Origin of the sequence: Sphingomonas panaciterrae (assembly GCF_036890205.1) — a bacterium.
GTDB lineage: Bacteria > Pseudomonadota > Alphaproteobacteria > Sphingomonadales > Sphingomonadaceae > Sphingomonas > Sphingomonas panaciterrae.
On record NZ_JAKNQR010000002.1, the window covers coordinates 391279 to 446864 of the forward strand.

55 protein-coding genes (2 of these 55 only partly in view) are annotated in these 55586 nt (G+C 66.6%); 21 read left to right on the forward strand and 34 right to left on the reverse strand.

Annotated features, from left to right (window positions below; genetic code table 11):
• The 3 genes from L8F96_RS08835 to argS form a co-directional block, all read right to left on the reverse strand.
• On the reverse strand, positions 1 to 231 hold the beginning of the coding sequence (locus L8F96_RS08835; protein ID WP_334655793.1) for a glycoside hydrolase family 3 N-terminal domain-containing protein. 774 nt of this gene lie to the left of the window's left edge; only the first 231 of its 1005 coding nucleotides appear in the window; its start codon is at positions 229 to 231; the stop codon falls past the left edge of the window.
• Between the two features lie 61 nt (positions 232 to 292).
• On the reverse strand, positions 293 to 1015 hold the full coding sequence (locus L8F96_RS08840) for an SPOR domain-containing protein (protein WP_046410971.1): 723 nt from the start codon (positions 1013 to 1015) through the stop codon (positions 293 to 295).
• A gap of 3 nt (positions 1016 to 1018) precedes the next feature.
• A complete protein-coding gene (gene argS, locus L8F96_RS08845; protein WP_334655794.1) occupies positions 1019 to 2743 on the reverse strand; it encodes an arginine--tRNA ligase in 1725 nt (574 codons plus the stop codon).
• 177 nt (positions 2744 to 2920) lie between these two features.
• Here argS and L8F96_RS08850 point away from each other — a divergent pair, with 177 nt between their 5' ends.
• Positions 2921 to 3199 (forward strand): hypothetical protein, encoded by a 279-nt coding sequence (locus tag L8F96_RS08850; protein ID WP_052742609.1) that lies wholly within the window; start codon positions 2921 to 2923, stop codon positions 3197 to 3199.
• 112 nt (positions 3200 to 3311) lie between these two features.
• Here L8F96_RS08850 and L8F96_RS08855 read toward each other — a convergent pair whose 3' ends face one another.
• Genes L8F96_RS08855 through L8F96_RS08875 form a run of 5 tightly spaced genes read right to left on the reverse strand, consistent with a single transcriptional unit; the run spans position 3312 to position 10534 of the window.
• On the reverse strand, positions 3312 to 4091 hold the full coding sequence (locus L8F96_RS08855) for a metallophosphoesterase family protein (protein WP_334655913.1): 780 nt from the start codon (positions 4089 to 4091) through the stop codon (positions 3312 to 3314).
• A 60-nt stretch (positions 4092 to 4151) separates the two neighbouring features.
• Positions 4152 to 4406 carry a hypothetical protein gene (locus L8F96_RS08860; protein WP_046410975.1) on the reverse strand — a complete coding sequence of 85 codons (255 nt, stop codon included), beginning with the start codon at positions 4404 to 4406 and terminating at the stop codon, positions 4152 to 4154.
• Positions 4407 to 4466: 60 nt separating this feature from the next.
• Positions 4467 to 6023 carry an efflux transporter outer membrane subunit gene (locus L8F96_RS08865; protein ID WP_417158954.1) on the reverse strand — a complete coding sequence of 519 codons (1557 nt, stop codon included), beginning with the start codon at positions 6021 to 6023 and terminating at the stop codon, positions 4467 to 4469.
• 5 nt (positions 6024 to 6028) lie between these two features.
• Positions 6029 to 9238, reverse strand: coding sequence for an efflux RND transporter permease subunit (locus tag L8F96_RS08870; protein ID WP_334655795.1), 3210 nt, complete (start codon positions 9236 to 9238; stop codon positions 6029 to 6031).
• A 6-nt stretch (positions 9239 to 9244) separates the two neighbouring features.
• Entirely contained in the window at positions 9245 to 10534 is a 1290-nt protein-coding gene (locus L8F96_RS08875; protein WP_082103131.1) for an efflux RND transporter periplasmic adaptor subunit, read from the reverse strand.
• Between the two features lie 154 nt (positions 10535 to 10688).
• Between L8F96_RS08875 and L8F96_RS08880 the strand changes: the two genes are divergently transcribed.
• On the forward strand, positions 10689 to 11288 hold the full coding sequence (locus tag L8F96_RS08880) for a TetR/AcrR family transcriptional regulator (RefSeq protein WP_046411837.1): 600 nt from the start codon (positions 10689 to 10691) through the stop codon (positions 11286 to 11288).
• A gap of 9 nt (positions 11289 to 11297) precedes the next feature.
• On the opposite strand, the gene L8F96_RS08885 is transcribed toward L8F96_RS08880, so the two are convergent.
• From L8F96_RS08885 to otsB, 4 genes are read right to left on the reverse strand one after another with little or no spacing between them, the layout of a single operon-like run.
• Entirely contained in the window at positions 11298 to 13346 is a 2049-nt protein-coding gene (locus L8F96_RS08885) for a TonB-dependent receptor (RefSeq protein WP_145119379.1), read from the reverse strand.
• Positions 13347 to 13397: 51 nt separating this feature from the next.
• Positions 13398 to 14795 (reverse strand): alpha,alpha-trehalose-phosphate synthase (UDP-forming), encoded by a 1398-nt coding sequence (locus tag L8F96_RS08890; protein WP_046410983.1) that lies wholly within the window; start codon positions 14793 to 14795, stop codon positions 13398 to 13400.
• Positions 14792 to 16588 (reverse strand): glycoside hydrolase family 15 protein, encoded by a 1797-nt coding sequence (locus L8F96_RS08895; RefSeq protein WP_334655796.1) that lies wholly within the window; start codon positions 16586 to 16588, stop codon positions 14792 to 14794. Before L8F96_RS08895 ends, L8F96_RS08890 begins: the two co-directional genes overlap by 4 nt.
• Positions 16585 to 17328, reverse strand: coding sequence for a trehalose-phosphatase (gene otsB / locus L8F96_RS08900; RefSeq protein WP_046410987.1), 744 nt, complete (start codon positions 17326 to 17328; stop codon positions 16585 to 16587). Before otsB ends, L8F96_RS08895 begins: the two co-directional genes overlap by 4 nt.
• A 112-nt stretch (positions 17329 to 17440) precedes the next feature.
• Here otsB and L8F96_RS08905 point away from each other — a divergent pair, with 112 nt between their 5' ends.
• Complete coding sequence (locus L8F96_RS08905) at positions 17441 to 18619, forward strand: vWA domain-containing protein (RefSeq protein ID WP_046410989.1); 1179 nt, start codon at positions 17441 to 17443, stop codon at positions 18617 to 18619.
• A gap of 57 nt (positions 18620 to 18676) precedes the next feature.
• On the opposite strand, the gene L8F96_RS08910 is transcribed toward L8F96_RS08905, so the two are convergent.
• The 4 genes from L8F96_RS08910 to L8F96_RS08925 are packed head-to-tail and all read right to left on the reverse strand — an operon-like array spanning position 18677 to position 21128.
• Positions 18677 to 19387: a ribonuclease T2 family protein gene (locus L8F96_RS08910; RefSeq protein WP_046410991.1), complete on the reverse strand. Its 711-nt coding sequence runs from the start codon at positions 19385 to 19387 to the stop codon at positions 18677 to 18679.
• A complete protein-coding gene (locus L8F96_RS08915) occupies positions 19384 to 19824 on the reverse strand; it encodes a hypothetical protein (RefSeq protein ID WP_125945788.1) in 441 nt (146 codons plus the stop codon). The genes L8F96_RS08910 and L8F96_RS08915 overlap by 4 nt, the downstream gene beginning before the upstream one ends.
• A gap of 12 nt (positions 19825 to 19836) precedes the next feature.
• Positions 19837 to 20655 (reverse strand): carboxylating nicotinate-nucleotide diphosphorylase, encoded by an 819-nt coding sequence (gene nadC, locus L8F96_RS08920; protein WP_334655914.1) that lies wholly within the window; start codon positions 20653 to 20655, stop codon positions 19837 to 19839.
• 14 nt (positions 20656 to 20669) lie between these two features.
• Complete coding sequence (locus L8F96_RS08925) at positions 20670 to 21128, reverse strand: SH3 domain-containing protein (protein WP_245995377.1); 459 nt, start codon at positions 21126 to 21128, stop codon at positions 20670 to 20672.
• 135 nt (positions 21129 to 21263) lie between these two features.
• Between L8F96_RS08925 and L8F96_RS08930 the strand changes: the two genes are divergently transcribed.
• Together L8F96_RS08930 and L8F96_RS08935 are read left to right on the forward strand one after the other, a co-directional pair.
• Complete coding sequence (locus tag L8F96_RS08930) at positions 21264 to 22262, forward strand: 2-hydroxyacid dehydrogenase (RefSeq protein ID WP_046410995.1); 999 nt, start codon at positions 21264 to 21266, stop codon at positions 22260 to 22262.
• 91 nt (positions 22263 to 22353) lie between these two features.
• Positions 22354 to 22545 carry a hypothetical protein gene (locus L8F96_RS08935; RefSeq protein ID WP_046410997.1) on the forward strand — a complete coding sequence of 64 codons (192 nt, stop codon included), beginning with the start codon at positions 22354 to 22356 and terminating at the stop codon, positions 22543 to 22545.
• A gap of 96 nt (positions 22546 to 22641) precedes the next feature.
• Here L8F96_RS08935 and L8F96_RS08940 read toward each other — a convergent pair whose 3' ends face one another.
• Both L8F96_RS08940 and L8F96_RS08945 read right to left on the reverse strand, forming a co-directional pair.
• Complete coding sequence (locus L8F96_RS08940; protein WP_046411841.1) at positions 22642 to 24045, reverse strand: NAD(P)H-dependent flavin oxidoreductase; 1404 nt, start codon at positions 24043 to 24045, stop codon at positions 22642 to 22644.
• Between the two features lie 80 nt (positions 24046 to 24125).
• On the reverse strand, positions 24126 to 25268 hold the full coding sequence (locus L8F96_RS08945; protein ID WP_334655797.1) for a glycosyltransferase: 1143 nt from the start codon (positions 25266 to 25268) through the stop codon (positions 24126 to 24128).
• 121 nt (positions 25269 to 25389) lie between these two features.
• Here L8F96_RS08945 and glsA point away from each other — a divergent pair, with 121 nt between their 5' ends.
• Positions 25390 to 26331: a glutaminase A gene (glsA, locus tag L8F96_RS08950; protein ID WP_334655798.1), complete on the forward strand. Its 942-nt coding sequence runs from the start codon at positions 25390 to 25392 to the stop codon at positions 26329 to 26331.
• Between the two features lie 20 nt (positions 26332 to 26351).
• Here glsA and L8F96_RS08955 read toward each other — a convergent pair whose 3' ends face one another.
• Genes L8F96_RS08955 through L8F96_RS08965 form a run of 3 tightly spaced genes read right to left on the reverse strand, consistent with a single transcriptional unit; the run spans position 26352 to position 29153 of the window.
• Positions 26352 to 27473: a glycoside hydrolase family 130 protein gene (locus L8F96_RS08955; RefSeq protein ID WP_334655799.1), complete on the reverse strand. Its 1122-nt coding sequence runs from the start codon at positions 27471 to 27473 to the stop codon at positions 26352 to 26354.
• Positions 27470 to 28243, reverse strand: a complete 774-nt coding sequence (locus tag L8F96_RS08960) for an SDR family oxidoreductase (RefSeq protein ID WP_046411003.1) — start codon at positions 28241 to 28243, stop codon at positions 27470 to 27472. Before L8F96_RS08960 ends, L8F96_RS08955 begins: the two co-directional genes overlap by 4 nt.
• Positions 28244 to 28277: 34 nt before the next feature.
• Positions 28278 to 29153 carry an alpha/beta fold hydrolase gene (locus tag L8F96_RS08965; RefSeq protein ID WP_334655800.1) on the reverse strand — a complete coding sequence of 292 codons (876 nt, stop codon included), beginning with the start codon at positions 29151 to 29153 and terminating at the stop codon, positions 28278 to 28280.
• A gap of 37 nt (positions 29154 to 29190) precedes the next feature.
• On the opposite strand from L8F96_RS08965, the gene L8F96_RS08970 reads away from it, so the two are divergent.
• The 8 genes from L8F96_RS08970 (at position 29191) to L8F96_RS09005 (ending at position 36739) form a co-directional block, all read left to right on the forward strand.
• Positions 29191 to 30561 carry a protein adenylyltransferase SelO family protein gene (locus L8F96_RS08970; RefSeq protein ID WP_334655801.1) on the forward strand — a complete coding sequence of 457 codons (1371 nt, stop codon included), beginning with the start codon at positions 29191 to 29193 and terminating at the stop codon, positions 30559 to 30561.
• A gap of 59 nt (positions 30562 to 30620) precedes the next feature.
• Positions 30621 to 32030 (forward strand): succinylglutamate-semialdehyde dehydrogenase, encoded by a 1410-nt coding sequence (astD, locus tag L8F96_RS08975; protein WP_334655802.1) that lies wholly within the window; start codon positions 30621 to 30623, stop codon positions 32028 to 32030.
• A gap of 40 nt (positions 32031 to 32070) precedes the next feature.
• Positions 32071 to 32715: a hypothetical protein gene (locus tag L8F96_RS08980; protein ID WP_334655803.1), complete on the forward strand. Its 645-nt coding sequence runs from the start codon at positions 32071 to 32073 to the stop codon at positions 32713 to 32715.
• Between the two features lie 93 nt (positions 32716 to 32808).
• Positions 32809 to 33600, forward strand: a complete 792-nt coding sequence (gene cobA / locus L8F96_RS08985) for a uroporphyrinogen-III C-methyltransferase (RefSeq protein ID WP_046411010.1) — start codon at positions 32809 to 32811, stop codon at positions 33598 to 33600.
• Positions 33597 to 33893, forward strand: coding sequence for a DUF2849 domain-containing protein (locus L8F96_RS08990; RefSeq protein WP_046411012.1), 297 nt, complete (start codon positions 33597 to 33599; stop codon positions 33891 to 33893). The genes cobA and L8F96_RS08990 overlap by 4 nt, the downstream gene beginning before the upstream one ends.
• A gap of 42 nt (positions 33894 to 33935) precedes the next feature.
• A complete protein-coding gene (locus tag L8F96_RS08995; protein WP_334655804.1) occupies positions 33936 to 35567 on the forward strand; it encodes a nitrite/sulfite reductase in 1632 nt (543 codons plus the stop codon).
• A complete protein-coding gene (locus L8F96_RS09000) occupies positions 35560 to 35988 on the forward strand; it encodes a DUF934 domain-containing protein (protein WP_046411016.1) in 429 nt (142 codons plus the stop codon). Before L8F96_RS08995 ends, L8F96_RS09000 begins: the two co-directional genes overlap by 8 nt.
• Positions 35981 to 36739 carry a phosphoadenylyl-sulfate reductase gene (locus L8F96_RS09005; protein WP_334655805.1) on the forward strand — a complete coding sequence of 253 codons (759 nt, stop codon included), beginning with the start codon at positions 35981 to 35983 and terminating at the stop codon, positions 36737 to 36739. The genes L8F96_RS09000 and L8F96_RS09005 overlap by 8 nt, the downstream gene beginning before the upstream one ends.
• Positions 36740 to 36781: 42 nt before the next feature.
• Here the strand turns inward: L8F96_RS09005 and L8F96_RS09010 are convergent, their stop codons facing one another.
• Entirely contained in the window at positions 36782 to 38272 is a 1491-nt protein-coding gene (locus L8F96_RS09010; RefSeq protein ID WP_334655806.1) for a replicative DNA helicase, read from the reverse strand.
• A 119-nt stretch (positions 38273 to 38391) separates the two neighbouring features.
• Here L8F96_RS09010 and L8F96_RS09015 point away from each other — a divergent pair, with 119 nt between their 5' ends.
• The 3 genes from L8F96_RS09015 to L8F96_RS09025 are packed head-to-tail and all read left to right on the forward strand — an operon-like array spanning position 38392 to position 40009.
• A complete protein-coding gene (locus tag L8F96_RS09015; protein WP_334655915.1) occupies positions 38392 to 38874 on the forward strand; it encodes a UPF0262 family protein in 483 nt (160 codons plus the stop codon).
• Positions 38875 to 38879: 5 nt separating this feature from the next.
• Positions 38880 to 39554, forward strand: coding sequence for a GH25 family lysozyme (locus tag L8F96_RS09020; RefSeq protein WP_334655807.1), 675 nt, complete (start codon positions 38880 to 38882; stop codon positions 39552 to 39554).
• Positions 39551 to 40009: a cytidine deaminase gene (locus L8F96_RS09025; protein ID WP_334655808.1), complete on the forward strand. Its 459-nt coding sequence runs from the start codon at positions 39551 to 39553 to the stop codon at positions 40007 to 40009. Before L8F96_RS09020 ends, L8F96_RS09025 begins: the two co-directional genes overlap by 4 nt.
• 43 nt (positions 40010 to 40052) lie before the next feature.
• Here L8F96_RS09025 and L8F96_RS09030 read toward each other — a convergent pair whose 3' ends face one another.
• Entirely contained in the window at positions 40053 to 40832 is a 780-nt protein-coding gene (locus L8F96_RS09030; RefSeq protein ID WP_334655809.1) for an SDR family oxidoreductase, read from the reverse strand.
• Between the two features lie 127 nt (positions 40833 to 40959).
• Between L8F96_RS09030 and L8F96_RS09035 the strand changes: the two genes are divergently transcribed.
• Together L8F96_RS09035 and L8F96_RS09040 are read left to right on the forward strand one after the other, a co-directional pair.
• Positions 40960 to 41706, forward strand: a complete 747-nt coding sequence (locus tag L8F96_RS09035; protein ID WP_334655810.1) for a helix-turn-helix transcriptional regulator — start codon at positions 40960 to 40962, stop codon at positions 41704 to 41706.
• Positions 41707 to 41769: 63 nt separating this feature from the next.
• Positions 41770 to 42918, forward strand: a complete 1149-nt coding sequence (locus tag L8F96_RS09040) for an acyl-CoA dehydrogenase family protein (protein ID WP_334655811.1) — start codon at positions 41770 to 41772, stop codon at positions 42916 to 42918.
• Positions 42919 to 42978: 60 nt separating this feature from the next.
• Here L8F96_RS09040 and L8F96_RS09045 read toward each other — a convergent pair whose 3' ends face one another.
• On the reverse strand, positions 42979 to 43671 hold the full coding sequence (locus tag L8F96_RS09045; protein ID WP_125945802.1) for a class I SAM-dependent methyltransferase: 693 nt from the start codon (positions 43669 to 43671) through the stop codon (positions 42979 to 42981).
• Positions 43668 to 44075, reverse strand: a complete 408-nt coding sequence (locus L8F96_RS09050; protein WP_334655812.1) for a VOC family protein — start codon at positions 44073 to 44075, stop codon at positions 43668 to 43670. The genes L8F96_RS09045 and L8F96_RS09050 overlap by 4 nt, the downstream gene beginning before the upstream one ends.
• 113 nt (positions 44076 to 44188) lie before the next feature.
• On the opposite strand from L8F96_RS09050, the gene L8F96_RS09055 reads away from it, so the two are divergent.
• Positions 44189 to 44602: a hypothetical protein gene (locus tag L8F96_RS09055; RefSeq protein ID WP_334655813.1), complete on the forward strand. Its 414-nt coding sequence runs from the start codon at positions 44189 to 44191 to the stop codon at positions 44600 to 44602.
• A gap of 19 nt (positions 44603 to 44621) precedes the next feature.
• Here the strand turns inward: L8F96_RS09055 and L8F96_RS09060 are convergent, their stop codons facing one another.
• From L8F96_RS09060 to L8F96_RS09075, 4 genes are all read right to left on the reverse strand, one after another.
• Entirely contained in the window at positions 44622 to 45365 is a 744-nt protein-coding gene (locus tag L8F96_RS09060; RefSeq protein WP_334655814.1) for an acyl-CoA dehydrogenase family protein, read from the reverse strand.
• Entirely contained in the window at positions 45362 to 46894 is a 1533-nt protein-coding gene (locus L8F96_RS09065; RefSeq protein ID WP_334655815.1) for a fatty acid--CoA ligase, read from the reverse strand. Before L8F96_RS09065 ends, L8F96_RS09060 begins: the two co-directional genes overlap by 4 nt.
• A gap of 26 nt (positions 46895 to 46920) precedes the next feature.
• On the reverse strand, positions 46921 to 49449 hold the full coding sequence (locus tag L8F96_RS09070; RefSeq protein WP_334655816.1) for a TonB-dependent receptor: 2529 nt from the start codon (positions 49447 to 49449) through the stop codon (positions 46921 to 46923).
• A gap of 95 nt (positions 49450 to 49544) precedes the next feature.
• Complete coding sequence (locus tag L8F96_RS09075; RefSeq protein WP_334655817.1) at positions 49545 to 50459, reverse strand: oxygenase MpaB family protein; 915 nt, start codon at positions 50457 to 50459, stop codon at positions 49545 to 49547.
• An 81-nt stretch (positions 50460 to 50540) separates the two neighbouring features.
• Between L8F96_RS09075 and L8F96_RS09080 the strand changes: the two genes are divergently transcribed.
• Positions 50541 to 51209 (forward strand): CerR family C-terminal domain-containing protein, encoded by a 669-nt coding sequence (locus tag L8F96_RS09080; RefSeq protein WP_334655818.1) that lies wholly within the window; start codon positions 50541 to 50543, stop codon positions 51207 to 51209.
• A 27-nt stretch (positions 51210 to 51236) separates the two neighbouring features.
• On the opposite strand, the gene L8F96_RS09085 is transcribed toward L8F96_RS09080, so the two are convergent.
• The 5 genes from L8F96_RS09085 to L8F96_RS09105 form a co-directional block, all read right to left on the reverse strand.
• Complete coding sequence (locus tag L8F96_RS09085; RefSeq protein ID WP_046411040.1) at positions 51237 to 52022, reverse strand: SDR family NAD(P)-dependent oxidoreductase; 786 nt, start codon at positions 52020 to 52022, stop codon at positions 51237 to 51239.
• Positions 52023 to 52033: 11 nt separating this feature from the next.
• On the reverse strand, positions 52034 to 53230 hold the full coding sequence (locus tag L8F96_RS09090; RefSeq protein ID WP_334655819.1) for a zinc-dependent alcohol dehydrogenase: 1197 nt from the start codon (positions 53228 to 53230) through the stop codon (positions 52034 to 52036).
• A complete protein-coding gene (locus tag L8F96_RS09095; protein WP_296218401.1) occupies positions 53230 to 53838 on the reverse strand; it encodes an SRPBCC family protein in 609 nt (202 codons plus the stop codon). Before L8F96_RS09095 ends, L8F96_RS09090 begins: the two co-directional genes overlap by 1 nt.
• Before the next feature lie 334 nt (positions 53839 to 54172).
• Entirely contained in the window at positions 54173 to 54583 is a 411-nt protein-coding gene (locus tag L8F96_RS09100; protein WP_046411046.1) for a hypothetical protein, read from the reverse strand.
• 282 nt (positions 54584 to 54865) lie between these two features.
• A protein-coding gene (locus L8F96_RS09105; RefSeq protein ID WP_334655820.1) for a glycosyltransferase family 2 protein crosses the window boundary here: on the reverse strand, positions 54866 to 55586 show its 3' portion. Its footprint extends 200 nt past the window's final position; the window shows 721 of its 921 coding nt (coding positions 201–921); its start codon lies off the right edge, out of view; the stop codon is at positions 54866 to 54868.

Genomic DNA, 55586 nt, shown 5'->3' on the forward strand with positions numbered 1-55586 from the left:
CCATTCCGGGGGTCCCAGCCGGGCGACGCGACCGCCTTCCTGATCGACCAGGATCGCGACGTCCGAGCGACCCTCCAGCGTACGCAGCTCGTCGGTCAGCGCGCGAAGCTGCTGACGATCGAGGCAATTGCGCTTGAACAGGATGTACCCCGCCGGACGCGCCTCGGCGAAGAATGCGCGTTCGTCGGAGGTAAGCGTCGGCCCGGACAGGCCAAAGATCACTGGCTTCATGGCCCGGTATTAGCGGGTCCGCCGGGGGTTTCCACCCCGGCGCGCGGGCGTCCCGCCGCGGTCAGCTGGTGACGAAGCACTTCTCGCCGGCGACGGTCAGGCGGCCACACAGATCACTCGCGGCGTCCGCGCTGCCGGCATTCACCTTCAGGCGATAGACCTTGCGGCCGTTGACCTCGGCGGGCTGGACGGTTTTGCCCAGGGTCGCGACATAGGAGAAGCGCTTGGCCACCGCGCTCCACGCGGTGTTCGCCGCCGCCTCGCTCGGGAAGGCGCCGAGCTGGACCAGCGACCCGCCCGAGTTGGCACCCGGGATCTGCTTCTTCGGTGCGGCCATCGGTGCGGCGGCGACCAGCCGTCCGCCCGAGCCGGGAACCTCGGCAACGGTGCGTGCGCTGCCGTCGGTGGCCGGTGCCGGCGCGTCGGCGCGGCGGCCGGCGATCGGCGCCTCTGGCACGGCCTTCAGATCGATCGCGGCGGTGGCGCTTGCCCCCGCGCTGGCGGCGATCGCCGAATCCCCTTCCCCGTCGACCTTCAGCCCGCCGGGATCATCCGGCTTTACCTTATAGTCGCCCGGCTGCGCGGCGATCAGTTCACCCTGGCCGTCCGGCGCGCGGGTCTGGAAGCTGAATACGGCAAAGACGATGGCGGCGAGAAGCACGAGGCCGACGGCGACCAACAGCAGGACGCGCAGCACGCCCGGCCCTTCCGGCTCGTCCGGCTCCACCGTCTCAAGCCACGGAAGCCGGTCTTCATCCCTGAGATCGAATTCCTCGGTCGCCATGAATCACATCTCCGAGACTGCCTCCACGCCCATGATGGAGAGACCGTTGCGGATAATTTGTCCGACGCCTTCCGCCAAGAACAGACGCGCCGCCGTCATCGCCGGGTCGTCGGGCAGCAGGAAGCGGCGGTCGGGCCGATCGTTGCCGACATTCCATAGCGCGTGAAATGCCGCTGCCAAGTCATACAGGTAAAACGCAATTCGATGCGGCTCACGTGCCGCAGCGGCCGTTTCCACCACGCGCGGGAATTGCGCCGCCAGCTGCACCAGCGCCAGCTCCTCCGTATCAAGCCGGGACACGTCGGGATGGGACAGGTCCAGCCCCGCTTCGGTTGCACGACGCCGCAGCGAGGCGACGCGCGCATGGGCGTATTGGACGTAGAAGACGGGATTATCCTTCGACGCCTCCACCACCTTGGCAAAGTCAAAGTCCATCTGCGCGTCGGAGCGGCGAGTCAGCATGGTGAAGCGGACGACGTCCTTGCCGACTTCGCGCACCACGTCCGCCAGCGTGACGAAGTTGCCGGCGCGCTTGGACATCTTCACCGGCTCGCCGCCGCGCAGCAGGCGCACCATCTGCACCAGCTTCACGTCGAAGCGGGTGCGCCCCTCGGTCAGCGCCGCGACCGCTGCCTGGATGCGCTTCACGGTACCGGCGTGGTCCGCGCCCCAGATGTCGATCAGCGCATCCGCCGTCTGCGCCTTTTGGAAGTGATAGGCGAGGTCGGCGCCGAAATAGGTCCACTGGCCGTTCGACTTCTTGATCGGGCGGTCCTGATCGTCGCCGAACAGCGTGGAGCGGAACAGCGGCAGCTCGACCGGCTCCCAATCCTCAGGTGTCTCTCCCTTGGGCGCTTCCAGCGTGCCGTCGTAGACGAGGTCGCGGGCGCGCAGCCACGCCTCGGCCGCCTCGGGCTTGCCCTCGGCCTGAAGCTCCGCCTCCGACGAGAAGACGTCGTGGTGGATGCCGAGCAGCGCCAGATCGGCCTTGATCAGCACCAGCATGGCATCGACCGCGCGCGTGCGGAACAGGGGCAGCCAGTCAGCCTCGGGCGCAGTCGCATAGCGATCACCGAATTCCTGGGCGAGCTGCTGGCCCACCGGGACCAGATAGTCGCCGGGGTAAAGGCCTTCGGGAATCGCGCCAACATCCTCGCCCAGCGCCTCACGGTAACGCAGGTGTGCGGAACGCGCGAGCACGTCGACCTGACCGCCCGCATCGTTGACATAGTATTCGCGGATCACGCGGTTGCCGGCAAACTCCAGCAGCGACGCCAGGGCATCCCCTACCACCGCGCCGCGGCAATGGCCCATGTGCATCGGGCCGGTCGGGTTGGCCGAGACATATTCGATGTTGACGGTGGTACCCTGCCCTACGGTGGAGCGACCATAGTCAGCGCCACGATCATGGATCGCGGCAAGTTCCGCCCGCCAGCTGTCATCGACCAGCCGGAGGTTGATGAAGCCAGGACCGGCGATCTCGACCGCGGCAACCTCATCCAGCTGCTGCAATGCAGCGCCGATCTTCTCGGCCAGCGCGCGCGGGTTCGTCTTTGCAGCCTTGGCCAGCACCATCGCCGCATTGGTGGCGAGATCACCATGGGCGGGGTCACGCGGCGGCTCCACGGTCACGGCGCGGCGCTCGATCCCCGACGGCAGGTCGCCAGCTGCCTCGAGCGCATCGAGGGCAGCGTCAACGTAAGCGGCGAAACGGGAATAGAGCGTCATGGCAACCAATCGTGTTCGTGAAGACGCGCGCGATAGACCAATGCGACGAGCGCGACAAATCCGCTCGCGATTGCGTCCGCTGCAACTGTATTTTCGACTTTTGCGCTTTGGTTGGTGCGGCGCAGCATCTATTGTGCACTTGCGAAAAGATTTGGTTTCAAACCGAGGAATCCTACCATGCGCAAGCTCATCATGACCGCCGCTTTCCTCACTGCAATGGCGCCGTTTGCTGCGCAGGCGCAGGACGAGAAGAGCTTCCAGCACGAAAATCAGACCTACGTCTACAAGACCAGCGAAGGCCGCGAAGGCGCGACCGTGATCACCGGCCGTCGCGTCGGCGGTGACCGTTTCCGCCTGGTCGTCGAGGGCGAGAAGGTCCGTGGCAACGTCGGCGGCACGCCGGTCGCTTTCCGCGCGCCGCAGGGCGGTGCGGTGTCGGTGCTGACCGCGAACTGATCCACTCGGGGGGGGGGGCCAAGCCCCTCCGCAGATGATCAATGGGCCGCTGGCGCTGAGATGGCGCCGGCGGCCTTTTTCATGGCCGCTGCCCGGCGGCGTGGGCTGCCCTCTAGCGCAGGGCGCCACTTTGGGCGGTGACGCTGATCGGATGCTTGGGTTCTGGCGAGAGGGTCCGGGCCAGGGTTTCGAACCGGCCATCGGCGATCCTGATCTCGTTGAACGCCGGCGGTGACGAGCGCAGCCGTTTTGACAATGTTCCCGCGCCGATCATCCGCACCGTCCAGTCGCCAAATGTCACTGGCTTGTCGAAGGGATCATGCACATGGCCCGACAGGACAGCATGGGTGCCGGCCTCCGCCAGCGCCTTCAGTGCCTCGTCACCATTGCGTGTCTTGGCGGTGCCGCGCGTCCCGCCTTCGATCAGCGGATGGTGACCAGCGACGAAGATGAGGTTGCCTCGCGGCGCCGCGGCGATCAGATCCAGCGTATTCTTGAGCGCGTCGCGGCCGACATGCCCCTTTGACCAGTTGAGTCGCAATTGCGCGCGGGCCGTCGTCTTGAGCGGGACGATCGTGATGCCGGGCAGGTCGAGGGTCTTTTCGATCATGCGTTCCGCCGCACCATAGCGCTTGTACGGACTGAACAGCCGGCGCAACGGATCCCAATAATAGGGTAGATCGTGGTTGCCGACCTCGATCGTCACCGGGACGCCGAGCGACATCAGCCACTTTCCACCGGCGTCGAATTCGCGGGTGCGGGCGCGCATGGTCAGGTCGCCCGTCATGATCACCGCATCGGGCGACTCGTCGGCGACGCATTGCGCGAACCAGTCGAGCGCAGCGGGATCCTCAGCACCGAAGTGCACATCGCTTACGTGGAAAAGCTTCATCGACATGCCAACGCGCTGCCCGCGATTCGGTTCGCGGGCAAGCGCCTAGCGTGTCGCAGGTCAGCTGCGTCGGTGCTTCCCGCCGTAATGCGGGCCGATATAGCTGGCGATCTTCGCCATCTCCTGCGCGGCGCTGCGCGCGGCCTCGGCGCAACAGGGGATCGGATCGCGCTCTGCCTGGCTCGCGCGCATCGCCACCCGATCGGTCAGCGTTTCGATATCCGCGCGGGTCAGCACGTTTTTCTCCCGGAGCAAGCAAAGCAGGCTTTGCAGGATCACCAGGGATTCTTCGCCGGCGCGCTCTTGTGGCGTCATTGGCTCTCTCCTCTTCCTAAGTACGGGAGAGTAACAAAAACGTTCCGAGAGGCAAGGCGGTTAGTTTAATCCACCACCCAGCGACCGGTAGAGTTCCACAAGATTGCTTCCACGCGCCAGACGCGTCGTCACCAATTGCTGTTGTGCAGCATAAGCGGTGCGCTGTGCGTCGAGCGCCACGAGGAAGGAATCCACGCCTGCCCGGTAGCGCGCGTCGGACAGGCGGGCCGCCACCGAGGCTGCCTCCGCCCGCGCCGTCTGCGCGGCGACCTGCTCCTCGATCGTGCCGCGCTGCGCGAGCGCATCGGACACTTCGCGGAACGCGGTCTGGATTGCGCGTTCGTAGGTGGCGACCGCCACCTGCTGCGACGCCTTGGCATAGTCGAGATTGGCGGCGTTGCGACCGCCGTCGAACAGCGGCAGTGCGACCGACGGCGCGGCATTGTAGGTGAAGCTGCCGCCGCCGAACAAACCCGACAGCGCGGTAGAGATCGTCCCGATCGTCGCGGTGAGCGAGATACGCGGGAAGAATGCCGCGCGCGCCGCGCCAATGTTGGCGTTCTCGGCAATCAGCTGATGCTCCGCCTGGAGCACGTCAGGACGGCGCAGCAGCACTTCCGAGGACAGATTGCCGGGCAGCGCATCGCGGGTCACCGGTGCGTTGCCGAGTTCGGTCGGCAGCTGGTCCGCGGGCACGGTGGCGCCGACGAGGAGGTTCAGCGCATTCTGATCGCGGGCAACCTGAGTCTGCAGCGCCGCAATGTCATTGCGCGCGGCCTGGTAATTGGTCTCCGCCTGCCGCGCCTCCAGCTCGGACGCGACGCCGATACGGAACTGCGCGCGGGTGAGCTCCAGCGATTGTTCGAACGCCTTCAGCGTCTCGCGGCTGATGCGCAGCTGTTCCTGGTCCGCCGCCATGGTCAGCCAGGCATTGGCGATTTCGGCGATGAGGCTGATCCGCGCGGTGCGCTGCGCCTCTTCGGAAGCGAAATATTGCTCCAGCGCGGCGCGCGAGAGGTTGCGGACGCGACCGAAGAGATCGAGCTCGAACTGCGAGAAGCCGGCGTTGACCGAGTAGAACTCAAGGTTCGACGAGGCCGAGCCGATCCCGCCGCCAACCGCGCCAGCCCCTGCCCCGGCGCCAACACCCGTGCCGCCGCCAACACCGCCCGTGCCGGTGCCAGACCCGGTGCCGGTGCCAGTGCCAGTGCCAGTGCCGCCGCCGGCCATTCCGCCAGCGCCGAGCCCGCCGCCGGCCGCGCCGAAGACGTTGTTGGTGTAGGTGCCCGAACCGGAAATGGTGGTGTTTGGCACCTGGCTGGCGCGCTGGACGCGATATTGTGCCCGCGCCTGCAGCACGTTGCCGGCGGCAATCCGCAGGTCACGATTGTTGGCAAGGCCGGTCTCGATCACTTGCCGAAGGCGGGGATCGAGGAAGAAATCGCGCCAGCCCACCTGGGTGATGTCCGGCGCATCGGTCGCCGCGCGTGGATAGATCCCACCTTGCGGCAGGGTTTCCGGGGCGGCGCCCACCGGGCGGACATATTTGGGCGCGAGGTTGCAGCCCGACAGGGTGGTGGCGACGGCGAGCGCCGCCAGGAGGGAACGGGACTTCATCTGGATCATGCTCCCTGCGGCGTCGGGCCACGATCGCGCCCTGCGTCGCCATCGTCCCCGTCGTCACGCAACGGTTCGTAGTTGTTGACGTTCTGATCCCCCTCATCGTCCTTGCCGTGGCCGAACAGCCGCGAGACGACCACGAAGAAGGTCGGAACCAGGAAGATCGCCAGCACCGTCGCGGAGAACATGCCGCCCACCACCGACCGGCCAATTGCATTCTGACCACCGGCACCTGCGCCGGTCGAGATCGCCAGCGGCAGCACGCCGAAGATGAAGGCAAGGCTGGTCATCAGGATCGGACGCAGGCGTAGTCGCGCAGCCTCCACCGCCGCGTCGAACGGCTTCATCCCTTCCGCGATACGTTCCTCCGCGAACTCCACGATCAGGATCGCGTTTTTCGCCGCCACACCAATCGTGGTGATGAGGCCGACCTGAAGGTAGATGTCGTTGTTCAGCCCGGTCAGCGTCGCCGCCAGGAGCGCACCGATCACGCCCAAGGGGACCACCAGCATCACCGCGATCGGCACCGACCAGCTTTCGTACAATGCCGCGAGGCACAGGAAGACGATCAGCAGCGACAAGGCATAGAGTGCCGGTGCCTGGCCACCAGACAGCCGTTCCTCGAACGACAGCCCGGTCCACTCCAGCGCGGTGCCGGGTGGGAGCTTGGCCTGAATTTCCTCCATTGCCGCCATCGCGGCACCGGTGCTGACGCCCGGCGCCGGTGAACCCTGCAACTGCATCGCGGGCTGGCCATTGTAGCGAGTCAGCGACACCGGCGCGTTGGTCCAGCTCACCGTCGAGAAGGAGGTGAACGGCACCATTTGGCCCTGGTCGTTGCGGACGTAGAAGTCGGCAATATCCTCCGGCCGGACGCGATAGGGCGTGTCCGCCTGGACGTAGACGCGCTTCACGCGGCCGCGGTCGATGAAGTCGTTGACGTAGGAGCCGCCCCACGCCGTCGCCAGCGTCGAATTGACCGTCGCCAGATCGAGCCCCAGCGCGCGCGCCTTGTCCTGATCGATATCGACCTTCAGCTGGGGCGCGTCCTCCAGGCTGAGCGGGCGAACCTGTGCGATCAGCTTGTCCTGCATCGCCATGCCCAGCACCATGTTGCGCAGCTGAGTCAGCTTTTCATGGCCGATCCCACCCGTGTCGACGAGCTGGAGGTCGAAGCCGGTAGCATTGCCCAGCTCCTGCACCGCCGGCGGCACTAGCGCGAAGATCATGCCGTCCTCGTACTTCGAGAATACACCCATGGACTTGGCCGCGATGGTCTGCGCCTTGTTGTCGATCCCCGGCCGCTCATCCCATGGCTTCAGGCTGATGAAGGCGAGGCCCGCATTCTGCCCCTGCCCTGCGAAGCTGAAGCCGTTGATGGTGAAGACGGACTGCACACCCGGCTGCTCGAGGAAATAATTCCGAACGAGGTCGAGACCCTTGTCGGTGCGCGCGGTCGTGGCGCCCGCGGGCCCCTGCACCAGCGCGATGACCGTGCCCTGATCCTCGTCAGGCAAGAAGGCGCTGGGCAGCCGGGCGAACAGCAGCACCATGCCACCGACGATCAGCAGATAGACGAGCATCGACCGCTTCCAGCTGCGCGCGGTCTTCTTCACGCCCCGCTCGTACTTGACCGTCCCCTTCTCGAAGGTGCGGTTGAACCAGCGGAAGAAGCGGGCAAAGATCCCGTTGCCTTCGTGCTTGGTCGGATCGTGCGGCTTCAGGATGGTGGCGCACAGTGCCGGTGTCAGGATCAACGCGACCAGCACCGATAGGATCATCGCCGAGACGATGGTGATCGAGAACTGGCGATAGATGACGCCCGTGGAACCGCCGAAGAACGCCATCGGCAGGAACACCGCCGACAGCACCATGCCGATGCCGATCAGCGCGCCCGAGATTTCGTCCATCGACTTGCGCGCGGCGTCCTTCGGGCTGAGCCCCTCGTCGACGATCAGACGCTCGACGTTCTCGACCACAACGATCGCGTCGTCGACCAATAGGCCGATGGCCAGCACCATGCCGAACAAGGTCAGGGTATTGATGGTGAAGCCCGCCACCTGCATGATCGCGAACGTACCGAGCAGCACGACCGGCACCGCGATCGTCGGGATCAGCGTGGCGCGCCAGTTCTGCAGGAACAGGAACATCACCAGGAAGACGAGGACGACTGCCTCGACCAGCGTGTGGATCACCTGTTCCACCGACAGGCGGACGAACGGCGTGGTATCGAAGGGGTACACGACCTTGACGTCGGCCGGGAAACCCTTGGCGATCGATTCCACTTCGGCCTTCACCGCGTCGACGGTGTCGAGCGCGTTGGCACCCGCGGCAAGACGGACGCCGAAGCCCGAGGCGGGCTTGCCGTTGAACTTGGTATCGAAGCCGTAATTCTCGGCGCCAAGCTCAACCCGAGCCACGTCGGCCAGCCGAACAACCGCGCCATTTTCCGTCGTCTTCAGGCGGATCTGACCGAATTGCTCCGGCGTCTGGAGGCGTGACTGGACCGAGACGGTCGCGTTCAGCATCTGCTCCTTGGGAGCGGGCTGAGCACCGATCTGGCCGGCCGAGACCTGGGCATTCTGCGCCCGCACGGCATTGGTCACATCGGCGATGGTGAGCTGATAGTTGTTCAGCTTCAGCGGATCGATCCAGATGCGCATCGCATATTGCGAGCCGAAGATCTGAAGCTCGCCCACGCCGTTCACGCGGCTGACCGGGTCCTGCAGCCGCGACACGACCATGTCCGACAGGTCAGTGATCGAGTGCGAGCCGTCTTCCGAATACAGGCCGACGATGACGAGGAAGCTGGCGGCGGACTTCTGAACCTGAATGCCCTGTTGCTGCACTTCCTGCGGCAGCAGCGGAGTCGCCGCCTGCAATTTGTTCTGAACCTGCACCTGCGCGATGTCAGGATCGGTGCCCTGTTCGAACGTCAGCGTGATCGTGAGCACGCCCGACGAGGAGGACGAGGACGAAAAATAGCGCAGGTTATCGATGCCGCGCAGCTGCTGCTCGATAATCTGCGTGGTGGTGCGTTCCAGCGTCGTCGCATCCGCGCCCGGATAGGTCGCGGTGATCGACACCGTGGGCGGCGCGATCTCCGGGAACTGCGCGACGGGAAGGCTGCGGATGGCGATGACGCCAGCCAGCATCAGGACGATCGCGATCACCCATGCGAAGATGGGTCGATCGATGAAATAGCGTGCCATGTAGGGTTACTTCGCCTGAGCCTGGCCGTTGGGCTGCGCCTGGGGTTGGCCAGCCTGGGCCGGTTGTCCCTGCCCCTGCCCCTGCGGCTGCCCTTGTGGTTGCCCCTTGCCTTGCGGCTGACCGGGCGCGCCAGGGGCACCCGTGCCAGCGGGCGCCGCATTCGGGTTCCACGGCTTGGGCGAGACGGGCATGCCCGGACGCAGCATGCCGCCGCCACCTTCCACGATGACACGATCCCCAGGCTTCAGCCCGGCGGTTACCAGCCAGTCCTCGCCAATCGTGCGATCGGTGGTGAGGATCCGCGGTTCGACCTTGTTGTCCCGTCCGACCACCATCGCAGTGGCCTGGCCGCTTTCGTTGCGCTGCACGGCGCGCTGCGGCACCAGGATGCCGTTGCGCTCCGTCCCCTCGACCAGTTCGGCGCGGACGTACATGCCCGGCAGCAGCAGGCCGCGCGGGTTCTGGAAGATCGCTCGGATCGTCTGCGTTCCGGTGGTCGGATCGACGGTGACGTCGGTAAACTGCAGCTTGCCCTCGATCGGGTAAAGCGAGCCATCCTCCAGTCGCAGGCGAACGCGCGCGGCGCCGCCGCCGCGGGACAGCTCGCCAGCCGCGATCGACTGACGCAGGCGCAGGAGGTCGGCGCTCGATTGCGGCACATCGACATAGATCGGATCGAGGCGCTGGATGGTGGTCAACGGATTGGTCTGGCCCGAGGTCACCAACGCGCCGGTGGTCGACTGCGCGCGACCGATCCGGCCGGAGATCGGCGCGCGGACCGTGGTGCGCTCAAGATCGATCTGTGCGGAGCGCAAGGCCGCCTGCTGGGCCGCGACGTCGGCCTGCGCCTGCTGTGCAGACGTGATCGCATTGTCATATTCCTGGCGCGAGATCGCGTTGATCTTCACCAGTTCGCCATAGCGACGCTGCAGCGCCGCGCTGGAGGCGATGGCGGCGCGGGCTCGCGCGAGCGACGCCCGCGCACTGGCGACCGCGGCGAGATAGGGCTGCTGATCGATGCGGAAGAGCGGCTGGCCGCGACGAACCGAATCGCCCTCCGTGAACAGGCGCTCAACGATCAGGCCATTAACCTGCGGGCGCACTTCGGAGGTTTCAAACGCGGCCGTGCGGCCCGGCAAGGTCGTTGTCAGCGTCACAGCCTGCGGCTGGACGGTGATGACCGATACCTGAGGGGGTCCCGCCTGCTGTTGCTGCTGACCCTGATCGTTCTGCCCACCACAGGCGGACACCGACGCCAGCAGCAGGGCTGATAGCGCGACCCTCTTGAATGCCATATCGTTCTCTGAAATAAAGTGAGTGATCGTTCACTCACGTTTGCTGCTACTGCGAACTGGAAAACGCGTCAAGTCGAGGAGAGAGGTCATCGAACAATGTGGCGCAGCCCTCCCCGGCTTGCGCATCGGGCGGGCAAACGCACGGCGCGAGAAATTGATCCAGGCGGCACGTGAAGCCTTTGCGGCGACCGGGTTCCACGGCACGGGCATGGCGCAGATCGCGCAGACGTCGGGAATTGCCGTCGGGCAGATCTATCGCGATTTCGCCAACAAGGAAGCGATCGTGGCGGAGATCGTCGCGCGCGATCTGGAAGACTTTCTGTCGGAACGTGGCCTGTGCGCCGCGGGCGCCACGGGTGATCCCGCCGTGGTGCGCGCGTGGATCGGTCAGTTCGTTGCGTGCGAGAACCCCGAGGGGGGACGACTCGTGGCGGAGATCATGGCCGAGGCATCGCGCAACGAGCGGATTGCCGAAATCGTCCGCGCGGTGCGGGAGCGGATGCGCAGCGAGCTGACGTCTGCCTTGTGCCTGCTTGTGCCGGCATCGGTGTCGTCGAGCCGGTTCATCCAGGTGGCGGAAATGATCCAGACGATTGCTGCCGGCGTTTTCCAGCGACGCGTGACCGAGCAGGATCAGCCCAGCCCGGACGTGATCCGCGCGTTGATGACGTGCATCAACGCGGCCATCGACGGACTGCAGCACGACGCGGGCGCCAGCGAAACGGACGCCAGCGCCGAAGCCGCCCTTTCGTGACGGGCGCGCCTAGCCGCTGAAGCGCACGCCGATCCACAAGGTGCGCGGCGTCGCACGTTCAATCACATCGGCGCCGCTGACGCCCGCTTCGACCAGCGCATCGAACAGGTTTTCGCCCCGCGCCTCGATCGCAAGCCCTCGCGTCACCGGCACCGACAGATACGCGTCGAGCGTCGTTGCGGGGGCAAGCACGCGGGCGTTCTGATCGTCCTCGAACTGGCCGGACATGTGGCGCAGCGTCGCCGACGCGGTCCAAGCGCCCTGACGCCAGCCGAGCGTGCCCGACAACTGATCGCGCGGCGTCTGCGCCGGGCGCAGGCCGTCGAGCGGCGCGGCGGCACCTGATGCTTCCACCCGCGGATCGACATGGCTCCACGAGGCGATGGCGAACACCGGCCCCGCCTGCCAGCGCGCGTCCAGCTCAAGCCCCTTGGAGCGGATCGCGTCCAGGTTCTGCCGCACGCGATAGGCGCCGTTGACGAAGCCGACGCCCGGGAAGGTGCCCGGCCCCTGCCCCGCGGTCACATTGGCGATGGCATTGTCCAGCCGGTTCCAGAACACGGTGGCGGACAGCGTCAGATTGGCCAGGGGCGCCAGCGTCACGCCGCCGTCGACGCCGCTCAGCCGCTCGGGCGCGAGATCCGGGTTGGCGGCGGTGGCATCGGCGCCGACCCGGAACGGGCGGTACAATTCGTTGAGCGTCGGCAAGCGCCAGCCGCGATAGCCGCTCACCCGCAAAATGACGGCCTCCACCGGCGCGAAGGCGAGACCGGCGCGACCGGTCCATTCGGTGCCGTCGCGCTCCGGAAAGCGGCTGGCCGTCAAGGGCACGCCGGTTGCCAGCGTATATTCGTCAAGCTGCCCGTCGGCGATGCGCCAGCGATCGACGCGCCCGCCCAGGGTGAGCGTCCAGCGTCCTGCCTCCACGCTGCCGTCGGCGAAGATGCCGGTCGTCCTGCTGCTGCCGCCGGCGATGCGCCGCCGCGTGGGCGCACCGCCGACATAGGTGTAATTTTCCTGGGTGCGCCCGGTCACGTCGCGCACGTCGATGCCCAGGCGCAGGTCGCGGCCCGCACCCACGGGCGGCACGATCTCGAACCGCGCGCCGATACCGGTGGCAGGGGTGTTATACTGGTCGAGCGTCTGGCTGGCGCTGACCCGGCCTGCGGAGACACTGGCGAATTGCGACGCGAAGGAGCGGGTCTGGAGATAGGCCAGCGCCGAATAGCCCCACGCCCCGCGCCCGACGATGCGCAGGCTGGCGTCAGCCCCCTCGCTGCGATTGGCAGTGAAGGCGGTGCCGCGTTCGCGATGATCGGTGAAGCCGCTGACATTGGCCTGAAGCTCGGTATCGGGCGCCACGCGGATGACCCCGCGCAGCGCCGCCGATGCTTGTTCGTAAGGCGCGGGCCGGTCGGCCGGACCGCGATCTGCCGCGACCACCGGAATGAAGCCGTCGCCACGCGCATAGGCCGCCGAGACAGTGGCAAAGCCCGGACCCGACAGAAACGTGCCCGACGCCTGTGCATCGAGCGAAGCGCGACTGCCATAGGCAAGGCTGCCGAGCAGCGTCGGACGATCGCGCGGGTCAGCGCTTTCCAGTTCGACCGTGCCGGCAAGCACGCCGGGGCCGAAATAGCCACTCCCCCCGCCGCGGGTGACACGGATGCGGCCGATCCGATCGGTGGCATAGGCGGGAAATGGCACCCATCCGCCGAACGGATCTGCCTGCGGCACGCCATCGAGCACCAGCAACGCGCGGCTGGACGCGTTGCCGCCGATCCCGCGCAGCGAAATGCCCTGGCTGGTCGGATTGGCCGAGCGCGAGTCCGAGCGGCGAAACTGCTGCAGCCCCGCGACATCAGCGAGAACGCTTTCCAGCCGATCGCTGGCATTGGCGCTGATCCGCTGCGCGTCGATCGTGACTACGTCTGCGGTACGGTCGCCGGGACGGTCGTCGAGCCCGCGGCCAGTGACGACGATGTCGGGACCCGCCTGGGCGTGGGCCGCAGTGGGCAATAGGATCAGGACGAGGGCAGCGCTGGCGCGAGAGGTCATGCGCCGCCTATGGGTTGCCACGCCCCCTTCGTGCAAGCGGCGCAAGCGCGGTCAGACCTCCAGCGCCACCTCTGCCACCCGCTCCGTCGACGCCAGCACCTCGGTGAAGCGCTTGCGCCACCAGATCACGTCCTCGTCGACGACATTGTCGAACATCGGACGCCAGCGCGCGATCCGCTCGTCACGCGGCATGTTCAGCGCATGCTCGATTGCGTCCGCCATCTCGTCGGGGCTGTAGGGGTTGATCAGCAATGCCCCGGTAAGCTGCGCCGCGGCGCCAGCGAAGCGGGACAGGATCAGCACGCCGGGATCCTCGGGATCCTGCGCCGCCACAAACTCCTTCGCGACAAGGTTCATGCCGTCGCGAAGCGGGGTGACCAGCCCGATCTTGGCGGCGCGATAGACACCCGCGAGCACGCCGCGCGGCAGCCCGCGGTTGACGTAGCGCAACGGCACCCAGTCGATTTCCGCATGCGCCCCGTTGATGCGGCCGGACAGCGCGTCGAGTGTTGCGCGAATGTCCTGATAGCTCTGCACGCTGGCACGCGACGGAGGCGCGATCTGGAGCATCGTGACCTGGGCATGGGCGTCGGGGCGGGTATCGAGGAAGCGAAGATAACCGTTGAACCGTTCCTCCAGCCCCTTGGAATAATCCAGCCGGTCGACGCCGACGATCAGGCGACGGCCGCTCAGGCTTTCGACGACGCGGTTCTGGGTCGTCACCGCCTCATTGCTCTGCGCGCTGGCGATGAATTCGCGCGCGTCGATGCCGATCGGACAGGCGATCGCCCGGATCGTGCGGCCGCCGACGGTGACGCGGTCATCATCCTCGATCGTGCCGCCCATCTCCCGGACGACATAATCGTGGAACGTCTCCAGCCATTCGCGCGTGTGGAAGCCGACCAGGTCATAGGCGAACAGCGCCTCCACCAACCGCCGATGCTCGGGCAGGGCATGCAGCAGGTCGGTCGGCGGCCAGGGGATGTGCAGAAAGAAACCTAGGCGATTGGTGATGCCCTGCTGGCGCAGCAGCCAGCCGAGCGGGATCATGTGGTAATCGTGAACCCAGATCAGGTCATCGGGCTCGATATGTGGGCTGATCACTTCGGCGAACAGCCGGTTCACCCGTTCGTAGCCGCCTTGGAAATCGCGTTCGAACTCGGTCAGGCCGAGGCGATAGTGGAACAGTGGCCAGAGCGTGCGGTTCGCATAGCCGTCGTAATATTCCTCCACGTCCTGTTCCGGCAGATCGATCGTGGCGGAGGTCACCCCATCGAACGTCTCGAACTTCAGCTCACCCGTCTCGCCCGTCTCCCCCGACCAACCGAACCATATGCCGTCCGCCTCGCGCAGCGCGGCGGTCAGGGCGACCGCCAATCCTCCTTGTGCGCTTGGCTGTTGCGGGGTTGGTGCAGAAACGCGGTTGGAGATGACGATCAGACGGCTCAACGTATGGCACTCCAGGGTTTACTGAGCAGGACGGCGCAATTGATCACGCCGACGAGCGAGTAGGTCTGGGGATAATTGCCCCACAATTCACCGGTATTCGGGTCGATATCCTCCGACAACAGGCCGGCGGGGGTGCAGCGCGCCAGCATTTCTTCAAACAATTCACGCGCGTCGGCATCCCGGCCGGTGAAATGAAGCGCCTCGATCAGCCAGAAGGTGCAGACGTTGAACGCCGTGTGCGGCAGGCCGAAATCATCCTCCGTCGCGTAGCGCAGCATGTACGATCCGCGGCGCAAGCCCCCCTCCACCGCCTCCAGCGTCGTGCGGAAACGTGGGTCGTCGGGCGAAAGGAAGCGGAGGTCGAGCAGCTGCAGCAGGCTGGCATCGAGGTCGTCGCCGCCGAAGGTCGCCGACATGCGCTGCGTGTCGGGGCGCCAGGCCGCTTCCTCGATCCGCGCGCGCATCGTCTCTGCCCGCTCGCGCCAGAAATCGGCGCGGTCGTCGAGCTTCAGCGCCTCTGCGGCATTGGCGAGCCGGTCGCATGCCGCCCAGCACATCGCCGCCGAATAGGTGTGCACATGGCTCTTGGTGCGCAATTCCCACAGGCCCGCGTCAGGCTGATCGAAGTTCTGCCAGGCACGCTCGCCGATCGGCTCCAGCGCCTCGAAATCCTCGCGCCCGGCGACGCGCAACAGGCGATGATCGAAGAAGGCTTGCGCGTTGGAAAGGACGATCTGGCCATAGGCATCATGCTGGATCTGCTCATAGGCTTGGTTGCCGACGCGCACCGGCCCCATGCCGCGATAGCCCGACAGCGCCGGCGCCTCCCACTCGATCAGGGTCGCCTCCCCGCCGACGCCGTAGAGCGGCTGGATGTGGCCATCCTTGGCATTGTCGACGATGTTGCGCAGATATTCGAGATACCCTTCGAGCACATCGAGCGCCCCCAGCCGGTTGAGCGCCTGGACGGTATAGTAAGCGTCGCGGACCCAGCAGTAGCGATAGTCCCAGTTCCGCTGGGAATCTGCATGTTCGGGGATCGACGTGGTCAGCGCGGCGACGATCGCGCCGGTTTCCTCATGCTGGCACAGCTTCAGCGTGATGGCGGAGCGGATCACCGCCTCCTGCCATTCATAGGGCGTCGCGAGCCCGCGTACCCAATGCCGCCATTCCTCGATCGTTCGCTCGAGCATATTGTCGAGCGCGGCGTGAAGATCGTCGGAAAAGCTTTCGTCCGGGCCGAGGAAGAAGTGCAGCGGACGCTCCACGCGAAACATCCGCTCATCCTCGATCCAGCCGACCGGCGCCGTGGTCGACAGGCGAAGCACGCTGTCGTCCAGCAGGTAGCGGATATGGTTGGACCCACGCGTCGTCGTGGCCCGCACGGAGCCCCAGGTCACGGCGGGGCGCAAGCGAACGCGGATGCGCGGGCTGCCCGCGACGGGCCGCACAATGCGGGCGAACGCCACCGGGCGGTAGCGCCTGCCATTACGGGTGAAGCGCGGGCAGAAATCGATCACCTCGATCGCATTGCCGTCCTCATCCTCGTGCCGCGTGACCAGAATGGGCGTGTTGCGCAGATAGGATTGCGTCGTCGTGCGGCAGCGATCGATGTCGATCTCCCAAAAGCCGAACGCATCGTCACCGGCCTTGGGATTGTCATCAAGCAGCGAGCAGAAAGCCGGGTCGCCATCGACGCGCGGGGTGCAGCCCCACACGAAGCGGCCGGCGCGGTCCACCAGCGCGGATACCTGGCAATTGCCGATCGGCCACAGATCCATCGTCGCGGTCATGCCGCCTTCTCCAACCAGGCGCGCACGGCGGCCACATCATCCAGGCGGAACTGCGCCGCCGTCTCACGCGGAGCGCCGACCAGCACGCCGACACCGCCGCGCTCGGCGACGAGCGCCAAGCCGGATTCGTCGGTCACGTCATCACCCGCGAACACTGGCATGTGCCCGGCAAACGGCTCATGCCGCAGCAGCGCATCTATTCCGGTGCCCTTGTCGTGGCCGCCGACGCGCAGTTCGACCATCATCTTGCCGGTCTGCAAAACCAGCCCGTCCCGATCAGCATATTGTTCGGCGAGCCGCCGCGCGGCTACGCCATGCTCCGGTGCCATGCGATAATGAACGGCAACGCCCAGCGATTTCACCTCGACCACAACCCCCTCTTCGCCCGCGAACGCCGCGGAGAATGCCCGCTCGGCCTCGACCAGCGCGGGCGGACGATCCGGCGCGATGTTCCGGCCTCCCAGCCGCAGTTCGGCGCCATGACTGCCCACCACCGCGATTTCCGCGGCAGCATCACCCAGGAACCCCTCGATCTGCGCCACTGATCGTCCACTGACTAAGGCGAAACGGCCGGCAAAGGTTCCAGCGAGCTGGTGAAGAAGATCAATTAGCCCGGTATCGACCACGATCGCGTCGGGCCGATCCACCAGGTCGACCAAAGTGCCGTCGAAATCGAGAAGGAGGCAATGGCCGCTCGCACGAAGGGGCGGCGGCGGGGGAAGCGACGCAACTGGGCTCATGGCCGACGCTCTAGCGTGCGCGCCCGCGTTCGTCAGCGTCCGATGCTGGCGCCATCCCGCCAAGTCTGTCATCAGCGGCAAAAGAGCAGATAAATGATGGGGCGGATGGCCGATGTTCCTCAACTTCCTCGATGAGCTGCGCGTCGCGGGCATCCCGGCGAGCCTGAAGGAGCATCTGCTCCTGCTCGAAGCGCTCGATGCGGAGGTGATCGATCGCACGCCCGAAGATTTCTACTATCTGTCGCGCGCTGTGTACGTGAAGGACGAGGGCCTGCTTGACAAGTTCGATCAGGTGTTCGCCAAGGTTTTCAAGGGGATCGAGAACAGCTTCATCCAGGAAGGCGCGCAGATTCCGGAAGACTGGCTGAAGGCGGTCTCCGAGAAGTTCCTGACGCCCGAGGAGATGGAGGCGATCAAGTCGCTCGGCTCCTGGGAGGAGATCATGGAGACGCTGAAGAAGCGGCTCGAGGAACAGCAGAAGCGCCACCAGGGCGGCAACAAGTGGATCGGCACCGGCGGGACCAGCCCGTTCGGAAACTCCGGCTACAACCCCGAGGGCGTGCGCGTCGGCGGCGAATCGAAGCAGAAGCGCGCGCTGAAGGTGTGGGACCAGCGCGAGTTCAAGAATCTCGACAACACCAAGGAGCTGGGCACCCGCAACATCAAGATCGCGCTACGCCGGCTGCGCAAGTTCGCTCGTGAGGGCGCGCAGGACGAACTGGATATTGACGGCACGATCGACGGAACTGCGCGGCAGGGCTGGCTTGACATTCGCATGCGCGCGGAACGGCGCAATGCGGTGAAATTGCTGTTGTTCCTCGACGTTGGCGGATCGATGGACCCGTTCGTCAAGCTGTGTGAGGAACTGTTCTCGGCCGCCACCAGCGAGTTCAAGAACCTGGAGTTCTTCTACTTCCACAACTGCCCTTACGAAGGGGTGTGGAAGGACAACAAGCGCCGCTTTTCCGAGCGGACGCCGATGTGGGACGTGCTTCACAAATTCCCGCACGACTACAAGCTGGTGTTCGTCGGTGACGCGTCGATGAGCCCGTATGAGATCACCCATCCGGGCGGCTCGGTGGAACATTTCAACGAGGAATCGGGCGCGGTGTGGATGAACCGCCTGACGACTACTTACCCGGCCGCCGTCTGGCTGAACCCGGTCGCGCAGGCGCAATGGGGCTATTCGCAATCGGTGAAGATCATTCGCGAACTGATGAACGACCGCATGTACCCGCTGACGCTCGCCGGGCTGGACGATGCGATGCGGGAACTCACGCGCAAGCGGTGACCTTGCGCTGATCCGCCCGCCCTGCCCCCGTTCGTCGCGGGGCGGGCGAGCGATCGTTCAGCGCTTGCCGGTCCAGATGCGAACGCGGGCGTTCGGCTTCACGCCGCCCTGGTGCGCCGGGCAGCGGGTGTAGCGGAACTTCCTGTCCATGCAGATCCAGACCTCGTTCAGCCAGCCCATGCGGTCGGTCGTGACGCGCATCATGTCGGCGCGCATGCCGCGATTGACCCGCGCGATTGCGGTGGCGAGCTTGCCGGCGGTCAGGCTCTGGCGCGCGAGGGCGTTCATGTCGGGATAGCGGACCTCGTTGAAGAGCGAGGTCGCCTTGCCGAAATAGCTGTCGGGCGTTTCGCCGGGCATGCAGGTGCCGTGCTTGGCCCATTCATGCTGCAGCAGCTGCGCCGACGGGGTCGCGCACAGGTTTGCCCGCACCGTGCGTTGCGAAATCAGCGGCGTCGCCTTGCAATATTGCGGCCACTCCTTGCCGAACCCGTCGGGCCAGAGGCCGTGCAGGACGAAGCCGAAGCGGTTGCCGCTGCCGCACTGGAACGTGGAGCGGGCGGCGCGATCGGGGGTGCGGCAGTGCTGCGGCGACCAGCTGATCGCCAGCGTATAACTTCCGATTGGCAGCAGGCGCTGTGGCTCGCTCTTGCTTGGCAGGTCGGGACGCACCCGCAGGTCCGTGCCGGCCGGCACCGAGCATTGATATGCCTGGGCGGCGGCCACGCCCGGCATCAGCGCCAGCGCCAGAGCAAAGCCACGAATCATTCGGTAAACTCCTGTTCTTCAACGGCATGTTCGCCGAACCATAGCCTGGCATCGGGGCGAAACAGATAGGCCGCCGAAACGACGTACAGCGCGCCCGACGCAAGGCCGGCGAGTGATGCCGCCAGCGACGGCGTGGCACCGACGATCAGCGCGACCAGGCCGAACAACAGGATCACGAAGGCGATCGCCGCAAGCACCACCACGAACCATTTGGCCGCGATGCTCGGCTGGCGGGCGGTGAAATACCACAGCAGCAATCGCAGCGTGATGTTGAAGACCACCGATGTCGGCAGCAGCCAGCCCATCTCCGCCAGCGCAGGATTGCTGGCGAAGCTTGCGACACGCTGAGGCCAGTCGAGCATGGTGCTGAGCAGGCCGAGCGCGAGCGCCAAAAGGTACAGGCGCTCAAAGCGCCTGATCGACAGGGGACGGATCAACGGCGAGGTTCCTCAGGCGAGAGCGAAGTCGAGGCCGATATCCGCGGCAGGCGCGGACTGGGTGAGACGCCCGACGCTGACATAGGTGACGCCGGTTTCCGCAATGGCGCGGATCGTATCCAGTGTGACGCCACCGGATGCCTCGGTCGGCACCCGTCCACCGACGAGCGTCACCGCACCGCGCAGGATCTGCGGCGGCATGTTGTCGAGCAGCAGCCGCGTTGCGCCGGCGGCGAGCGCTGACTCGATCTGCTCCACCCGGTCGACCTCGACGATGATGTCGGCGACGCCCGCGTCACGCGCGCGGCGCACCGCTTCCTCGACGCTGCCGGCGACCGCGACGTGATTGTCCTTGATCATCGCCGCATCCCACAGCCCCATGCGGTGGTTCTGCGCACCGCCCATGCGGGTGGCATATTTCTCCAGGAGGCGAAGGCCCGGGATCGTCTTTCGCGTGTCGAGCAGGATGGCCCCGGTGCCGCGGATACGATCGACATAGGCGGCGGTCAGGGTTGCGATGCCCGACAGGTGCTGGACGGTATTGAGCGCCGACCGCTCCGCCGTCAGCAGCGCCCGCGCGCGGCCGGCCAGCCGCATGACCGGCGTGCCGGCCGCGACGCGATCGCCATCGCTGGCCAGAAGGTCGACCGAGGCATCAGGATCGAGCCGGCGAAAGAAGGCAGCGGCAATCGGCAGCCCGGCGACGGCAATCGCGTCGCGCGTGGCCATCACACCCTCAAACCGGGCGTCGGCCGGGATCACCGCCTCGGACGTGACGTCGCGGCCGCCGCCGAGATCCTCGGCAAGCGTCGCGCTGACGAAGGCGTCCATGTCAAAGCCAGCGATCACGGCAGCACTTCCTCTTGTTCCACGCCCCAGAGGCGGCTGATTTCCACGAAGCCCGCCTGGCCGCGAATATCGAGGCGGCACCAGCCGCGCGCGCATTGGCTGACCCGGCCGATCACGCCCGGTTCGGCGCGCCACAGGATGCGCGCGCCATAGGCGGGCCGGTCACGCAGTTCGGCGATCGACTCCTTGATCATCGCGGTGCGCGTGCTGCTGATCAGCGAGCCGAGCATCCACCCCTGGGTACCGCCGGGATCCTCCACCTTGCGCCATTCCTTGAACACGTCGACGACGCGGACCGGCAGGTCGGCGCGGACGTAGAGCCAGGTCGCCGGATAACTGCGTCCGGGGCCGGAGCGCATCCGGGCCTTTCCGGCCGAAATGGAGGCGAAATAGGGTGGTTTCGGCCTGTCCTTGGCCTGCGCGGCGACGTCATTGGCCACCAGCCCGAACAGCACGGCAAGCGCCACCCATCCCGCCGTCCATCGCCGCATCGATACACCCCCGTCGACCAAGCCGTTCCTGTAGCGCCCGCACGGCTGCCGCATCAACCGATCGTTGACGCCCGCGCCGCGCTTCGCCAATCCAATGCCATGGTCGATACTCGCCGCTGCGCCAATCCCCGCGTGATCGTGACGCGCGAATTGCCCGACATCACCATGGACCGGCTGGAGGCCCTGTTCGACACGGTCAACAACCGCGGTGACAAGGCGATGACCCGCGAGGAGCTGGCCGCTGCCATGTCCGATTGCGACGTGCTGGTGCCGACGGTGGTGGACACGATCGATGCAGAACTGATCGAGGGTGCCGGCGAGCGGCTGAAGCTGATCGCCAATTTCGGCGCGGGCGTGAACCATATCGACCTGAAGGCGGCGCGCCGGCGCGGCATCATCGTCACCAACACGCCCGGTGTGCTGACCGAAGATACCGCCGACATGACGATGGCGCTGATCGTCTCCGTCCCGCGCCGGCTGGCCGAGGGCGAGAAGCTGGTGCGGTCGGGCGAGTGGAAGGGTTGGAGCCCGGGCGGGATGCTCGGCCATCGCATCGGCGGCAAGGCGCTGGGCATCGTCGGTATGGGCCGCATCGGCCAGGCGGTGGCGCGCCGCGCGCGCGCGTTCGGCCTGTCGATCCATTATCACAATCGCCACCGGCTGCCGAAGGTGGTGGAGGCCGAACTGCAGGCGCAATGGCATCCCAATCTGGACGAGATGCTGGCCAATATCGACATCCTGACGATCCACACGCCGCGCAACGCCGACAGCGAAAACCTGATCAGCGCCGAGCGGATCGCGCTGCTGCGCTCGCACGTCTATCTGATCAACGCCAGCCGCGGCGGGATCGTCGACGAGGATGCGCTGATCGACGCGCTGGAGGCGGGGCGACTGGCGGGCGCGGGGCTGGACGTGTGGAAGCACGAACCGGCGATCGACCCGCGTTTGCTGGCGCTGCCCAATGTCGTGATGACGCCGCACATGGGATCGGCCACGTTCGAGGGGCGGCTGGCCACCGGCGAAAAGGTAATGACCAATATTCGCATGTGGGCCGATGGTCATCGGCCGCCCGACCAGGTGCTGGAAGGCTGGGTCTGAGTACCCGAGAACTGTAAAGTTGCGTGTCCTGCCGGAACGCAACCTATGTTGGGCGCATTGTCCGGTTGTTAAATCGATCGGAGAATGTGCGATGAAGAAGACGTTTCTTCTGTTGATGCTTGGCGCCACCGCCGTGACCACCTCAGCCTGCTCGACGCTGCGCGGCGCGGCAATTGGCGGTGCAGGTGGCGCTGGCGTGGCAGCGGCTACTGGTGGCAGCGTGGAAAAGGGCGCGGCGGTGGGCGGTACTGCCGGCGCGGTGATCGGCACCATCGACAATTGATGCGCCCCCCTGACCGTCATCCTTCTGGCGCAGCAACGCGAGGAGGATGACGGTGGAGGGATTGAAGGCCGGAGCGTCAGCCCCGGCCAGGCGTGATCAGTCGCCCGTCAGGATGCGATCGACGAGCTGCTTCACCGTTGGCACGAAGCCGTTCGAGTAGAAGGGATCGCGCTTGAAATTATAGGCCGCATGGCCGGCGAACATCAGGTTCGCCTCCGTATCGCCGCCGTGCGCGATATCCTGCAGCGTCTTCTGGATGCAGAAGCTGCGCGGGTCGGCAAGACGGCCGGTCGAGTTTGTCTCGGTATCCGCCCAGCTCGAGAACAGGCACTGGCTGAGGCAGCCCATGCAATCCGCCTGATCCTTGCGGATCTCCGCCTTTTCCTGCGGGGTCACGAACACGAGCGTATTGTCCGGCGTCTTCAATGCGTCGGTGAAGCCGTGGCCGAACCATTCGCGCGCGCGCAGCAAATCACCCTTGGTGACCCAGAAGTTCTTGCCCTTCACGCCCACGTCGAGCTGGAAGATGTGATCGCCAGCCTCCTTCGTCGAAAAGGCGATCTGGCGTTCCGAGCGCGCCTCAAGGCTACGCAGGAAAGGATTGCGGACGGCCGACGAATAGAAGCCGGTCGGCGAGAAGCGATGCAGGAGGACATCGCCCTCCTCGATCGTCATCAGCCGTTCCTTCCACTGCTGCGGAATCGGGCTTTCCTGCGTCAGCAGCGGGCGCGTGCCATACTGGAAGGCGATGGTGCCGAGTTCCGGATTGTCGATCCAGTCGTTCCAGTCGCGCAAATACCAGACGCCGCCGGCCATGATGATCGGCGTGGTATCGGGAATGCCGCCCTCGCGCATCGTTTCGCGCAGCGCCTTCACGCGGGGATAGGGATCCTCCGGCTTCAGCGGATCCTCGGCATTGGACAGGCCATTGTGGCCACCGGCGAGCCAGGGATCCTCATAGACTACCGCGGCCAGCAGCTCCGACACCTTGGAGTAAGCGCGCTTCCACAGCGCGCGGAAGGCGCGGCCGGAGGAGACGATCGGCAGGTAATTGACGTTGTAGGAAGCCGCGATCTCGCTCAGCTTGTACGGCATGCCGGCGCCGCAGGTGACACCGGCGACCATGCCGCGGGTCCGCTCCAGCACGCCTTGCAGCACGCGCTGCGCACCGCCCATTTCCCACAGCACGTTGATGTTGATCGCGCCCTTGCCGCCGGCGATCTCCCAGGCGCGCTGCACCTGCTGCACGGCGCCTTCGATGGCGTATTCGATCAGTTCCTCATGCCGGTCCCGCCGCGTCAGCGCATGATAGACCTGCGGAATGATCTTGCCTTCGGGATCGTAGCTGTCGGCGTTGACGGCGCTGACCGTGCCGATGCCGCCCGCAGCCGCCCACGCGCCGGCCGACGCATGATTGGTAGCCGCAACACCCTTGCCGCCTTCCACCAGCGGCCAAACCTCACGGCCATTGTAGACGATGGGCTTGAGCCCCTTAAACACGGCAGTCGCCACGGCCTTAAATCACCTCTCGAAAATCCAATAAGGCGCCCTAGCGAGAAAGGTTGCACGGCGCGAGCAATTTACGCCCTTGTCAGTGCGCCGGGCCGCCCGAGCGCCGATTCATACAGCGCGGCATACCGTGCGATCATCTGCCGCTCGTCATATTCCGCCTGTGCCTTGCGGCGGTTGGCTTCACCGACGGTGCGTCGCAATTCAGGGTCGGCGATCAGTGCCTGCATCGCGTCGCGCAGCCGGACCTCGCCGGGATAATCGGTGATGAAGGGCGCATTTTCCGGCGCCACCATGAACGGCACGTCGCCGACCGGCGGGGCGACGATCGGCAGCCCGGCCGCCATCGCCTCGACCACCGCGATGGGGAATTGCTCAGACCGTGAGGACAGCGCCAGCATGTCGAAATGCCCCATGAAACGATACGGCCGGTCGAGGAAGCCGGGGAGGACCAGCTCATCCTCGATCCCCATCGCCAGCGCCGCCTGTTCGATCGCGGCGCGTTCCGGCCCCTCGCCAACGATCACCAGCCGGAAGCGGTGCGACAATCCCCCCGCGGCGCGGACCAGCGCCGGCAAATCCTTCACCGCGCGAAGGCCAGCGACGGTGCCGATCACCACTTCCTTGGGCTTGCGCACGAAGCCGGGGATCGCCTTTGGCTCCGGGCGCTTGGCATACAGCTCGGTCGCGATGCCGTTGACGATGCGGTGAACTTTTGCGCGCGGCTGTTTCCAGGTGTCGAGCGCGATCCGCTCCAGCGTGGTGGAGGGTACCGCAAGACCGTGCGCGGCCGACAGTGCGAGCCGGCGGTAGAGGTTGCGTTCGCGCTTCAGCCCGGCGGCCTCATCCTCGTTGAAGCCATCCTCATGGTGCACCACGGGCGGCACGCCGCGCCCGAACACCCGGCGCGCCATGACGCCGTCGATGGCGCCCCAATTGTAGGTCAGCACCAGATCGAAGCGGCGCATGTAGCGGGCGATCGCATCGTAGCGGCCAACGGAGGGCTTGCCCTGCAACGGCGGGGGCGTCTGCGCGATTTCGTAGCGGATGCCCTTGGCGATCCGCTCGCGTGCGCCGTAGCGCCCCTCCATGCCGGACACGATCGTGTGTCGGGCACGATCGCCAAAGGCGTTCATCAGCCGCACCGCGCGCGCCTCCTTGCCGCCCAGATCAAAGGTGGAGTGGAGGTGCAGGATGTTGATCGGCTGTGGCATCGCGCGTCGCTTTAGCGATGATCAGGGCGAATGTTGAGCCATTGCCGCGACGCGCCTTCTCGCCGGCGCGGACCCATGCCGGCTCCCGCCAGTTAGACCGCTGAGACAAGCGGAGAACAACATGGATCAGGCGTTGCACGGGATCGTTCAGGACATTGCCCGCGAGATTAAGGCTGATGCGGTAGAAATTGAGGCCGCGGCGGATGCTAAGGAAGAGGGCAAGGCGCCGGGCGATTTCGGCATGGCCGTGGTCACGATGGACGAGGAAGTGATCACCGGCGGCGCGGCGGACACCCCCTTCCCGCTGCAAAGCATTGCCAAGGTCTTTGCACTGGAGCTGGCGCTGTGCGCGCTGGGCGACGACGTGTTCAAGCGCGTCGGGCGCGAGCCGTCGGGTGACCCGTTCAATTCAATCATCGACCTGGAGCGGACCGGCGGCATCCCCCGCAATCCCTTCATCAACGCTGGCGCGCTGGCCGTGGTCGACATCCTGGTCGAGCAGCTGGACGACGACAAACAGGCCAGCGCGGTGGTGGATTTCGTGCGCCATCATGCGTGCGTCGACGACGTGGCGCTGAACCAGAACGTGCTCGATTCCGAGCACAAGGGCGGCGACCTGAACCGCGCGATGATGAGCTTCATGCGCCACCACGGCAACCTCAACAGCGACCCGGACGAGGTGATGGAAGCCTATGTCAAGCAATGCGCGATCATGCTCGATTGCCGCGGACTGGCACGGACGGGGCTGTTCCTGGCGCATACCCGGCGCAATCCCGACGATGAGGATGCCGATGCCGTAGCAGTGCGGATGCGCAAGCTGCTCGCGCTGATGATGACGTGCGGCCATTATGATGGCTCGGGCGACTTCGCGATGCGGGTCGGCCTGCCCGCCAAGAGCGGCGTCGGTGGCGGCATCCTGGCGGTGGCGCCGGAACAGGGCGCGATCGCGGTCTGGTCCCCCAACCTCGACCAGAACGGCAATTCGATGCTGGGCGTGCGCGCGCTGGAGATGTTCGCCGACCGGACCGGCTGGTCGGTGTTCGGGCCGCCGATGGTGGCGTGAGCACGCGCGGCGGTCGCGCCTCAGCCGGGCGCGATCGCCGTCTTGGGAATGTGGGTGATGCGGCAGGCGAGATCAGCCTCGCCGCTCGCCACGATCCAATGGTCGCCAGCGTCGACGATGCCGGTCGTGAAGACCACATTGTCGAGGTACATGAGGTCCTTCAGCGGCTCGGTCAGCGCCGGGTTGGGCTCCAGTAGCGGCTGGTGCTGGGTGGCGACGGTGCGCCATGGCTCGTCACGGTCGAGCAATGTCCAATAGGTGCGGTAGATGCCGACCACGCCCGACGGCTCGACGCCGTGCCAGAGCGTGAGCCAGCCGTCGTCGGTCAGCACCGGCTGCGCGCCGCCGCCCATCCGCGCGGTGGCGACGGTCGCGGCATGGGGGCGGATGCCGGGATGGTCGCTCGGCTTCCAATGCAGCGCGTCGGGCGAGGAGGCGAGGTTGATCGACGGGCCGGCGCGCCATTCGCTGTCGGGCGGATAGGCGAAATAAAGGTCGCCCAGCGGCCGCGTCTGCGACCAGAACTTGCCGCCGATCCGCCCTTCGAAAATCAGCATGTCCTTGTTCTGGTGATCGAGGACGATCCCCTCGAGCTGCCAGTCGCGCGCGTCATCGCTGGTGTAGAGCGTGGTGGAATGCCGCTCCGGACTGACCGAGCAGGTGGTCATCAGATAGCGGCCGTCGACACGACTGATGCGCGCATCCTCGACACCGTAATTCTGGTAGCTGGCACGCGGCGCGATCGCCTGGTCGTAACGCACCGCCTCGACCCGCCGGCCGCTCGCGTCGAGTTCGACCGGGAGCAGCCAGGACAGCGAGGTCAGCGCCATCACCTTCCACCCGCCGCCGCGCATCATGAACTTGCGCGGATCGGCGGTGTCGACGAGCTGCAGCGGCCAATTGTCGAGGTGATAACGCCCGTCGTGCCAGCGGATGGCGCGGACATGACCGTCGCGGATGGGGGTGCGCAGCGCCTCCGCGACCCGAACCATCATCAGCAGATTGCCGTTGGGCAGCCGGGTCATGCCCGGGTTGAAGGCGCCCAGGACATAGGTTTCCTCGTCGATGTGCCCGGCGAGCGGGGAGCGCGACAGGTCGACGTCGTGCGGGGTGAATACCAGATGGTCGAGCGGGAAGGTCATTCTTCGTCCTGCATCCGGGGAGATATGGTCAGTTGCTGGACGACCGCGCGGCGCGGCTGGGTCAGCAGGTAATGGACGCCGACGGCGATATCCTCCGCGCGCAGCATCTCTTCCTTGGCGATCCGCTCCGCCTGTTCCTCGGGCGTGCCGCCGACCATGTCGCTGCCGGTCAGCCCGGGCTCTACCAGCGAGACGCGCACGCCCTTGCGCCCAAGCTCGCGCCGCAGCGCGATGGCGAACCCCTGAATGCCGTATTTGATGCCGGCGTAGACGGTGGAGCCCTTGCCCAGCACATAGGCGCTCATCGAGCCGATCAGGACGATGTCGCCGCTGCCCTTCGCATCCTCGCCGTGCGCGCCCATCGCCTTCGCCGCAGCCTGCGCCGACAGGAGATAGGCGGTGAAATTGCTGCCGATCGTGTAGCGAAGCTCCGCCTCGCTCATGTCGGTCAGCCCCTCGGCGCCGCGTGCGGCGTTGATCACCGCGACGTCCACGCCACCGAGATAGGCGCTTGCGGCATCGAACAGCCGGGCGACATTATCTTCCTCGGCGAGGTCAATGCTCATGCCGTCGCCCTCGCCCACCTCCCGGATGCGCTTCAGCGCGTCGGCGAGATGGGTTTCGTCGCGGCCGCAGACGAACACTTTTGCGCCCTCGCTCGCCAGCAGCACCGCGATCGCGCGGCCGATCCCGGTGGTACCGCCGGTGATCAATACGCGCCGCCCGGCAATCGGCGTCGTCGCGGTATGCGCATCGGAAATGTCGGCCATGAAAGCTCCTGTTCGCGGGAGCAGTTCCGACGTTTCAGGCGCTTGCGGGTTCCACGGCAGCGCGCGCGAGCCATCGGTCGATCGGCCCCTGCACCGCCGGCTCGGTGAGCAGCGGTGCGTGCCCCACGCCCGGCACCGTCACCAGTTCAGCGAGCGGCAGGCTGGCGACCATGCGTTCCGCCACGCTGGCGCTGAGCACGTCCGATCGGCCGCCGCGAACGATCAGCACCGGCACCGTCGCCAGCGCATGAAGCGCGCCCCACATGTCAGGGCCCGTTTCGTTGCCCGGCACGCGAAACGGCTCGGCAATGCGCAGGTCGTAGTCGAGCACGATGCGGCCATTGCTGGTCAGCCGGTACAGACGCTTGGCCATCGCCAGCCAATCCTCGATCCCGAAATCGGGATAGGCATCGGCATTCGCCTCCCGCGTGGCGCGCGCGGCGTGCATCCAGGTCGGCCAGGTGCTGGACCGCCCGACATAGCCCCGGATGCGCGCGAGCCCGGCCGGTTCGATCTCTGGCCCCACATCGTTTAGCAGCGCCCCGGCAATGCGGCTCGGCACCAGCCCGGCGAGCAACATGGTCACGATGCCGCCCAGCGCGGTCCCGATGGCGATGAACCGGTTGATCCGATGTTCCGACAGAAATGCCGCCACGTCACGGGCATAGGTGGTCGGCACGTAGCTCATCGGATCCCTGGCGTGGGCGCTTTCGCCGCGGCCGCGCAGGTCGAGCGCGAAGACCCGCCGCTCTCCCGCGATCCGCCGGGCGAGCGCGTCATAATCGCGCGCATTGCGCGTCAGGCCCGGGAGGCAGACCACCGGCAGCGCGGCATCGTCACCGGGATAGTCGCGGGCGTGAAGCCGCAACCCGTCGTCCGATGACCAAAATATGTCCTGCCAGGCGGCCATCCTTGCACCTTTCGTCGCGCGCGCCCCATATCCACGCATGGCCCCAGAACCACAAGCTGCCCCGCACGCCTATCAACCAGAGACGCTGATCCTGTCGCTTGGCGACGCCTTCTACGATCCGGTAGCGGCGGCCGATTTTCCCGAGACCACGCTGCGGTTCCGCAATGATCGCGCGGCGGCCGAGGTCGGCCTCGATACGCTCGACGATGGCGCGTGGCTGGAACATTTCGGCCGCTTCCGGCCGCTTCCGGCCACGCTGCCGCAACCGCTGGCCTTGCGGTATCACGGCCATCAGTTCCGCGTGTACAATCCCGATCTGGGCGACGGGCGCGGCTTCACCTTTGCCCAGCTGCGCGACCGCAACGGCCGGCTGATGGACCTTGGCACCAAGGGATCGGGCCAGACGCCGTGGAGCCGCGCCGGTGACGGGCGACTGACGCTGAAGGGCGGCGTGCGCGAAGTGCTGGCGACCGAAATGCTGGAGGCGCTGGGCGTGCGCACGTCGCGGACCTTTTCGCTGATCGAGACCGGAGAAGCGCTGGAGCGCAACGACGAGCCCTCCCCCACCCGCGCCGCGGTGCTGGTGCGGCTGAGCCACGGCCATGTGCGCATCGGATCGTTCCAGCGGCTCGCCTATGAGCGCGACGAGGAATCGATGCGCCGGCTGGTTCGCTATGTCCTGACCAACCTTTATGGCGAGGACAGCGATGATCCGGTCAGGCTGCTGAGCCTGGTGGTCGACGGCACGGCGCAGCTGGCGGCGAGCTACATGGCGGCGGGGTTCGTCCATGGCGTGCTCAATTCCGACAATATCAACGTCACGGCCGAAAGCTTCGATTATGGCCCGTGGCGGTTCGCGCCGACGTGGGAGCCGGGCTTTACCGCCGCCTATTTCGACCATGCCGGGCTGTACGCCTTTGGCCGGCAGCCCGAGGCGATCCATTGGGACGTGATGCAGCTTGCCGCGTCGCTGCGGCTGCTGTCCGAGGCGGAGCCGCTGATCGCCGCGCTGGAGCGGTTCGCGCCGGAATATCAGCGCGCGGTGGTCGAGGCTTTCCTGTGGCGGATGGGACGCCGGCCGAGCGGGAGCGACGCCGACCGGGCGCTGGTGCAGGCCACCGAGCGCGCGTTGCGCGAAACGGCGACGGGGATCGACCGTTTCTTCTTCGACGCCTTCGCCCAACCGCTGCCGCCCACTTATGGTGAGCCATGGACGGAGGTGCGCGCACTGCTCGACGCCGCGCCGCTGCGCGCCGAGCGATCACATTCCTATTGGCAGGGTGAGCCCTGTTCGATGCTGATCGAGGAAGTGGAAGCCATCTGGCAGCCGATCGCCGAGCGCGACGACTGGGCACCATTCCATGCCAAGGTCGCCGCGATCAGGGTTATGGGCGAGGCACTTCGCTGACCTTGTGACACCGCCGGTTCCTATCCTAAAGCAAGCGACGTGACGTCAAAGGGCCATCCGTGAGCGAGATCATCTCCTTCGAACCAGCGACCGGCGCCGAATTGTGGCGCGCGGCGGTGGGAGACGTCGACGCGGAGGTCGCGGCGGCGCGATCGGGCTGGGCCACCTGGGCGGCTCGCCCGCTGACCTATCGCATCGAGACGCTGCGCCGCTTCGCCAATGTCGTGCGATCGCGGCACGAGGCGTTCGCCGACGTGATCGCGCGCGAGACGGGCAAGCCGCTTTGGGAGGCGCGCACCGAGGTCGACACGGTGATGGCCAAGGTGGATATCTCGGTGTCCGCTTATGCCGACCGGACGGCGCAGCGCCGGCTGGACGCGCCGATGGGGTCGCGCATGGCGGTGCGGCACAAGCCGCATGGCGTGCTGGCGGTGCTGGGGCCGTACAATTTCCCCGCGCATCTGCCCAATGGCCACATCGTCCCCGCGCTGATCGCGGGCAATGCCGTGGTGTTCAAGCCATCGGAAAAGACGCCGGCGTCGGGCGCCTTCCTGGTCGATTGCTATCGCGCGGCAGGCGTGCCGGAGGAATGCATCCGGCTGGTCATTGGCGGGCCGGACGAGGGCCGCGCATTGGCCGGGCATGACGGGATGGACGGATTGCTGTTCACCGGATCGGCGCGCACCGGCCTGGCGCTCAACCGTGCGTTCGCCGAGAAGCCGGAGAAGATCCTGGCGCTGGAGATGGGCGGCAACAATCCGATCATCGTGTGGGACACGCCCGACCTGTATGCCGCGTCGATCATCATCATCCAGTCGGCCTTCACCACCGCCGGCCAGCGGTGCACCGCGGCGCGGCGGCTGATCGTTGACCAGAAATTGTTCGATCCGCTGATGGAGCAGCTCGACAAGCTGATCTCGCGGCTGATCGTCGGCGCGCCGCATGATGACCCGGCACCGTACATGGGCCCTGTGATCGACAATGAGGTGGCCGACCAGCTGAGCGAGAGTTTCCTCGCGCTGCTGATGCGCGGCGGGCGGCCGATCCGGCATCTCCAGCGCACGCAGCCCGATCGCCCGTTCCTGCTGCCTGGCGTGATCGACATGACCGAGGCGAGCGAGCGGCCCGACATGGAATTGTTCGGTCCAATCCTTCAGGTGGTGCGGACCGAGACGTTCGACGAAGCGATCGCGGAGGCGAACAACACCCGCTACGGCCTGTCCGCCTCGCTGATCAGCCAGACACCGGGGCTGTACGATCGTTTCTGGTCCGGCGCGCGGGCGGGCATCGTCAACTGGAACCGGCCGACCAACGGCGCCTCCTCCGCCGCGCCGTTCGGCGGCATCGGCTGGTCGGGCAATCACCGGCCGAGCGCTTATTATGCGGCCGATTATTGCGCCTATCCGGTGGTGTCGAACGAGGCGGATGCGGCGCGTGCGTCGATCGGCATCGGGCTGCGCGACGCCTGATCCGGGCGCAACCCGACGGCTGGTCGGCCGTTCAGCACGGATGCGAAACCTTTCCCCGGCGCTGATCCTGGCGGTCGCGCTTGCCGCCTGCTCGTCCGAGCCCGAGAGCCCCAACAGCGCAGCGCCGGTCGATGCAACGACCGAAGCGACGGAGGGAGCGACGGTGCCGGCAGCCACCCCCACGCCGCTCAGCAGCCCGACACCGGTCGCCAGCCCGACTGCGGCGCCGACACCCGCCGAAACCCCAGCACCGGGCAAGACGCTGGCCCTCGAGGGGTTGGGCGCGTTGCGCATTGGCGAGGCGGTGCCGCGCGGCAGCGGCTGGGCCGAGCGCGGCGCGCAGATCGACGAGGGCTGCCGCACGGTCAGCTCGCCCGCCTATCCCGGCGTCTATGCGATCGTGACCGAGGGCAAGGTGCGCCGCATCACCGTTGGCCAGCGATCCGACGTGAAGCTGGTCGAGGGGATCGGCGTCGGATCGAGCGAACAGGCGGTGCGGCAATGGTTCGGCGGCTTTCGCGCGGAGCCGCACAAATATGAGGATCGCCCGGCGAAGTATCTGACCGCGCCCAATGCCGCGAGCGGCGACCCGGCGGTGCGGTTCGAGATCGGGCAGGACGGCAAGGTCAGCCTGATCCATGTCGGGACGATGCCGGTGCTCGGCTATGTGGAGGGCTGCGCCTGATAGCGGCGGCGTAAGAGCGAATAGCTGACCTACGGCAACGCCAAGGATCGCTCGGTTGCTGCGCTGTCACGGCAGGACCATGTTCACGTAACGATGGCGAGCCTTCTTGATCCCGATGCACGCGGACGCGTGATCCTTGTTGGTGCCGGCCCGGGCGATCCGGGCCTGCTGACCGTTCGCGCCGTGGAGGCGCTGAAAGCCGCGGACGTGGTGGTGCACGACGGGTTGATCGACCCGCGCGTGCTCGACATTGCGCCGGCCGATGCGCACCGCATCTCGGTGGCGAAGCGGCGCGCGCGCCACACATTGCCGCAGGAGGCGATCAATGCGCTGATCGTGGCGCATGTGCGCGCGGGCAGCCAGGTCGTGCGGCTGAAGGGCGGCGACCCGTTCATCTTCGGGCGCGGCGGCGAGGAAGTGGAGGCGGTGCGTGCCGCCGGTCTGCCCGTCGAGGTGATCCCCGGCGTCTCGGCGGCGCTCGGCTGCGCGGCGGAGGCGATGCTGCCGCTGACGCACCGCGATCATTCCAGCGCGGTCAGCTTCGTCGCTGGCCAGTGCAAGGGGCTGACCGAACAGGATTGGTCGGGCCTCGCCGGCCAGGGGCGCACGCTGGTGATCTACATGGGCGTTGCCACCGCGGATGCGATTGCGGACAAATTGATCGCCGATGGCGTCGCGCCCGACATGCCCGTCGCGGTGCTGGAAAAGGGCACCTGCCCTGGCCACCGCGCGCTGAAGACGCTGCTGGCGGATCTGGGCGCGATGGTGGGACGCGAGAAGGTGGCGAGCCCGGCGATCATCGTCGTGGGCGAAGTCGTCGAACTGTCGGATGCGGAGGACAAATTGGTAGCCTGGGCACGTGCTGCGGAGAGCATGAACGGATGAAATTGCTGACGGGGAATGATCTGGTGACCGGCGACGTCACATGGTGGACCGGCGAAGGCTGGTCGCGCCATGTCGAGGATGCCGTCGATGTGGGCGATCGCGGCGAGGCGATCGCCAAGGCGGAGGAAGGCGCGCGCCGGGTCAACGTGCCCTATGTGATCGACGCGGTGGCGACGCCCGAGGGGCCGCGGCCGGCGCATATCAAGGACCGCATCCGCGCGCTGGGGCCCACCGTCCGCCCGGACCTGACGCTGAAGCCGGCTGATCCCGATGCGGGCAGCTGGGTAATTTGACCCGCGATCCCGCCGGCGAGCGGCGGGGACCAGGAAGACACGATGTATCAGTATGACCAGTATGACCAGTCGATCGTCGACGCCCGGGTGGAGGAATTCCGCGACCAGGTGAAGCGGCGCCTCGCGGGTCAGATGACCGAGGACCAGTTCAAGCCGCTGCGGCTGATGAACGGCCTGTACCTGCAGTTGCACGCCTATATGCTGCGCGTGGCGGTGCCCTATGGCACGCTGAGCAGCCGGCAGATGCGGATGCTGGGGCATGTCGCGCGCAAGTATGACCGCGGCTATGGCCATTTCACGACGCGCCAGAACATTCAGTTCAACTGGATCAAGCTGGAGGATGCGCCCGATATCCTCGCCGAGCTGGCAACGGTGGAGATGCACGCCATCCAGACCAGCGGCAATTGCATCCGCAACATCAGTTCGGACCAGTTCGCCGGCGCGGCCGCCGACGAAGTGACCGACCCGCGCCCCTGGGCGGAGCTGCTGCGGCAATGGTCGACGTTCCACCCCGAGTTCACCTACCTGCCGCGCAAGTTCAAGATTGCGGTGATCGCGGCGGCGGAGGATCGCGCGGCGATGCGGCTGCACGATATCGGGATCGAGCTGCTGAAGAAGGACGGCGTGCTGGGCGCCAAGATCTTCGTGGGCGGCGGCATGGGCCGCACCCCGATGATCGCACACGAAATCCGCGATTTTGTCACCGCCGACGAGCTGCTGAGCTACCTCGAGGCGTGCCTGCGCGTGTACAATCGCTACGGCCGGCGCGACAATATCTACAAGGCGCGGATCAAGATCCTGGTGCACGAACTGGGCCCGGACGAATATGGCCGCCAGGTCGAGGAGGAATTCGCCCATGTGAAGACGCTGGGCATCGACCCTCCGGTGGCGGAGCTGGAGCGGATCAGCGCCTTCTTTGCGCCGCCGTCGTTCGAAAGCGGCCTGTCGGATGAGGTGGATCGCAGCGATCCCGATTTCGCCGTCTGGCTGGATCAGAATGTGAAGCCGCACAAGCAGCCGGGCTATGCGATCGTGAACGTCTCACTGAAGCCGGTCGGCGGCATCCCCGGCGACGCCTCCGCCGACCAGATCGACGTGATGGCGGACCTCGGCGAGCGTTACTCGTTCGACGAACTGCGCGTGACCCATGCGCAGAACATCGTCCTGCCGCATGTGCGCAAGGCCGACCTGTATGCGTTGTGGCAGAAGCTGACCGAGGCGGGGCTGGCCGAGGCGAACCTCGACCTCATCAGCGACATCATCGCCTGCCCCGGCCTGGATTATTGTAGCCTCGCCAATGCGCGGTCGATCCCGCTGGCGCAGAAGATCGCGCAGCGCTTCAGCGATCTCGATCGCCAGCGCGACCTGGGCGAGCTGAAGCTCAAGATCTCGGGCTGCATCAACGCCTGCGGCCACCACCATGCCGGGCACATCGGCATCCTGGGCGTCGATAAGAAGGGCAAGGAAAACTACCAGCTTTCGCTTGGCGGATCGGGCGCGGAGGACGTGAGTCTCGCCAAGATCACCGGCCCCGGGTTCGACGAGGATGGCGTGGTCGACGCGATCGAGCGCGTGACCGACCGTTTCGTTCAGGTGCGCGAGCCGGGCGAGCGCTTCCTCGACACCTATCGCCGTGTTGGCTTCGAGACGTTCAAGGAGGCGATCTATGGATAATCTGCTCCGCTTCCGCGACGACGAGGCGCATGACGAGCCGGCGATCACGCTGGATTCCTTCCTCGACGGCCAGACCAATGCCGGCGCGGTGCGCCTGGAGGCGGGCGACGACGCGCGCGCGCTGCTGCCGCTGCTCGGCCAGCTGGCGCTGGTCGAGGTGAGCTTCCCCAGCTTTCGCGACGGACGTGGCTATTCCGCGGCGCGGATCCTGCGCGAGGCGGGTTACACCGGCGAGCTGCGCGCCGCGGGCGACGTGCTGGTCGACCAGATCCCGCATATGCGCCGCTGCGGCTTCGACAGCTTCGCGCCCGAAGCGCCGGTCGATGCCGAGACGCTGAAGCGCAGCCTTAACCGCTACGACCACCCCTATCAGCGCGCGGCCGATCCGGCGGTGCCCGTTTGGAAGTTACGCCATGGCTAGTGCTGCTCGTTGCCTCGACATGATCGATGTCGCGCCCGCCTTCACCGCCGAGGACGCGGCGGCGATGGAGGCGCGCTTTGCCGGCGTGTCCACGCAGGACATGCTGCGCGATCTGCTAGGCGGCGAGCTGAAAGGCCGCATCGCGGCGGTTTCGTCGTTCGGGACGGAATCGGCCGTGCTGCTGCACATGGTGGCGCAGGTCGACCAGGACGTGCCGGTAATCTTCACCAACACGCAGAAGATGTTCGGCGAGACGCTGGAATATCGTGACGAGCTGTCGGAGCGGCTGGGCCTCACCGACCTGCGCGTCTTTCGCCCCGATCCGCGACTGCTGGCGGCGAAGGACGCAAACGGGCTGCGCTGGTCCTATGATCCCGACGGCTGCTGCGACCTGCGCAAGGTGGAGCCGCTGCGCCGGGCGCTGCTGCCGTTCGACGCCTGGATCTCGGGCCGCAAGGGCTTCCAGTCGACGACGCGCGCCGCGCTGCCGCGGTTCGAGGTGGACGACGGGCGGTTGAAGCTGAACCCGCTGGCCGACTGGGACCGCGCGCGGCTGGAGGCCTATTTCGACGAGTACGAGCTGCCGCGCCATCCGCTGGAGGCGAACGGCTATCCTTCGATCGGATGCAAGCCGTGCACGTCCAAGGTGCAGCCGGGCGAGGATCCGCGCGCCGGCCGCTGGCGCGGCTGGGACAAGGTGGAATGCGGCATCCACGTGCCCGAGAAGCCGGGCGAAGAACCCGCCTTCTGATTGGCGGGGCGGGCGAGCGTCGCCGCTCGCCCTGCCCATCGATCAATAGCCGGCGTAGTCGCTGAAACGGGTCACGCTCGGGTCGAACTTCATCGTCACCTTGCCGGTCGCGCCGTGACGCTGCTTGGCGATGATCAGCTCGGCAAGGCCGTACACGCGCTCCATGTCGCTGGCCCATTGCGCGTGATCCTCGAAGATCTTCGCCGCGTCGCCTTCGGTCGGGCGCTTGGGCTCCTTGGCGGCGACGTAATAATCCTCGCGGAACACGAACCAGACCATGTCGGCGTCCTGCTCGATCGAGCCGGATTCGCGAAGGTCGGAGAGCTGCGGGCGCTTGTCCTCGCGCTGCTCCACCGCACGGCTGAGCTGCGAGAGCGCGAGCACCGGGACGTGCAGATCCTTTGCCAGCGTCTTCAGGCCACGGCTGATTTCCGAGATTTCCTGCACGCGGTTGCCGTCGCCCGCCTTGCCGCTGCCCGAGAGCAGCTGAAGGTAATCGACGATGACGAGGCCAATCTCGTTATTGTGGCGCCGCTGCAGACGGCGGACGCGGGTGTGCAGCGCGCTGATCGACAGGCCGCCGGTGTCGTCGATGAACAGCGGCAGGCTTTCCAGGTCAGCCGCGGCGGCGGCGAGCTGGTGAAACTCGGCGCGACTGATGTCGCCGCGACGCAGCTTTTCCGAGGTGATGCGCGATTGCTCGGCCAGGATACGCGTCGCCAGCTGATCGGCGGACATTTCGAGGCTGAAGAAGGCGACCTTGGCGCCGATCGATTCGCTGGGCGCGATGCCGGCCTTCATGTCCATCATCCAGCGCTGCGCGGCGTTGAACGCGATGTTGGTGGCGAGCGAGGTCTTGCCCATGCCCGGACGGCCGGCGAGGATCATCAAGTCCGACCGGTGCATGCCGCCGATGCGCGCGTTGACGGTGTCGAACCCGGTGGTGATACCCGAGACCTTGCCGCCGGAGTTCAGCGCCGTCTCCGCCATCTTCAGCGCGACCTTGGTCGCCTGCGCGAAGCTCTTGATCGCATTTTCGGTCGTGCCGTCGGCGGCGACCTTGAACAGTTCCTCCTCGGCGAGCTCGATCTGGGCGCGCGGGTTCACCTCCTCCGAGGTATCCATCGCGCGTTCAACCAAAGTGCGCCCGACCGTCACCAGCGAGCGGAGCATGGCGAGATCGTAGATCTGCTGCGCGAACTGGCGTGCGCCGATCAGGCCTGCGCCCGAGCCGGTGAGCTGTGCGAGATAGGCCGGGCCGCCTAGCTCGCGCATCCCCTCGTCCGCCTCGAACATCGGGCGCAGCGTGACGGGGGTGGCGAGCATGTCATTGGAGCGCAGCGTCTTGATCGCGGCGAAGATGCGGCCGTGGACGGGCTCATAGAAATGCGCCGGGTCGAGCCGGTCGGCGATGTCGTCGGCCAGCCGATTGTCGATCATCATCGCGCCGAGCAGCGCGGCCTCCGCCTCGACGTTGCGGGGCAGCTGAACGGGTTCGGCCGGAGCCGGTTGGGGAAATGCCAGTGTAGCCATCAGACGACCGCATCTACCCCCGATCGCGCGTTGCGTGAACCGGCAGGACGTTGAAAGCTGTGGATGAGATTGCCCCACCCCTCATTGCCGCGCCCGCCGTTGGCCAGTATCGGGTCGTGATGGCCGATCCCCGGATCATCGATATCGAACTGGACGAGCGCACGATCCTGTGGCGCTCGGCCGATATCGAGCAGGAACGGCGCATTGCGATCTTCGATCTGATCGAGGGAAATCACTTCGCCCCGCAGAAACAGCACCCCGATGGCTATGCCGGGCCCTACCGACTGGCACTGTCGGTCGAGGAAGGACGGCTGATCCTGCAGATCAAACGCGAGGATGGCAGCCCGCTGGAGGCGCATATCCTGGGCATGGGGCGGTTCCGCCGCCCGATCCGCGATTATTTCGCGATCTGCGACAGCTATTACCAGGCGATCCGGCAATCCACGCCGCAGCAGATCGAGACGATCGATATGGCCCGTCGCGGGATTCACAATGAAGCGGCGGAGTTGCTGAAGGATCGACTGGCGGGCAAGATAGAGCTCGATTTCGATACCGCGCGCCGGCTGTTCACGCTGATCTGCGTGCTTCACATCAAGGGTTGATTATCTTGTTTCGGTTGAGGCGTTTCCTGCTGCTCGTCGGCGTGCTTGTCGTTGGCGCGCTGTTCGCCTGGCGTGCGGCGGTTCAATGGCATCCGGCGGTGGCGGACTATGCGGTGCAGGGCGTCGACGTGAGCGATGCCAATGGCGCAGTGGAGTGGAAGGTCGTCGCCGGGGGCGGGGCCGATTTCGCTTATGCCACCGCGACGCATGGGGCGCGGCGGCGCGACCAGCGGTTTGAGGAGAATTGGGAGGGAATCGCCGGCGCCGGCATGCGGCGCGGGGCGGTGCACCGCTGGTCCTTGTGCGACCCGGCGATCGACCAGGCCAATGCGTTCAACACCATGGTCCCGCGTGATGAGGAGGCGCTGCCCGCGGCGATCGATTTCGACTTTGCCGAGGATTGCGCCAATCGCCCGGACGCCGCGACGCTGATCGAGGAGGTGCGCAGCGCCGCGGCGCTGATCGAGGCGCATACCGGCAAGCCCGTGCTGCTCCGGGTGTCGCGCGCGTTCGAGCGCGATTATGATCTGGCGAGCGCCCTCCCCCGTCCGGTGTGGGCGAGCGGTCTATTCTTCAAGCCTGATTATGCCGCCCGGCCGTGGCGCATGTGGCGGGCGAGCGACATACGGCGGATCGACGGTATCGACGGTCCCGTGAACTGGAACGTGGCAGCATCATGAACGACGAAGCGACTACCCTCATCGACCAAGCCCGTGCCGCGGCGCGCAATGCCCATGCGCCCTATTCCAATTTCGGCGTCGGCGCGGCGGTGCTGCTGAGCGACGGCCAGGTGGTGGGCGGGGCGAATTTCGAGAACGCCAGCTACGGCCTGTCGCTTTGTGCGGAAACGGTGGCGATCGCCACGGTCAACGCACAGGGGCGGCTGGCCGATGTGGTGGCGATCGGCGTCGTGGGCGGCATGATCCGCGATGGCGCGATCGTCGGCGCCGACGTGGTGCGCCCGTGCGGCCGCTGCCGACAGGTGATCAACGAGGCGGCGCAGATCGGCGGGCGCGACATCCGCGTGCATTGCGCGGGCGCCGAGGGCGACGCGCTGACCAGCTATCGCCTTTCGGAGTTGCTGCCCGACGCCTTTGGCCCAGCGGACCTGGGCATTTCCGCCCGCCGCGACTGATCGACACGCCACCCACAGACAAGGGTGGCGTGCCGTTGGTGGATCAGCCGAGTGCGTTGGCGCTGGCGTCGCCCAGATCGCTGCCGCCGTCGACGTTGAGGATCGCGCCGGTGACATATTTTGCCGCCGGGCTGGACAGCCACAGCGCCGCCTCGGCTACATCCGACTTGGTGCCGTAATCGCGCAGCGCGAGGCGGCCCTTGATCTGCGCCTCGCGCGCGGGATCACCGCCAAGACGCTTCATCCCCTCGGTATCGCCGATCGGGCCGGGCGAGATGCCGTTGACGCGGATCCCGGCCGGTCCCCATTCCAGCGCCAGGCACTTGGTGACCATGTTGACGCCGGCCTTGGCGGCGCAGGCGTGGATCTGGAACGCGGACGGATGCACCGCCTGCCCCGCGGTGATCGCGATCAGTGATGCGCCCGGCTTGGTCAGGTGATCGTAGCTGGCGCGGAACACGTTGAACGTGCCAAGCAGGTCGATGTCGACCACGGTCTTGAAGGCATTGGCCGACAGCTTCACCGCAGGCGCAAGGAAATTGCCCGCCGCACCCGAGATCAGCACGTCGATCGCACCGAACTTGGCCTTCGCCTGCGCATAGGCGGCCTCCAGCCCCTCATAGTCGCGCACGTCGCAGGCGATGCCGAGTGCCTCGCCGCCCGTGTCGCGGATACCCTGCGCGGCAGCCTCGATCTTGTCGGCGCTGCGGCTCAGCACCGTCACCTTTGCGCCCGCCCGCGCGAAGCTGTGCGCGATCTCCAGATTGATGCCGCTGGATGCGCCCGCGACGAACACGTGCTTGCCGGAATAATCCTGGCTCATGGCTTTCCCCTCCGTACCATAACTATAGTTACGCCCCTCCATCGCGTGATCCGCGGACGAGCGCAAGACCTGCCCTTGTCGCCACCATTGCGGGCGGCTAGCGCAGCGGCAGGGAGCGGGAGCACAGATGCAGTCGGATCGATCGGCAGCCTTGTCGTGGGAGGATGTGGACGCGCTGGCGAGCGAGGTAGTCGCCTATGGCGCGCGCGTCGGCCTCCCCTATGTGGCGGCGCAGAGCGACCTCGGCGATCCGGTGCCGATGGCCGATCGCGACGGCCGCGCCTATGCCGAGCGGATGCCGTGGGTGTGCGCCAACGACACCTATTGGCGCAACCGCAGCCTAGCGCTGCGATCCAGCTTCCTTCACGCCGCGCGGATCTTTGCCGAGCCGATCTGGTATGCCGACGGGCGGCTGGGATCGTGGCGCGCGACCGGGTTGCTCGAGGCGATCGATTGTTCGCGGGTGACGGAGGAATTCGGCTTTACGGGCGCACTGATCGCGCCGGTGCATCTGGCGGGCGGACAGGTGGGCACGGTGCTGTGGGTCGCGACCCAGCCGGTCGACATGCCGGCGATCTTTGCCGAATGGGCGGAGCCGATGTTCGCGCTCGCCTATCGCCTGCTCGCCGCGCATACCGAGCTGACGATGCGGCGCGTGCGCACGCCGCCGGGGCAATTGTCCGCGCGCGAGGCGCAATGCGTGCGCTGGGCCGCGGCGGGCAAGACCAATGCCGAGATCGGCACGATCCTGTCGCTGTCGGTCTCCACCGTCCGCTTCCACCTGCGCAACGCGGCGGAGAAGCTGGGCGCGACCACGCGCGCGCGGATGATCCAGATCGCCACTGGTCACGGCTTCCTCGGCCCGCACGCCTGACAAGCCTGCTCCCTGACAAGAGCGTCAGGTGCATGGCCGGCGCGCCGCGCGCACGGTGGCGGCATGGAGAGCCTGAACAGCGCAGACGCGCGCGCCTTTCGTGATGAGGTGCGCACCTTCCTGTCCGAGAAGCTGACGCCCGAGCTGCGCCGCGGCGCCCGGCGCGGGACGAGCGTATTCCTGCACCCCGATGTCGCCGACGCGTGGCAGCGCATCCTGCACGCGCAGGGCTGGGCCGCTCCCGACTGGCCGGTCGAATATGGCGGCACCGGCTGGAATGAGATTCAGCGCTATATCTGGGCGGAAGAATATGCCCGCGCTCATGCTCCCGGCCTGTCGCCGATGGGGCTGAAAATGGTGGCGCCCGTCATCATGCACTACGGGTCGCCCGAACAGAAGGCGACGCTGCTGCCGCGCATCCTGTCGGGCGAGGATCGCTGGTGCCAGGGCTATTCGGAGCCTGGCTCCGGATCGGACCTCGCCTCGCTGAAGCTGCGCGCCGTGCGCGACGGCGATGATTACGTGCTGAACGGCTCAAAGATCTGGACCACGCATGCGCATTTCGCCAACCGCATGTTCTGCCTGGTGCGCACCAGCACCGAGGGGCGGCCGCAGACCGGAATCACCTTCCTGCTGCTGGAGATGAAGACGCCGGGCATCACCGTGTCGCCGATCCACACGCTGGCCGGCGAGCATGAATTCAACCAGGTGTTCTTCGACGACGTGCGCGTCCCCGTCAGCGGGCGGCTGGGCGAGGAGAATGACGGCTGGACCGTGGCGAAGCACCTTCTGACCTTCGAACGGTCGGGCCGCTATGCGCCGGGCCTTGCCGCGTTCCTCGACATGGTGCGCGAAGCGGCGCAGGCCACCGGCTGGCTGAGCCAAGAGGGCAATCGCGAGCGGCTGGCGCGCGAGGCGATCGCGGTCGACGCGCTGCGCGCGATCGAGCTGGCCGGGCTGGAAGGCGGCGGGCCTGCCGATGCGGTGCGGCCGTCGATGCTGAAGGTGCTGGGCACCGAGGCGTCGCAGCGGATCGACCTGCTGGCGCTGGAAATCGCCGCCGGCTGGGAGGGCGACCACGAGGACGCGCCCGACGCGATCGCGATCGCCATGCCCAAATATCTGAACAATCGCGCCGCCAGCATCTACGCCGGGTCGAACGAGATCCAGCGTGACCTGATCGCGCGAGTCGTGGTGGATCAGGCGGCCTGACCGGGAAACCGTCGCCTTCCACGGTTCACGGGGCGAGCGGCGGCGAGAACGGTGACGGGATCATCGATCCGCATGCGCCGGAAGGCTCAAGAGGTGAGGACGATCCAGCCCTTCGCCTGCCGCTTCCGGGCCGACCGGCCGCCGGGCGGTGAGCGCGATCCATGGTCCCTGCCCGCTTTCATAGCCGCCGCCCACATATTCGACGACAGACAGCAGTTCCCAACTCGCGCTGCGCTGATAGGCCGCGACCAGCGCGTTGCCGTCGGGGTGATTGAAGTAGCGGCCGGCATGGTCGCGGCCCGGCGTTCCGGCCGCTTTATAGCTCGCAAAGTGCAGACCGCCCGGCCTCAGCGATCGGAACACCCGGCCCAATACAGCGGGCAACTTCCCCAAAGGCACATGCAGCAGGCTGGCGCTCGCCCATACGGCGTCATAGGCTTCGACGCTGGAGAGTTCGTCGAAGCGCATCACCCTGACTGGGCGACCTAGCCTCTGCTGCGCCTTTGCGGCGATCGCTGCGCTTCCATCCGTCGGCTCAACATCAAGGCCGCGGAGGAGCATCGCCTCCGCGTCCCGGCCGCCACCACAGCCCAGTTCAAGCACGCGGGCGCCGACGGGAAGCATGTCGATGAACTGCGGCAGCCAGCGGCTGACACCATCCTTGCCGCTCGCAACATATTCGGGCGCCTCGGCGTCATAGAAGGCCAGCGTCGCCGGATCATAGGCGCCGCCGGGTTCAGCAGGCGCGCTCATTCGGCGCTGCCTGACGCACTATCGTCGATCATCATCGCGGCACCGCAGGGCTGCATCAGCTCTATCCGATTGCCGAACGGATCGGTGACGTAGCGTCGGTCATACCCCTCGAGCGGCTCGTCCTCGATCGATGTGAAGCCAGCATCGGCAAGGCTTGCGATCAGGGCGTCGAGATCGGTAACCAAGAAGGCGGGATGCGCTTTTCGGACTGGGCGAAAGTCCTGCTCCGCGCCGAGATGAATCTTTAGCGCGCCGCGTTCGAACCAGCAGCCGCTGCGCCCGGCGAGATGGGCGGGCTTGGGAACTTCGGGAATACCGAGCAGTCCGGCGTAGAAGCGGCGTGCCGCATCTTCGCCGCCGGGCGGCATGGCAAGTTGAACATGGTCTAGCGCCTCGACTGGCATTTCACCCCTCCCCCGGATAACCCACACATGGTGACCGGTGCGCCCATCCCTCGGAAATTGTCGCCCGCGCCGAGGCATGTTGCCGTTTGGCCGCGCACCTGTTGTGATGGGGCATGATACGGGCTTTTGCCAAATCGGTACTCGCCGGCGCGCTCGTCGGGGCGGCGCCCTATCTGCTCTTTTCCACCTTCTTCGCGCTGCTGGGCCTTACCCGGGTCGAGCGCGCCACCGACGTTCCGGCCTCGCTGCTGCTGGCGATCGCGCCGCTTCTGGTGGCAGCGCCGATCGTGGCGGGCGGCGCGCTGCTGATCGGTCTGCCGTTCACGGCGTGGCTGGCCCGCCATGATCGCGAAAGCGCGGTGGCCTATATTGCGGGCGGCCTTGTCGCCGGGGCAGCATTCGCCGCGCTGCTCGTCTTCGTGATCGACGTGCGCGATGGTTACTGGCTCGCTGGCCTCGGCGCGGCGAGCGGCGGCGTAACCGGCTGGACCTGGTGGGCGTCCGCGCGACGCCCGGACGCCCGTTAAGACCGGATCAGGGGGTTCGTCAGGCGGCGTAGCGTCGCAGGTGATGGCGGGCGGTGCCGTCGCCTTGCGCCAGCGTGCGCGCGCGGCGGAAATAGCCGCCAAGCCGCAACTCGGCGGTCAGCCCCATCGCGCCGTGGATCTGCACCGCGCCCTCGCCGATCAGGCGCGCGGCGTCGTCGCAAACCACGCGTGCGGCGGACACCGCCCGCGCACGGCCGGTCTCATCGCCGTCGAACGAGGTGATCGCAGCAGCCGTGATCGCCTCTGCCTGCTCAAGGATCATCGCCATGTCCGCCATGCGATGGCGCAGCGACTGGAAGCTGGCGATCGCGACGCCGAACTGGCGGCGCTCCTTGGAGAAGGTCGCGGCGTCGCGCAGCATCGTCCGGCACAGGCCGACGATCTCCGCGCAATGCAGCACCGTCAGCGCATCCTCGGCCCATTGGCGCTCGCGCGGCTCCCTTGCACGCGCGAGCGCCGCGACGTCGGCATCCGCACGCGGGCCATTCTCCCCCCGCGCACCCAACCGGGTCGCAACCCAATGTTCCGCCCAGGGCAACGCAGCGTTCGCACGCCCGAAGGCAGCCGCAACTACCGCCGCATCGCGCAGGTCGGTGCCAAGCCCCTCCTCGTCCGCCGACACGCCCAATTGGCCGAGCCCGGTGTCCACCACGGCCGCCTGCCAGTCGGCCCCGTTCGAAAGGGCAACGTCCAGCGTCTCGGCCAGCATCCGCTGTTCGTCGGTGCGTGCGAAGCTCGTCAATTCACTCTCCGTTCGTGGCCGGCCCAGAAAGGCTCGCGCAGTGTGCGCCGCAGGATCTTGCCCGACGGATTGCGCGGCAGCGCCTCGATGAACTCGACGCTCTTGGGGCATTTGAAACCGGCGATCCGCTCGCGGGCATGGGTGATGATCGCGTCGCCGTCGCACTCGGCACCCGGCTTCAGCACCACCATCGCCTTCACCGCCTCACCCCATTTGGGATCGGGAACGCCGATCACGGCGACGTCCGCCACCGCAGGATGGCCGTAGATCGCGCTTTCCACCTCGGCGGGATAGACGTTCTCCGCGCCGGTGATGATCATGTCCTTGATGCGATCCTGGATGAAGAGATAGCCCTCCTCATCGAGGATCCCCGCGTCGCCGGTGCGCAGCCATCCATCGCCGATCAGCGCTTTCGCGCTTTCCTCCGGCTTGTTCCAATAGCCGCGCGTGTTGTTGGGGCTGCGGATCGCGATCTCGCCGATCTCGCCGGGCGGCAGCGTGTTGCCATCCTCGTCGATGATCTTCAGCTCAACGCCAGGCAGCGCCTTTCCGGCGGCGGTCATCTTGTGCTCGCGCCCGGGCAGGTGATCCTCTGGCGGGAGGGCGACGATCGAGCCCCACGTCTCCGTCATGCCATAGACCTGGACGAAGCCGCAGCCGATCCGCTCCACCGCCTGCTGCAACAGCGGCAGCGGGATCGGGCTGGCGCCGTAGGACAGGGTCTCGATCGAGGAGAAATCGGCCGTCGCTGCCGCGGGATGCTGCAGCATCAGGCCGATCGCGGCCGGCACCAGGAACAGCCGTCGCACGCCATGCTCGGCGATTGCGTCCATCACCGCGCCCGCATCATATTCGGCGTGGATGATGAGTTCTTGCCCGCTGTTGACGGCGCCAAGCGCGACACCGACGCCGCCGATATGGCCGTAGGGCATGGCGATGATCGTGGTGTCGCCCGGGTCGGCGAGCAGCCAGTCAATACGCGCGTCGATCTGCTTCTGCCGCTGCTGAATGCCGTTGGCGTGGCTCAGCATCACGCCCTTGGGCGCGCCGGTGGTGCCCGAGGTATAGAGCTGGAGCACCACGTCGTTCTCGGTGACGGTCACCGGCGGCGGCGTGCTGCTCTGCGCGTCGCGCCAGCGGGCGAAGCCGTCATCCATGACCACGACCTGCGCGGCCGGAAAGTCGCGGGCGAAGGCCGGCTCGACAAACAGCGTCTGCGCACCGGAATCGGCCAGGATGCCGTCCACTTCAGCGGGGGCCAGCCGCCAGATGATCGGCACCAGCACCATGCCAGCGCGGGCGGTGCCGAGCGCCAGTTCGACCGCCCAGTCGCTGTTCTTGCCGACATAGACGACGCGATCACCGTGCTTCAGCCCCATCGCCAGCAGACCGTTGGCGATCTGCGACGCATGGGCATCGAAGGTCGCATAATCGGTCACCCGGTCCTCGAACCGAAGCGCCACCTGTTGCGGCCGTTCCGCCGCGTGCCGCGCCAGTGCCTCACCGAATGTCGGCGGCAAGTTCGTCATGCCTCTCCCGCTCCTCTCTCCACGCCTCAGAACCGGAAGGTCGCGGTGGCACCGTACGTGCGGACCTGGCCGGGGAAGCGCACGACGATGTTGGCGTTGCTGGCGACCGCGTTCCAGTAATATTCGTCGAAGAGGTTGCGACCCCAGACGTTCAACGCCCAGCTTTCGTCCGCCGCCTTTACGCCGAAGCCAGCGTTGACCACCGCGTACGGCTTGATGTCGTACAGCGGATTGAATTCGAAGATCGTCGTCTGGCGCGACTGCCAGCGTACGTTCGCATTGGCGGTGAAGCTGACATCGTCATTGACCGGCTGGTCGAACAGCGCGGTGCCCGACAGCGTCCATTCCGGGCTGTAGATGAAGCGTGCACCGTCGAAATCCTGCGGGCGGCCGGCGGCGTTGGTGCCGACATAGCCGTTGATCCGCGTCTTCAGCCACAAGGCGTTCGCCATCAGAGTCAGCGGGCGGGCGGGGCGGACCGTCAGCTCGCCCTCGATGCCATAAGCCTCCGACTTCGGAATGTTATCCAGCCGAGCGAGCGCGGTGTAGATCGGATCAGCGAAATAGGCGCTGATCTGCTTGTCCTTATAGTCGTAATAGAAGCCGGCGACGTTCAGCTGCACGCGGCGATCGAGGAAGCCGAGCTTCGCACCGATTTCGTAGGCGGTCAGCCGCTCCTGCTTGGCCGGCAGGTTCTGCGCCGCGTTGCTGGCCGCGTTGATCGGCGAGGTGCCCGATTTATACCCGCGCGAGATCGAGGCGTAGAACAATGTCGTCGCGTTGGGCGTGAAGTCGAGCGCTGCGCGCCACGCGAAATTGTCCTCGTCCAGCCGCGAGTTGACGATGCCGAAGCTGTTGGTCGCCGGATTGAAGGTGTTGCAGTCGTTGCGGCCGATCGGCGCGGCGAGCGGCTGCGTCGGGTTGAACAGCTGCTGATAGAGGCCGCGGTTGAACAGGTTGATGTTGGTCTGCATGCTGCCGTTGAAATCGCGCGAGCAGCCGGTGAATTTCTGCAGATCCTGTGTGTAGCGCGCGCCCAGCGTGAGCTTCACGAGGTCGGAGAAGGCATAGTCGCCATTGGCGAAGATGCTCCACGTCGTCGTGTCGAACGCGCCTTCGTCACGATAGGTGCGGAACGTCGTCGCCGCATCGGCCAGCGTATAGCCGAAGGTGTTGATCGGCGAGTTGATCAACTGCGACGTCGCGAAGCGGAGCAGCGCGGAATTGGCATTCTCGCCCAGCAGCGTGCGGTTCGTGTCGCGGATCTTGTCCTTGGCGTAATAGCCGCCGACCAGCCAGTTGAAGCCGGGGCCATCGCCCTCGACGCGAAGCTCCTGCGCGAAGCTCTTGATGTTACCGTCCGCCTCCTGGATCAGCACCTCGTTGGGGATGCCGGACCAGTCGAACGTCGCCTTGCGATCGAACTCGTTATAGCCGGTCAGCGAGACCGCGCGGACATTGTCCGAAATGTCGAGTTGGACGCGCGCCTTCAGGCCGATGAAGTAATTGTCCTCGGCCAGCGGCCCCTTCAGGCCAGCACCGCGACCGATGTCGGCGGAGCGGCGGGCATAGGGCGCCCAGTCCGCCTGGCTGCCGCTGGTCGGGCGGTTGGCTGCGATATAGGCCGCCGCGCCGGGCGCGTTGAAGTTGCTCGCCGCGCCGCCGCTGCCCGGCGTCGTGGCGGGGGTGAAGCCGATCGCCTGGCCCGCCACCGTGTCCGACTTGTTGACCCAATAGGTGGCCGACACGTCGATTTCGAACGGACCCGGCTGCGCCGCCAGCGAGCCGCGCACACCGTACCGCTTCACGCGGCCAAGCCGCTCGTTGGGGCGGCTGTTGCTGATCTGCCAGCCCTCGTTGCTGAGATCGACGCGATAGCCGATGCGGCCCTGGATACCTTCGGCGATCGGGCCAGTGACATAGCCGCCGACATTGAAGGTCTGGTAGTTGCCGACATCGACCGACATCGCACCCGACGCATCCTCGCTCGGCTTGCCGGTGACGAAGTTGATGAGGCCGGCGGTGGTGTTGCGGCCGTAGAGCGTACCCTGCGGCCCCTTCAGCACCTCGACCCGCTCGATATCGATCAGCGGGCCGGTGTTCATGATCGGATAGGCATAGGCGACCTCGTCGACATAGGTGCCGACGGTCGACTGGGCCGACAGGTTGATCGAATTGAAGCCGATGCCGCGCAGCGTGTAGGTGGGCACGCCCTGGTAGCTTTGCGCGACGGTGAAGCTGGGGACGACCGCGGTCAGGTCACGCACGTTCTGGACGCGCAATTCCTGCAGCGTCTCGGACTCCAGCGCCTGCACCGAAATGCCGACCCGGTTGATCGATTCCGCGCGCCGCTGCGCCGTAACGACGATGTCGCCGAGCGCGGCGTCACTTGGCCGTGTCTGCTGACTGGTCGTTGCCGGCGCTTCCTCCTGCGCCGGCGCGGTGGCATCGGGCGCGCCCGCCGCCGCGTCCTGCGCCTGCGCGGCGCCTGCCATCACCGCCAAGATGCTGGCGCCCAAATACATCGCCCGGCGCGTACGGCCCATTGCGGTCATCGATCCTCTCCCCGATCAAAGCTCAAGCGCCCTTTTCGGGCGTCTTCATCCTGTTCTACTAGCAGCGCCGCAGGGCGCAGCGCCTGACACCTGTGTCAGGTGGCGGGCGCGGCCTGTGTGCCGATCCCGGCGTGGCCCAGCATCCGCGCCTGCGCGCGCGGCGAGCGCCAAGCGAAATCGCCCGGCAGGCCGAGCCGCCGTGCCGCCTGCCACGCGGGCGAACGCGGGTCGCGCACCCGGTCTGCGAGCGTGCCGGCTGCGCGCAGCATCAGCCGGTCGCTGCGCCGCAGATCATAGTCGGCGCCAAGCTCCAGTCGCTGGCGCACCGCCGTCGGCAGCAGCGACACCGCCGCACGGGCGAGCGCCTGGTGAAGGAAGCGCGGCACGGCCGGCGCGGCCTTCCCCGACTGGATGATCGCCAGAAATTCCAGGTTGATCGGGTGCGGCTTGAACCGGGGCAGCAAGCGATCCAGCATGGCGAAGAAATCCTCGTCGCTGGTGAGCGGGTTCTCTACGCCGTACAGCCGCACCACAGGTTCGCCGTCGCGGTAATAGGCGCGTCGCTCCGCCTCGCTGAGCGGTGCGACAAAGCGATGATAGGCCTCCAGGAAGCCATAGGCCGCGGTGGCACTGACCCAGTCCAGCAACTCGGGATCAAGCGCGCGATAGGCTTCGCCGCCGGGCGTCTCCCCGGTCACCTTGCGGTGCATGCGATTGACCCCGCCGATGATCCGCCGTGCCGTGCTCGCCGGCCCGAATACGCCCGCCATGGCAGCAACACCGGTCCGCTTCGAGCGGCCGATCGGATCAACCTTGTAGGTGGAATGGTCCCACACGCCCGAGCGGATCCGCGCGTCGGCGAACTCCAGCAGCACCGCCGCCACCCCGCCGACCGCGATCGCCACCGGGTTCTTGAACACGCGCCATTGCGGCGACGTCGGCGGGACGAGCGACGCCTCCCCCACCGGGTTCGCGTAATCCACCTGATAGCCCTGATGCGCGACTGACATATACAATTCCGATCGTTCGATAGGATTTGATATGCTGCAATGGGCTGTCACGCAACCCCGGTGGGCCGTATGGAGGGTGGCGTGACCAGCACCTCGCCCCCTCACCCGCGCGCGCCGCGCGGCCCGTATCGCAGCAGCGCGGAGACGCGGCAGCGCCTGATCGGCGCCGCGCTGGCGCTGTTCAACAAACACGGGTTCGAAGGGACGAGCACGCGCGAGATCGCCGCGAGGACTGGCGTCGCGCTGCCGGCGATCACCTATCATTTCGGGGGCAAGGAAGGCCTGTACCGCGCCTGTGCCGAACATGTGGTGGAGCGCTATCGCGCGCGCATGCTGACCGGTGTGTCGGCGATCCAGGCGGGGATGCCCATGCCACCGGATGTAGCGCGCGCGGCGTTGCAGGAAGTGGTGTCGCTGCTCGCAGGGATGCTGCTCGACGTTGCGGAGGACGACAGCTGGGCTACGTTCATGATGCGCGAGATGAACCACAAGGGGCTGGCGCATGACCTTTTGTACCGCGATCTGTGGGAGCCGGGGCTGACGCTGGTCGCGGGGCTGGTGGCGGCGATCGGCGGCCGCGCGGAACCGGCGCAGGAGGACCGGCTTGAGGCATTGCTGCTGCTGTCCAGTTTCTCCGCGTTCACCACGGCGCGGCGGGTCGCGCTGGATTTCGGCGGATGGGCGGCGGTCGATCCTGCGCTGGTGGCCGCGATCGTGGCTCGTCTCCAGGCCAGGATCGCGGCGCTTTAGCCAGCGGCGAGGATCACCGCGCGGCGATTATTCCTTGCCCGATCCCGGCTCGGCCATCGCACGATGCCGCTCCGCCAGCACCGACTGCGGCACGACACCGGAGCCCAACACCTGGATCTTGTTCTTCAGGCCCGACACGATGTGCCCCTTGCCGGCCATCAGCGCGTCCCAGCCGTCCTTTGCCACGTCGGCAGGATCGGACTTGTTCTCGCTCTGCCCGACGGAGGTGTCGAGCATGTCGGCGCGGGCGAAAAATTCGGTGTCCACCGGCCCGGGCATCAACGTGGTGAGCGTCACGCCGTCCACGTCCTTGATCTCGTTGCGCAGCGCCTCGGTAAAATTGTCGATGAACGCCTTGGTCGCATTGTAGATCGCGTTGAAGCTGCCGGGGATGTAGCCGGCGATCGATCCCGTCACCAGGATCTTGCCCGATCCGCGCGCCACCATGTCGCGCAGGCTCTTCTGCAGCAGATAGACGGTGCCGGTGACGTTGGTGTCGATCGAATGGCGCCAATCCTCGATGCTTTCGTCGAGGAACGGCCCGCCCTTGCTGATCCCGGCGTTGGCGCAGACCAGGTCGATCTGGCGCCCCGCCGCGGCGGCGAGCGCGGCGTCCACGCCTTCCAGCGTGGAAAGGTCCGCCTCTACCGCCACGACATTGGTGCCGAACTGCTCGAAGTCGCGCGCGGCGGCATGGATCAGTTCCTCATCGGCGACCACGATCAGGTCATGACCTTCCCGGGCCGCGATGGTGGCAAGTTCGAAGCCGATGCCGGTCGAGGCGCCGGTAACAAGGGCGAGCTTATTGGCCATGGCACCTCTCCTCAAAGGTCGATTTCGATCCGCTCAAGGCCCGGCTTCAACACCACCTTGGTCACTTCATTCTGCTTGTCGTGGAAGATGCGGTAGCCGTCCGGGGCATTTTCCAGCGGCAGCGTGTGGCTGATCAGGAAGGTCGTATCGATCTTCTCCTCCATGATCGCGTTGAGCAGCCCGGGCATATAATGCTGGACGTGGGTCTGACCGGTCTTGAGCGTCAGCCCCTTTTCCATGAACGCGCCGAGCGGGAATTTGTCGACGAAGCCGCCATAGACCGCCGGCATCGACACCCGCCCGCCCTTGCGACAGGCAAGGATCGCCTGGCGGATCGAGTGCGGCCGATCGGTGCCGAGGAAGGTCGACGCCTTGATCTGGTCGATCACATTGTCGACGAACAGGCCGTGCGCCTCCAGGCCGACGGAATCGATGCACGCATCCGGCCCGATGCCGCCGGTCATCTCCATCAGCGCCTCATAAGTGGCGGTTTCCTCGAAGTTGATCGTCTCGGCGCCGAACTTCTTCGCCAGTTCCAGCCGGCGCGGGAAGTGATCGATTGCGATCACGCGCGCCGCGCCCATCAGGAACGCGGACTGTACCGCGAACAGGCCGACCGGCCCGCAGCCCCACACGGCCACCGTGTCGCCCGGTTCGATCTCGGCATTTTCCGCCGCCATCCAGCCGGTCGGCAGGATGTCCGACAGGAACAGCACCTTCTCATCGGGGACGCCGTCCGGCACCACGATGGGGCCGACGTCGCTGAATGGGATGCGGACATATTCCGCCTGGCCGCCCGAATAGCCGCCGGTCAGGTGACTGTAGCCGAACAGGCCCGCCATGGGCTGACCATACATCTCCTGCCCCAGATCCTGGTTGTCGGCGGGCAGGCCGTTGTCGCAGGCGGAATATTGGTGCTTGCTGCAATGGTAGCAGGCGCCGCACGAGATGGTGAATGGCACCACCACGCGCTGGCCCTTCTTCAACGTCGATCTCGGGCCGGTCTCGACCACCTCGCCCATGAACTCATGGCCCAGGATGTCGCCCGACTGCATCGTGGGGATATAGCCGTCGTACAGGTGAAGGTCGGACCCGCAGATCGCCGTCGAGGTGATCTTGATGATTGCATCACGCGGGTTGAGGATTTCCGGATCGTCGACCGTGTCGACGCGCACGTCATGCTTGCCGTGCCAGGCCAATGCTCGCATCAGTTCTTCCCCTCGTCCAGAAGGCGGCGGTTGCGCGCGCCGGTGGCGATTTCGCCGGTTTCCATCAGTTGCTTGAACCGACGCAGGTCGCGCCGCGCCTGGATGGCGGGTTCGCGCTGGAACATCTTGGCGATGACCTTGCCGATCAGCCCGGCGGGCGGATCATAAAGGATCGTCGCGGTGACGATCGTGCCGCGATCGCCCTGTGCGTCGCGGAAATCGATGCGCCCGCTGTTGGACACGTCCGCACCCTCCTCCGACGCCCAGGCGATATACTCGCCCTCCTTTTCGTCGGTGATTGCCGCCACCCATTCGACGGTGTTCCCGCCCGGTGCGGTCACCGTCCAGTGCGAGCGGCGGTCGTCCAGCACCTCAATCCGCTCGACATTCTCGAGCACGTGGGGAAGGTTGGTGAAGTCTCGCCAGAAGGCGAATAGTTCGGCGCGCGGGCGCCGGATCGTCACGGTGCGCCCGATCAGCGTATCGGCATTGCCGTCCGCCGGATGCGGCAGCGTCGCATTGCCCGCTGCCTCCACGGCAGCACCGCGGTGTTTCGATGTGGAAAGCGGCGCGTCGTCGGCACGCGCCGGGTCGATCGTGTCGGCCATTGCATCCTCCTGAGGAATGCGGCCTTAACGAGTGCAATAGCAGGCCCGTTCCCGACACAATCCGATGAAATCAAAAACTTGCCCGACCAGCCCCTAAAGATTGAAGAAGAAGCGCAGATCGCATCCTGTCGTCGCGCACATCAGATGTAACGTCGATCACCTTCTATATTGATGCAGATCATGTCGTATCTAATCGCGATACTGGCGCACAGCGCACCATCCGCAGCAGCGACCATGCCGCGACTACATCAAGACTGATGGACCCCGTCGGGGCGTGATGCTCCTCGCATCGATCACCCTCGCACCCAACGCACGAGCGCCCAGGCGGATGCACTCAGCGGCGACGGCGGCGCTGTGTGCGCGCCGCCGCGATGCTGGCCATCATGGTTTCATACTGGCCATGGGTGAAGCCGGCGTCGAAGAAGGCGCGAAGCTCGCTTGCCGCAACCTGGAAGCTCTGGTGCCAGGCGAGCACCGCCATCCGCCGCAACGCCTCAAGCCGCTCGTCGGCAAGACGGGGATTGTTCTGCCGCATCACCGCCCGTAGCGCGACCGACAAGCGACCTGGCTCGCGCAAGGATGACAGCCGATCATTGCGCGCCAACGCAATGACAGACCATTCCAACGCGCCGAAGCGGGCATCATCGGCATAGCGATCGTCCCGCGCAGTGCTGGCGGGGATCGGATCGGCGATCGGCGCCAGCGGAAGCGCAGCGTCGATAGTGTTGAAGGCGAGATAGGCCATGATGCTTCCCTTCTGCCCTGTTGGGCGCGCGACCGGGCACCGTCGCGCGAGCGACGGGCGGGCGGTGGCAATCTGAACAGTTGATCTTCCCGGCGTCGGTCGCCAGGCATCCTCGGCGCCGTCCCCGCATCATGGCCGATGATACGGGAGCAGCTGTTGTGTACCGGTTGGTATAGAGACGCTGCCGGTGTCGGTCAACAACTATTCATACCGGTCGGTATATTTTGAATCAGCTGCTGTTCGGGAAGTGCCCGACCTACTGCGCGACGAGACTGGTGCTCGTCAGGCGATCCACTCGGGCGCGCCACGATGATTGCGGATGCCCGCCCACCATCCCGCCAGCGCGTCGCCCCATTGTCGCACCGCCCCGCGCCGGGCGAAGCGTGCCGCACCCAGTATCAGCGCCGACAGCGCCGCGATCGGCAGGTGCGCCGGCGTCGTATCGCGCACCACGTGCAGCTTGTTGCGCTCATCAAGGAAGATCGGCAGCCGCGGCCGCTGCCGAATAGCCGTGGCGGAGCCGGTGGTGCCACCCTGTCCATGACAGACACGGGCGTCCGGCGCGAAGCCAAGTTGCAGGCCGTGCTGCTGCGCGCGAAGACACCATTCGATCTCTTCAGCGTAGAGGAAATAATCGTCCCGCATCGGCCCGGCGGTCTGCACAAAGGCACGGCTGACCAGCATGCACGCCCCCAGCAGATAGTTCATGTCCCGCTCGACCCGGGCCGCATCGGGCGGCGCATCGATCCAAGCGCCGACCCCGATCGAGGTCGCCCGCGCCAACACCGGGTACCAGCGCCCACCATAGGCCTGCACCCGGCCACCCGGGTGGTACAGGATGCCGCCCACCGCGTCGCAATCCCCCCGCCCCAGTCGCGTCACCAGTGCGGCGAGCGCAGCGGGTTCCGGCGTCGTGTCCGGATTGAGCACCCACCAGGCCGCGGCGTTGCGCCGCGCGGCGATGCAGGCATTCACCCCGCCGGCATAGCCCAGATTGTCGGAC

Excerpts from the sequence above, each read along its gene's own strand:
- L8F96_RS08840 (WP_046410971.1), bottom strand. The coding sequence starts at position 1,015 with ATGGCGACCGAGGAATTCGATCTCAGGGATGAAGACCGGCTTCCGTGG.
- argS (WP_334655794.1), bottom strand. The coding sequence starts at position 2,743 with ATGACGCTCTATTCCCGTTTCGCCGCTTACGTTGACGCTGCCCTCGAT.
- L8F96_RS08850 (WP_052742609.1), top strand. The coding sequence starts at position 2,921 with ATGCGCAAGCTCATCATGACCGCCGCTTTCCTCACTGCAATGGCGCCG.
- L8F96_RS08855 (WP_334655913.1), bottom strand. The coding sequence starts at position 4,091 with ATGAAGCTTTTCCACGTAAGCGATGTGCACTTCGGTGCTGAGGATCCC.
- L8F96_RS08860 (WP_046410975.1), bottom strand. The coding sequence starts at position 4,406 with ATGACGCCACAAGAGCGCGCCGGCGAAGAATCCCTGGTGATCCTGCAA.
- L8F96_RS08865 (WP_417158954.1), bottom strand. The coding sequence starts at position 6,023 with ATGAAGTCCCGTTCCCTCCTGGCGGCGCTCGCCGTCGCCACCACCCTG.
- L8F96_RS08870 (WP_334655795.1), bottom strand. The coding sequence starts at position 9,238 with ATGGCACGCTATTTCATCGATCGACCCATCTTCGCATGGGTGATCGCG.
- L8F96_RS08875 (WP_082103131.1), bottom strand. The coding sequence starts at position 10,534 with ATGGCATTCAAGAGGGTCGCGCTATCAGCCCTGCTGCTGGCGTCGGTG.
- L8F96_RS08885 (WP_145119379.1), bottom strand. The coding sequence starts at position 13,346 with ATGACCTCTCGCGCCAGCGCTGCCCTCGTCCTGATCCTATTGCCCACT.
- L8F96_RS08895 (WP_334655796.1), bottom strand. The coding sequence starts at position 16,588 with ATGACCGCGACGATGGATCTGTGGCCGATCGGCAATTGCCAGGTATCC.
- otsB (WP_046410987.1), bottom strand. The coding sequence starts at position 17,328 with ATGAGCCCAGTTGCGTCGCTTCCCCCGCCGCCGCCCCTTCGTGCGAGC.
- L8F96_RS08905 (WP_046410989.1), top strand. The coding sequence starts at position 17,441 with ATGTTCCTCAACTTCCTCGATGAGCTGCGCGTCGCGGGCATCCCGGCG.
- L8F96_RS08910 (WP_046410991.1), bottom strand. The coding sequence starts at position 19,387 with ATGATTCGTGGCTTTGCTCTGGCGCTGGCGCTGATGCCGGGCGTGGCC.
- nadC (WP_334655914.1), bottom strand. The coding sequence starts at position 20,655 with ATGGACGCCTTCGTCAGCGCGACGCTTGCCGAGGATCTCGGCGGCGGC.
- L8F96_RS08930 (WP_046410995.1), top strand. The coding sequence starts at position 21,264 with ATGGTCGATACTCGCCGCTGCGCCAATCCCCGCGTGATCGTGACGCGC.
- L8F96_RS08935 (WP_046410997.1), top strand. The coding sequence starts at position 22,354 with ATGAAGAAGACGTTTCTTCTGTTGATGCTTGGCGCCACCGCCGTGACC.
- L8F96_RS08945 (WP_334655797.1), bottom strand. The coding sequence starts at position 25,268 with ATGCCACAGCCGATCAACATCCTGCACCTCCACTCCACCTTTGATCTG.
- glsA (WP_334655798.1), top strand. The coding sequence starts at position 25,390 with ATGGATCAGGCGTTGCACGGGATCGTTCAGGACATTGCCCGCGAGATT.
- L8F96_RS08955 (WP_334655799.1), bottom strand. The coding sequence starts at position 27,473 with ATGACCTTCCCGCTCGACCATCTGGTATTCACCCCGCACGACGTCGAC.
- L8F96_RS08960 (WP_046411003.1), bottom strand. The coding sequence starts at position 28,243 with ATGGCCGACATTTCCGATGCGCATACCGCGACGACGCCGATTGCCGGG.
- L8F96_RS08965 (WP_334655800.1), bottom strand. The coding sequence starts at position 29,153 with ATGGCCGCCTGGCAGGACATATTTTGGTCATCGGACGACGGGTTGCGG.
- L8F96_RS08970 (WP_334655801.1), top strand. The coding sequence starts at position 29,191 with ATGGCCCCAGAACCACAAGCTGCCCCGCACGCCTATCAACCAGAGACG.
- L8F96_RS08980 (WP_334655803.1), top strand. The coding sequence starts at position 32,071 with ATGCGAAACCTTTCCCCGGCGCTGATCCTGGCGGTCGCGCTTGCCGCC.
- cobA (WP_046411010.1), top strand. The coding sequence starts at position 32,809 with ATGGCGAGCCTTCTTGATCCCGATGCACGCGGACGCGTGATCCTTGTT.
- L8F96_RS08990 (WP_046411012.1), top strand. The coding sequence starts at position 33,597 with ATGAAATTGCTGACGGGGAATGATCTGGTGACCGGCGACGTCACATGG.
- L8F96_RS08995 (WP_334655804.1), top strand. The coding sequence starts at position 33,936 with ATGTATCAGTATGACCAGTATGACCAGTCGATCGTCGACGCCCGGGTG.
- L8F96_RS09000 (WP_046411016.1), top strand. The coding sequence starts at position 35,560 with ATGGATAATCTGCTCCGCTTCCGCGACGACGAGGCGCATGACGAGCCG.
- L8F96_RS09005 (WP_334655805.1), top strand. The coding sequence starts at position 35,981 with ATGGCTAGTGCTGCTCGTTGCCTCGACATGATCGATGTCGCGCCCGCC.
- L8F96_RS09010 (WP_334655806.1), bottom strand. The coding sequence starts at position 38,272 with ATGGCTACACTGGCATTTCCCCAACCGGCTCCGGCCGAACCCGTTCAG.
- L8F96_RS09015 (WP_334655915.1), top strand. The coding sequence starts at position 38,392 with ATGGCCGATCCCCGGATCATCGATATCGAACTGGACGAGCGCACGATC.
- L8F96_RS09025 (WP_334655808.1), top strand. The coding sequence starts at position 39,551 with ATGAACGACGAAGCGACTACCCTCATCGACCAAGCCCGTGCCGCGGCG.
- L8F96_RS09030 (WP_334655809.1), bottom strand. The coding sequence starts at position 40,832 with ATGAGCCAGGATTATTCCGGCAAGCACGTGTTCGTCGCGGGCGCATCC.
- L8F96_RS09035 (WP_334655810.1), top strand. The coding sequence starts at position 40,960 with ATGCAGTCGGATCGATCGGCAGCCTTGTCGTGGGAGGATGTGGACGCG.
- L8F96_RS09040 (WP_334655811.1), top strand. The coding sequence starts at position 41,770 with ATGGAGAGCCTGAACAGCGCAGACGCGCGCGCCTTTCGTGATGAGGTG.
- L8F96_RS09045 (WP_125945802.1), bottom strand. The coding sequence starts at position 43,671 with ATGAGCGCGCCTGCTGAACCCGGCGGCGCCTATGATCCGGCGACGCTG.
- L8F96_RS09050 (WP_334655812.1), bottom strand. The coding sequence starts at position 44,075 with ATGCCAGTCGAGGCGCTAGACCATGTTCAACTTGCCATGCCGCCCGGC.
- L8F96_RS09055 (WP_334655813.1), top strand. The coding sequence starts at position 44,189 with ATGATACGGGCTTTTGCCAAATCGGTACTCGCCGGCGCGCTCGTCGGG.
- L8F96_RS09065 (WP_334655815.1), bottom strand. The coding sequence starts at position 46,894 with ATGACGAACTTGCCGCCGACATTCGGTGAGGCACTGGCGCGGCACGCG.
- L8F96_RS09070 (WP_334655816.1), bottom strand. The coding sequence starts at position 49,449 with ATGACCGCAATGGGCCGTACGCGCCGGGCGATGTATTTGGGCGCCAGC.
- L8F96_RS09075 (WP_334655817.1), bottom strand. The coding sequence starts at position 50,459 with ATGTCAGTCGCGCATCAGGGCTATCAGGTGGATTACGCGAACCCGGTG.
- L8F96_RS09085 (WP_046411040.1), bottom strand. The coding sequence starts at position 52,022 with ATGGCCAATAAGCTCGCCCTTGTTACCGGCGCCTCGACCGGCATCGGC.
- L8F96_RS09090 (WP_334655819.1), bottom strand. The coding sequence starts at position 53,230 with ATGCGAGCATTGGCCTGGCACGGCAAGCATGACGTGCGCGTCGACACG.
- L8F96_RS09095 (WP_296218401.1), bottom strand. The coding sequence starts at position 53,838 with ATGGCCGACACGATCGACCCGGCGCGTGCCGACGACGCGCCGCTTTCC.
- L8F96_RS09100 (WP_046411046.1), bottom strand. The coding sequence starts at position 54,583 with ATGGCCTATCTCGCCTTCAACACTATCGACGCTGCGCTTCCGCTGGCG.